Here is a 57,671-nt window from a genome sequence, read left to right as displayed (position 1 = left end):
CTCATTAAATTGGTTAAATTATTCCTACAATTTCATTTATATCTTTAATCCCTTGTTCTTTTAAGAAAGCTTCCATTTCTTCAATTATTTCTTTTCCTGCCATAGGATTCACAAAGTTAATTGTTCCTATCTGCACTGCACTTGCTCCTGCCATCATAAATTCAATAGCATCTTTACCATTAGATATCCCCCCAAGTCCTATCACTGGAATATCTACTGCTTTTGATACTTCATAAACCATTCTAAGTGCAATTGGCTTTACTGCTGGCCCGGATAAACCTGCTGTTATATTATTAAATACTGGCTTTCTTTTATATACATCAATTGCCATTCCCTTTAATGTATTTATAAGCGAAATGGAATCTGCACCCGCTTCCTGACATTTTAAGGCCATATCAACTATATCTTCTGCATTTGGTGATAATTTAACCATCAATGGTTTCTTAACTATTGACTTGATTTCTTTAACAACCCCATATGCTACATCTGATTTTATTCCAAAGGCCATTCCTCCGTGCTTTACGTTTGGGCAGGATATATTGAGTTCAATCATATCCACATCTGTTTCATTAATTTTAGTTACAGCTTCAATATAATCCTCTAAACAGCCTCCGCCAATATTAGCTATAACATTAGTCCCAAGCTTTTTCATACTTAGAAGTTCATTATGTATAAATGCATCTATTCCTGGATTTTGAAGTCCAACTGAATTCATCATTCCTGATGGAGTTTCAAATACTCTAATTCCCTCATTGCCTTGTTTTGGATTTATTGTTAGACCCTTTGAAGATATTCCACCTAAAATTCCTACGTCATAAAAATCATTAAATTCTTCACCAAAACCAAAAGTTCCTGATGCAGCAATTACAGGATTTTTAAATTCTACTCCGTTAATATTTACCTTCAACAATTTAATTCCTCCTGCCTATTATAATTCTACATAGTATCCATCGAAAACTGGGCCATCTTTACAAGTTCTCTTATGTCCATCTTTTGTCTTGCACGTACATACTAAACAAGCACCTACTCCACAAGCCATATGTTTTTCCATAGACACATAAACCTTAGTATTCTTTTCTTTGCACATCTCTACAACTTTTTTCATCATAACTTCTGGTCCACAGCATAAAACTGTATCATATGCCTCCGGCTTTAAAAGTTCTGTAACAAACCCCTTATGTCCATGTTTTCCAGTATTTGTGGATATATAAGCCTCATTTGCATATTCTTTTAATTCATCTATTAAGTAAACGTCATCTCTAAAACCTGCATATAAATCTATTTTCTGTTCCTTGCTCTTTTCTCTTAATCTCTTTGCAAGTTCAAGCATAGGTGCAGTTCCTATTCCCCCTGCAACTAATGCAACTTTACCATAATCCTTATTCAAATCAAAACCATTTCCAAGAGGTCCTGTTATGCTTATTTCATCATTTTCTTTAAGCTTTGCATACTCTTTAGTGCCATTTCCAACTACTGCATATAAAAATGTTAATGCATTTTCCTTCTTTTCACATATGCTTATAGGTCTTGGTAAAAGTGTTTGACCATTGATTTTTAACATATAAAATTGACCAGCATTTATTTCATTATGATCCTCTAATATTAATTTATATATATCTTTTGAAATTTCTTCATTTGAAATTACTCTTGCATTTCTGTAAGCTATAGCCATACTTTCCCTCCATTTATTCAGTTCACAGTTGTAAATGAAACCCCAAGGAAAAAAATTCATGTTTCTAAATATATAATTTTAACATTTACTTTTCCTTTAGAATTTCTCAAATATATAATTTTTCAAATCCTCGAAAGAGGATTTGTCCCTTAACTGTTAACTGATTTAATTACTGCCTCTTTAATTGCATCTCTCATTTTTATTGCTTCTTCTCTAGCGCATAGGGCAAATTCTTCTGGTTTATTTGCTTTCTTATAGGCTAGCAGTATACCTCTTGACGAATTAACAACTCCACCATTACCATTATTTAAATATAATGCAACATCTTCGGCTGTTCCCCCTTGAGCTCCATATCCAGGAATTAAGAAGAACATATTATTATATGTTTTTCTTATTTTTACTCCTTCTTCAACATGGGTACATCCTATAACTCCACCAATTGCAGTATATCCGCATTTCCCTGTACACTCTTTGCTCATTTCTGTTATTTTATCCGCTACCACTTCATAAACTTTTTTATTTTCTGTAGTATCTAAATACTCAATGTCTTCTGCCCCTGGATTTGATGTTCTCACCAAGCTGAATACCCCCTTATTTCCTTTTTCTAAATAAGGCATATACGGTTCAATGCTGTCCATTCCCATATAAGGGCTCAATGTTATAAAATCAGCTTCAAAATCTCCTTCAAAATGAGCTTTAGCATACATTGTTGCAGTCGCCGCTATATCTCCTCTTTTTATATCTGCTATTATTATTTCGTCCTTTTCTTTCAAGTAGTCTAACGTCTTCTTATAAGCAATTAATCCTTCTATTCCTAAGGCTTCATAATATGCTATTTGAACTTTAAAACATGCAGCGACATCACATGTTGCATCTATAACTTGCTTATTAAACTCAAATATTGCCTCACTTGGAGTCTTGCCACTCTTTATATGTTCTGGCACATAATCTAAGGCTGTATCAAGTCCAACACATACAACGCCTCTTTTTTCAACTCTATCATATAGCTTATCAATTATATAACTTGTCATTTAAAAACCCCCGCTATTTAGTTAACAGTTTACAGTGCACAGTTTACAGTTATGGAATGTCTTATGTTTTATTTTTAATCTTTTTTCAATTATAAACATATTTTATCCAAACTGTTAGCTGCTTACTATTAGCTGTTACATGAATTATATTTGATTTCTCCAGCTTTTATTGTTGTTAGCACTTCTCCGTAAAACTCCATTCCATCAAATGGTGTATTTCTGCCTTTTGACTCAAACTTTTCTGGATCAACTCTTATTTTCTTATTAATATCAATTAGTACTAAGTCACCATCTATTCCTACACTAATCTTCCCTTTATTCATTCCTAGAAGCTTAGCTGGATTAAATGACATAAGTTCACTTAATTTATTTAGAGAAACATGATTTTCCTTAACTAATTTTGTATAGCAGATTGAAAAAGCTGTCTCGATCCCAACCATTCCTGGCGAACCATTTTTCTTTTCTTCTTTTGTATGCGGCGCATGATCTGTTCCTATTGTATCTACCATTCCTAATTTAATGGCACTTATTATTGCATACACATCTTCTTTTTCCCTAATTGGCGGATTAACTCTATAATCATTTATATCTCTTGTCAGAGCTATATGATGCGGAGTAACTTCTAGTGTTATATTTGCTCCACTCATCTTTCCCTCAATAACATATTTTATAGCTTCTTTCGTACTAACATGGCACATATGTAATCTCGCCTTGCTAAGTTTTGCCAATTCTACATCTCTTACGGTCATCATATTTTCAGCTATTCTCATATCTACTTTTGAAAATTCCGGACTTTCTGCATGGGACATTATAACCCAGTTATTTTTCTTAGCGATCTTCATTGCTTCAAGCATAGTATTAGAATTTGACACTCCAATGCCATCATCCGAGATTGCTCTAATTTTAGGATCATTCTGAAGCTCTTCTAAGTGACTTAAAGTTACCCCATCAAAATTTTTTGTTACTGATATACATTGATGTATGTCTATTAAATTCAGTTCCTTTGATTTATTTCTCACATATTCCAAGGTTTCTTTAGATGAGCAGATAGGCTTGGTATTTGCCATTAAGCATACTCCTGTATAACCACCTTTAAGTGCTGCTTTAGAACCTGTTTCAATATCTTCTTTCCAAGTAAGTCCAGGATCTCTGAAATGAGCATGAGTATCTATAAACGCCGGCATCAAAATTTTTCCCTCACAATTAATTATCTGCACATTATCTTTAGATATACTTTCTCCTATTTCTCTTATTATCCCATCTTTAATATAGATATCTCCATAAAAATCTTGAGTTACATCTATTATCCTTGCATTTTTAATTAATAGTTCCATATAACACCCCTTTAATCAGTTAACAAAATTCACAGCTATTTCATAATTAACGATTTACAGTCGTTATGCATTTTACAATTCATAATCAACAGATTTACATTGTATTTTACAAATTTCAATTAATTAATTTTTACTGCTATTTATTATTTACTATAATTCTGAAAGTTTTGTTATTTCATCGCAGTATTCACACCTATATCTTCCATTTTCTTCATCTACCAAAACAAATGAATGAGGTACATACTCCTCAGTACTTGTTATGCAGCTTGGATTTTTGCATTTTATTATGTTATGAACTTTGCTTGGAAGTGTTGGTCTAACCTTATTAACAATCTTCTCTTCTCTAACTTCACATATAGTTACTGTTGGTGAAAGTAATGCCAAAACAGTATAATTAAGTTCATCACAATTTTCTATCTTTATAATATCCTTTTTACCAAGCTTTTTACTATCAGCATTAATTATAAGTGCAACGCTATAGTCATTAGCATCTAATCCTAAATAATTAAATATCTTAACTCCAACTCCTGCTTGTATATGATCCAAGACTATTCCATTTTTAATACTTGTTATCTCTAGCATTTTACATCACCCCCAAAAGTTTAATCATTAATGCCATTCTTACATACATTCCATACTCTGCCTGTTTGAAATATGAAGCTCTATTATCCTCATCTACTTCGTATGCGATTTCGTTTACTCTTGGAAGAGGATGCATTACAATCATGTCATTTTTTGCAGCTTCCATCTTTGTTTTATCTAGTATGTAACTATCTTTTAATCTTAAATATTGTTCTTCATTAAAGAATCTTTCCTTTTGAACTCTTGTCATATATAAAATATCTAAATTTGAAATTACATCTTCTAATTTTTCCACTTCTATATATTCAATATTCTTCTTTTCCAAAATTTCTTCTCTTATATATTGAGGTATTGAAAGTTCTTTTGGTGATATTAAAACAAATTTATTGTTATGATATCTTGACATCGCTTTTATAAGTGAATGTACAGTTCTTCCGAATTTTAAATCCCCACAAATTCCAATCACATGATTATTTAAACCGTCTTTTAAGCTTGTAATTGTAAGTAAATCTGCTAATGTTTGAGTTGGATGTTGATGTCCACCATCTCCTGCATTAATTATTGGAACATTTGAATACAGACTTGCAACTTTTGCTGCTCCTTCTTTCGGATGTCTCATAGCTATGATATCTGAATATATAGATACCATTTTTATAGTATCAGCTAATGTTTCTCCTTTTGAAATTGATGTTGAATTTGGTTCTGAAAAACCAAGAATTTTACCACCAAGCCTCATCATAGCAGCTTCAAAGCTTAATCTAGTTCTTGTGCTTGGTTCATAAAATAAAGTAGCTAAGATTTTTCCATCACATATATTAGAAAAATCTTTTGGATGTGCTATTATTTGATGTGCTAAGTTAAACAGTTCATTTAATTCTTCTACAGTAAAATCCATAGGTTCAATCAAATGTTTAATGTCTTTTTTCATTTTATAATCACTCCTTAGTAACCTCTCTGTGTTAATTTAAAGGTAATAATTTTTAATAGTAATTTAATTTATAAAAAAGCCTTCCTCATTTAAAGGAAGGCGCAATAATCCCATAGTATAGTAATTATATAACTTCCTTATTGATCTCGCTGAATCAAGTTAAAGGTGTTTTATATTATTTCTTTGTGTAAGAATAACACTTCTTTAATATTGTGTCAATATAAATATATTCTACCTGGATGAAAATTTTAAGAGATGTCAAAGACATCTCTTAAAATTTGTTAAAAATTATTAGTAATGCTATCCCACATCATTTTACCACTTTTAGCAAGCGTTACAGTTCCATACACACTATTCGGAATCCCCATTGATAAAACGGTAAATGTAAAACTTCCTTTTTCGGTGCGGATTAATGCTGTATCATTTTCAACACTAGTTTTATCACCTGTTTTGCTTGAAATCTCATATTTCAAATCATCAGGTATATAAAGTGCCAATTTATTTTTCATCTGCTGCCTTTGTAATATATCTATAAGCATTTTGCTGTTCTTTTCACTCAAAAATCTTCCATCATATAGATGCTTCCAAATCTTTGATAGATCTAGAGCGCTTGTTATATTCTCAACACCAGTACTTGCAGCTCTCTCATCTGAAGTTTTTCTATTCAACTTTGTATTCTTTAAGCCTTGAGCTTCTATATCATCATTTATTCTATCCATGCCAACAATATCTATAAGTTTATTTGCTGCAGTATTATCGCTTTGAATAAGCATTGCAACTAGTAATTCAAACACAGTATATTCTCTATTATCAAATTCATGGAGTATTCCTGTTCCATAAACTTTATCCTCTTCTTCAATCTTTATCTTATCTAAAAACGATGCATTTCCATCTTCAACATATCTTATCACTGATACAGCTATCGGCAGTTTCATACATCCAGCACTTGTCATTTGCACATTTTCATTATATCCATAAGTAAAACCGCTTCCTAAGTCCTCGAAAAAAAATGAATATGTTCCTATTCTAGACTCTAAATATCTCTTAATTTCTTTCATAATGCCCACCGCTTTCTAAAATACTTCTTAATGTCATTAGATATCTTATGAGTATTAAATTACTTATTCATTGCAATACTCTTATTAAGTTAACTAATCGGCAAATGATATTCCTATTTTCTTTGCTACGCTTACTAATTCTCCGCTTGGATCTACTTTTTTGTTATTCCCAATTACATTTTCTAGGCTGTCATAGGTAATTTCATTACCTTTTAAGCACACCATGCTTCCAAACTTTTCTTGATTAATTAATTCAATAGCAGCAACTCCATATCGTGTTGATAATATTCTATCAAAAGTACATGTAATACCGCCTCTTTGTATATGTCCGAGAACTGTACATCTAACTTCTCTTTCTTTAACTAACTTCTCTAATTCCTCTGCTAATCTATTGCCAATTCCACCAAGTCTAATTGGATCTGGGCTATCTGAAACTATTTTAGCTACACTAACTTCTCCATTTTTAGGTTTTGCACCCTCTGCTACTACAACTATTGTGAATAACTTTCCATGTTTCTTCCTATCTTCAATCTTTTCTACAATCTTATTTATATCATATGGAATTTCTGGTAATAAAATAACATCGGCTGAACCTGCTATTCCAGATTCTAATGCTATAAAACCTGCATTTCTTCCCATAACTTCTAAAATCATAATTCTATGATGTGACTCCGCTGTTGTATGAAGTCTATCTAATGCTTCTGTTGCAATTCCTATTGCTGTATTAAATCCAAATGTTATGTCCGTAGAACCTAAATCATTATCAATAGTTTTTGGAACTCCGATAACCTTTACTCCTTTTCGTGCAAAGTCTCTAGCAGATGTTAATGTTCCATCTCCTCCAATAACTATTAAAACGTCTACACCTTCCTTTTTTAAATTCTCAACAGCCACATCTGATACGTCCTTTTTCACCATTTTACCATTTTCCTCTACAAGATAATCAAATAAATTATCTTTATTTGAACTATATAGTATTGTTCCACCTCTTGATATTAGACCTGATACAGCAGATAGGTCTAATTCAATAAAATCATTGTTATATAATCCTCTGTATCCGAATTTATATCCAATAACTTCATATCCATAGTTCAATATTGCTGATTTCGTTACAGAACTTATTACTGCATTTAATCCTGGGCAGTCGCCTCCTCCAGTTAATAAAGCTATTTTTTTAATATCTTTGGACATTCTAAATCCCCCTATACCATAATTTCTTCTAAAATTATTGTTGAGGCATGCGAAATAAATAACAAATCAAGGCTCGATTATATTTTGCGCCAGCTATGAGAGTCTTTACTATAAAGCAACTAGTTGAACATACTGATGTAGTATGACACAAAACAGACTAGTATATGCGGTTTGCCATTTCTTTTATATGCCTAAAAGTAAATTTTCTTTATTTTCTGACTATTTACTTAAATCATATCACAAACTTTAATTTCTGAAAAGTATTAATTTACAATATATTCATTCTTTAACTATGAATTTAAAATTATACCTAATACTGAGACCTAAACTCAAACCTTTGTTTTTAATGCATTTTAATTCAAGCCAATTTCTCACGCTCATTAATTCCATATTTCATTTTAATTAAATCTCATTAGAGTTTCTATCTACAAAAATTTCATATTTTCTTTTATAAAAAACACAAACACCTTAATATATCGAAATAAACACTATTTCATATATTAAGGTGTTATTTTATCTAATCAAAGTCTCTTTCTCTATTTACATTGAAATGAAATTAAAGAATATAAGTATAGAAAATACTATTCCTGCACCTATTCTGTATACTGCAAATACTCTCATTGGTCTCTTCTTTAAATAATCTATGAATTTTCTCATAACAATTAAAGCAACCACAAACGCAACTATAAACCCAACTGCTAATGCAATTGCATTCGTCATATTCATTTCTGAGTAATCAAACTTTATTAAATCTAATGCTGATGAACCCACCATCGCTGGAATGGCTAAGAAAAATGAATACTCAGCAGCAACTGTTGTTGAAAGTCCAGCAACCCAGCCTCCCATTATTGTTGAAGCACTTCGTGACATTCCAGGCCACATAGCAAGGCATTGAAAAAAGCCTATTTTTAAAGATTCTATAGGTGTAATTTGGTCTATATCTCTTACTGCATGCTTGTTTTTTCTAAATTTATTTTCTATTACAATTAACAGGATACCTCCAACAAAAAATGCAATAACAACTGGTCCTGCTCCAAATAATAGGGATTTAATTTTATCATGAAGTATAAATCCAAATATCATAGCTGGAATTGATCCAATAATTATATTAATTCCAAATCTAAAACCAACTTCTCCTTTTCTTCCCTTTGAAAATAAATAAGCAAAAAAATCAACAACACTATCGCTTATCTTTTGCCAGTATAGAACTACAACTGCAAGTATAGCCCCTAATTGTATTACTACTTCAAACATATCAGCAAAGTCGCCTTTAAAATTAATAATGCTTCCTGTAAGTATTAAATGTCCTGTTGAAGACACCGGAATAAATTCAGTAAGCCCTTCTACTATACCCATGATAATTGCTTTAATTATAAATAAAATATCTATTCCCACTATAAATTCCACTCTCTTTCCTTGCGTTTATTTCGCTTGAAATTTAACTAATGTCTTATACATTATAAATTTCTCAAGCAGTTATGGAGAAACAATTAGTTCCTCCATAATTTATATTTTTCTACTTTTCAACTATATTAAGTATGGCTTTCTCCTCATCTTTTAAATTTGGTACATAACTTTTTAATAGAGTAAAGTCACCAACTAATTCATACTCTCCAAGTGTTGCTGGAATAAAAATACTGTCTCCCATAAGAATCTTCTCTTCTCCACCACTATATCTTATTACACCATTGCCATCCACACAAGTAAATAAATAAAATCTTTCCTCATCACTCTTTTCTTTTAAAGATGAAGTAATCTTATATTTTTGTATTGTAAAATATTCTCCTAAACAAAGATATGTTTTATCATAACCATTTTCTTGTATTGTAAGCCCTCTCGAATTTTCTCCTTTAAGTGAAAAATCTATAACATCTAATGCTTTTTCAACATGTATTTCTCTTCCTCTATTATAATCATAGACTCTATAGGTAGTATCGCTATTTTGTTGAATTTCAGCAATTAATACACCTTCACATATAGCATGAACTAAGCCACTTTGAACATAGAAAAAATCGCCTTTTTTAACAGGAATCTTATTTAAATATTCATCTAAGTTCCCATCCTGTATTGCTTTTTTAAACAATTCTTTATTACAATTCTTTGTTCCAACTATTAATGAAGCCCCTTCTTCAGCATCAACTACATACCATGCTTCAGTTTTTCCTGAATCTTTTTCAACTCTACTCGCATACTCATCATTTGGATGAACTTGAACTGAAAGCTTATCTGCAGCAGTTATTAACTTGATCAAAAGAGGAAATTCCTTATTATCTACAGCTTTACCTACAAGTTTTTCTCCGTATATTTCTATTATTTCATCAAAAGTTTTTCCCTTTAATTCTCCATTCTCTACTTTGCCAGTACCATTTTTGTGGCACGCAATATCCCAGCTCTCACCAATCTTACCCTCTGGAACATTATTTCTGAATTTCTCCAGATGTTTTCCTCCCCAAATTCTTTCATAATATAAATTTTCAAATTTAATTGGATACATAATACTTCCTCCAGTTGTTAATATTTTATAGCAACTTCAATCAATACCTATATACTAATTAATAAAACAATTTAAGATCTGGTACTTTCAAACTTGCTCCATTTCGCTTATTATAAGCATCAGATAAATTCTTTATCCGATTATAATTATCAGTTATTGTTTCCTTATCTTCAGGGCTTGTATTTTCATTTATCCCATCATATGCTGCCTTTAGATTAGTCATACCTCTATTTACGTCTCCCTCAATAGAAATATAATAGCATCCAGCATTATTTAGTGTTTCAATGTCATTATTATCAAGATTGTATGCAGTTCGTATTTCCTTAATTGCATCGTCATTTTTTCCTTTATTTATATATGCTGTTCCTAAAGCTCTATGATATTTTACATTCTTGCTATTTATAGATATGCCCTTCTTTAGCAAATCTATAGCCTCATCATATCTTTGAGTATTAACTTTTACCAAGGCCATATTATAATATATTTCTGCATCCTTTGGATTAATTTTAGAAGCTAAATTATAATAGTTTAATGCTTTAGTACTGTCTTTAAGTGTATTCCCATAATATTCAGCGGTTTTTAGTATTAAATCATAATTAAAAGGATCTTTAAATAAAGCTGTTCTAAAATATCCTTGTGCTTCTTCACTCTTGTCTTGCTTTTCAAGTATTTCAGGTATTAAAGATGTATAATTATCTGCATAGTCTCTATCTAACATTATACTTTTTTCACAATCTTTGAACGCTTCATCATAATCTTCTTTATTATATGACAGCCATGCTGCTGAATTATATCCTACTAATGACTCTGGATTATTCTCATCTATTTGATCTAAAATATAATTTAAAGCATCTGAATTATTTGAACTATCATACATATTGGCTTTAATAAGATTTAAAGTGGCATCTCCAGCATCTTGAGTGCTTAATTCATCAATTAACTTCTTAGCCTTATCTGCTGAGTCTTTGCTCATTGAATAAATTTTAGCTGCCCATACTTTATATGCAAGTTCATCAGGCTTATCTTTTTGCAATTTTGTAATTTTGTCTATTGCACCAGCTTTATCATAATTTGCAATTTCTTCAATAACATCAAATATCCTTATTTCATTTTTATCTTTATCCCAGGCATCCTTTAATAATGAAAAACATTGATCATAATTGTTAACAAGCATATTCATTCTAGCTAAATCTGCTAAATCACCTGCTGTTTCGTCTTCTTTTTGATAAGAGTTTATTATTTCCTTAGCCTTATCATTATTTCCATTCACTAAATAAACAGTAAACATGGTCTTTAATAATTCTTTATCATCTGGATAGCTTTGAAGAAACATTTCACCATACTCCGAAGCTTTCGAGTATTCTCCATTCATAAGCCATGTGAATGTTATGTAATTTCCTAGTTCCTCATCTTTCTCTTGAAGATTATCTATTTTTTTCTTCTTATCATCCATAATTTTATTCCTGGCTTCATATGCCTTTTGAAGCATATCATTTGATTTTACAAATTCGCCTTTAACTGAATAAACCTCTGCAATCTTCACATTCCATATTGGCCATTGATCTTTTTGCTTCTCCTGCATTTTTGTATATTCATCAATTGCCTCATCATATTTAGCATCATAAAAATCCGTTTCTGCTACATTTGTAGCAATTGACAATGTTTCTGCCGTTTTTGCATTATTGGCAGACTTAATTATTGCTGTGATTCCAAAGCATACAATTAAGAAAAAAATAATTAATGTTGGAATAAAATATTTCCTTTGCTTTAACTTTCTCAAGCAACTTGCAATATACTTATTTTTCTCTAATTTTTTTAAACATCCATCAATATATTTATTTTCTCTTGCTTTTCTTAAATACTTTGTAATATATTTATTCTCTTTGATTTTTTTTAAGTACCTTGTAACGTATTTGTTTTTTCTCAAATCATTAACATATTCAACAATTTTCTTTTTCAACAATTAAATCACACCTACTTTTCCATTAAAATTTGTACTTATTTTCCCTAATAAAATAACAAGTCAGTACGTTTTCATTTTTCATCATACTTTTTCACTATGTATGTTCCCTATTCCCCTATAATAGGCTGAACATACTTTTTGTCTGATTCAAAATATATACTATATCATTACTAATTTGCTATTTTCTTTCCATATGCCTAGGTTTTATTTTAACAAACTTTGCTATAAAAATCTATATTGTTGCATAATGTTAATAGGTTTGTAATTATATTTAAAAAAATTATTAGACTTTTTTATAAAAAAAGGATAAGATCAATTCTTACCCTTTAAGTCATGGATTAAACATTAAATCTAAAATTAACGACATCTCCATCTTGCATTATATAATCTTTTCCTTCAAGCCTAAACTTTCCTTTTTCTTTAGCTGATGCTTCTGAACCACACTCAACTAAATCATCATAAGAAACTATTTCCGCTCTAATAAATCCTCTCTCAATATCGGAGTGAATCTTACCTGCCGCTTGAGGTGCTTTTGTTCCTCTTTTAATTGTCCAAGCTCTTACTTCTTGTACTCCTGCTGTTAAGAAGCTCATAAGTCCAAGAAGTTTATAACTAGCTTCAATTAACTTATCTAGTCCTGATTCTTTTAGACCATACTCACCTAACATTTCAGCTTTTTCTTCATCTTCAAGGCCAGATAATTCTTCCTCAATTTTAGCACTTACAACCATAACCTCTGAATTTTCATCTGCTGCATATTCTTTAACTTTCTTAACATAATCATTATCAAAGTTGCCTTCCATAACATCATCTTCCGAAATATTGCAAGCATATAGGACTGGCTTTGAAGTAATTAGAAATAAACCTTTTATAAAAGCTTCCTCTTCATCCGTAACTTCTAAAGTTCTAGCTGGTTTATTTGCTTCAAGCTGTGCCTTTATTCTTTCCATAACACCATATTCGAACTTAGCAGTCTTATCACCTGATCTTGCAAGTTTTATTGACTTTTCCATCCTTCTTTCTAATACTTCTAAATCAGAAAAAATCAACTCTAAATTTATAGTTTCTATATCTCTTATAGGATCAACAGAACCTTCAACATGAACTACATTTCCATCATCAAAACATCTTACAACATGAACTATTGCTGCAACTTCTCTTATATGTGATAAGAATTTGTTTCCTAATCCTTCACCTTTAGAAGCTCCTTTAACTAATCCTGCTATATCGTAAAATTCTATTGCCGTATATACTTTCTTCTTTGTACTATACATTTCTTCTAGAACATCTAATCTCTTATCTGGAACACTTACAACACCAACATTTGGCTCAATTGTGCAAAATGGATAATTAGCTGATTCAGCTCCAGCTTTTGTTATTGCGTTAAACAACGTGCTTTTACCTACGTTTGGTAAACCTACCATACCTAATTTCATCTATGTACATTCCTTTCTAACTTCTAACTATTTTAGACATTACACAAAAATAACAAGTCAATTCACCTGCATATTCGGACTTGTTATTTTTTCATATGACTTATATCTCTTTAAAAATTATACTCTAGAACATTTTTTATTTCAACTTAAGTTATTCACAATCAAAAAATAATATGCTAAGTAATTATTCTATCTATAAGTCAAATTTATAAATCGCTTATAGATATTTAACTTTAAAATTAAACTTATGTGATAGCTTACCGAAATCACATACACTTTTTAATAAAAATTAACTTAAATTCCAAAAAGTTTACGTGAAGATCCTTGAATCATATATAGAAATTACCATGATTATTATCTAATAAAGTTCAAATACTATGAATGATTAATTCTTCTCATTACAAAGCATAGTTATATATGCATAAATTATTTTAGATTGAAGGTGAAGAAATGAATAAATCCTTAAAGTCCACTATTGCTCTTGCACTCACTCTAAACCTCACTGCATTTTTTCCATCGAAATATGTAAATGCAACAAGTGATGAAGCTGCTCAGACAGAAGGATACTTTGAAGAAACTGGAGTCTTTGGTGACATTTCTGATATTGATAACATAAGAGAGATTTTTTCTTCTTTTAGTGATGAAGACGAGCTTAATTGGTACTATGTAGGTAAAGGAAAAGATAAAATTGCTGAATGTCCCAAAGAATCAGCTGGCTTTTTAAAAGAAACTTCTTCTTACTATTTAGGTGACACTTCAAAAAAAGTTTTATACTTGACTTTTGATGAAGGCTATGAAAATGGAAATACAGGTAAAATTCTTGATATATTAAAAGAATATAAAGTACCTGCCGCTTTTTTTGTTGTTAAACCTTACATAGATAAGGAACCAGAACTGGTTAAAAGAATGGTTGATGAAGGTCATATAGTTGGAAATCATACTGTTCATCATCCATCTATTGCTCAAAAAATACATGACAAAGAAAAGTTTAACTCTGAATTTAGCGGGGTAGAGTCAGCATATAAAGATCTTGTCGGGCAGGATATGCCTAAATTCTTTAGGCCTCCAATGGGCAAATATTCGAAAAAATCTCTGCAGATGACAAAAGATTTAGGCTATAAAACTATCTTTTGGAGTTTTGCTTATAAAGATTGGTTAGTTAATGATCAACCATCTGAAAGTTATGCTGTAGAGAAAATTTGCAAAGGCGCCCATCCCGGATCTATAATGCTTCTTCATGCAGTTTCAAATACAAACACTAAAGTACTTGGAACAGTTCTCAAAACCCTTCAAGATGAAGGTTATGAATTTAAATCACTAAATGAATTACCACAATAATATATATATTCAACTTTGAATTTAAACTTATGTGGCTACTTACTGAAATCACATACATTCAATTTCAAATACATGCTTCATAAAAATGTATGTGATTTCTAATATAGTAGACACAAAGGTTTAACATAACTAGGATAATTGTTCTATATATAAATTGTGCCTAACGTTTAATAAGTTTTTCTACTTCTTCTGTTACCTTTACAGAAGAATTTTTTGATAATATAGCATCCTTTATTTTCGTTAGATCTGTAGCACTATAATTCATAAGATTAATCAAATAAGAATTGTTTTTTTTCTTATCGTTTTCATTAAAACCAATTGCTAAAAAGTCTTTTTTCTTAGTCTTAGCGTCATTTCCTTTGCTTACATAAATTGATTTTATACTGCTATATTTTATTGATTTTATTAAATCATTAAATTTATAAAACTCTATATTATTCTCTTTAATTAATATATCCTGACTGTATTCAACTAAAACCGAAAGTGCAGTTACTACTCCTGTAAATATAAATATCCATAATAATGCGCTCCCTAAACCTCCAATTATTCCAAAAACTATTCCTAATATAAGCTCAACGATTGCTGCACTCATCATCATACCATTCCGCTTTTTTATTGTTATTGGAATTTTTTTATCTTCCACTATGAACCCCTCCTTTAAATTTCAGCTATTTTCTATTAGTGAGATGCCCTTATACCTAACAAATAAAAAATATATTTCACCATATAAAATATTATATAGTATATGTAGCATTTTTCAATACTTGTATATATTATTAGACTTCTATATTTTCATTATCATAACATTTAAAAATGCGTATCAATATCTCATATAAACATACAATATCAATATAAGGAGGTGTATTATTATGACACAAAATGATGGAGTACATAAACCTGGTTCATGCAATCCAGAGCAGAAAGGCTTAAGGAGGCAAAAACTTCACAGAAATCAAAATGATGTTGGAAATTCTAAAAACAAACCACAATACGAAAACTTTGACGGTGAACCAATAGAATAAGAAATGAGAGATACTTAGCAATATTTAAATAAACTAAGTATCTCTTATTTTTTTGTTTAATTACCTTGATTATATTCCAAGTATCTAAATTTATATATAGTTAAAAATTAAATTTATTCTTCATAACTATTATAGATTTGGATAGATTACTTCATTTACTATTTCAATGATATTATTCTTTTCCTTTGCTGAGTTTTCAATAATCACTTCTAATTCGCTATCAATTTTATCGAAAAATTCTTCTTTTCTAAGGCTGTTTAAATTTACTTTAACGTTTATTATGGAACTTTCTATTGCAGAGTGAAGCAGCACTGCGGAAATTGCTAGATCTGATAACAACATTTTATTTCCATACTTAGCCATAATCTTTAAATTTTCATAGAATTCTAAACTCTCTCTTGCTAAAATCAAAGGCGCTTCCATAGATTTTATTGTATTTTCTTTTATAGCTAGTGATCTTGCTTTCTTTTCTTCTTCACTTTCTTTAGGTAATTTATAACAATCCATTAACTTCAAAAAGTTATCTCTATCTTCTTCCATAAGTTCTAAGCTTCTTACTGTAAATTCTTTTGATTCTTTTTGAAATTTATTTATAATTTCTTTTTCATTGTCCGCTAATGCAATATAACTCTTCTTACCAACAGTTAACGAATAAACCATTGAGTTTAATGCAGCAGACAACGCTGAAATAAGACCAGCCACACTTCCGCCCCCGGGTGCTGATAAATCTGATCCCAATTCCTCTAAAAATTGTTTTATACTTTCATCGCAAAATTTCATATACTATATGCCCCTATCTAATTTATTAAAAATATATTACTTATTCAATGCTTTTGTTATCTAAAATCGATATTATATATCCTAGATATATCCAAAAAGTCATAGAAATGAAACTTATTATATATAATAGATCACTTTCAAATAAATTTACCGAAATAATTCCAACAACAATTGAAGTTAAAGTTATCATTTGAAGTCTTTCTTTTCTTTGTAATTTATCTAATCGCTGTACAATAAAAACTAAAATTGAAATTAAGAAAATTAGAAATAAAGTTAATGCAATAACCCCATTTATTGTTGCTGTCTGCACATATATATTGTGTAAACCTCCAACTGCTAATCCTGGTAAGTCATCAGTTTGTCTTGCATTAGTAACAGCATCTACAAGATTATTATTTCCAACACCAGTAAAAGGATGTTCCTTTATTACTATAGCTCCTGAAGTCCAAAGACTGCTTCTTCCGCTAGTAAAATTCCTAATATTATTTTTATCAAGCTGAAAGAATACTCCACACGCTAATATAGGTATTATTAATAATATAGCTCTAAAATATTTATTTTTATTATATACAAAAATAAAAATATATATAACCGCTATTACTATTAAATAAGCACTTCTTCCACGTGACCCAACCATAGTTACTGCCTGTAATACTATGTTAGCTAGCCAAAATAATTTAAGCCTGTGAGTTGCTGTTATATGATAAAGATAAATACACATTACAATAGCTAACGCCGTTGCTATTGAAAGAGCATTTTCATTTTCAAATATACCTTTTGTATTTCCAAATATTATTTGATCAATTTCTATATTTGTTTCTGTAAATCTCATTATTAAAGAAATAATAGAAGCTATTAACATAAAGATCACATAAAAATATGTAATTATATTCATTTCTTTAATAAGTGTTTTTTTGCTTCTAAATACATCCACTGTAAATATAATTAAAAACATAATTAAGTTTACTATCCATTTTGATATATTATCAGTACTTCTATAAACAAAAATATTAAAGATTAACGTTATTATCATGAACAAAGCTAATGGAATATCAAACTTATAAATTTTTCTTCTTTTATAATCTTCCACTATCATAAATAATATTAAAATTATTCCCCAAATTACTGCTATCTTCCCTGATACTCTGCTTATTAACGATATTCCTGGTAATTCCTTTAAAATAGTTACAAATGTTAAACTAACAAATAAGTAAAACAATTTAAAATAAAACTTATTATCTACATACTTATATATGCTTTTAATTATTTCCTTCATATACTTTTTTATACACTCCTTTTAGGCTTTCAACTAGCACCTTCTCTGAATAACTACAAACTGTTTTTTCTCTTATTTGATTTTTATCATACATATTGTAGTTATCTTTTATCCTCTTCAATGCTTTAGCTAAGTCTTTTACATCTTTCTTTTTAACTATTATTCCGTTTTCTTCTCTTATTATATCTTCTGCTCCTCCATTGTCGGCTCCAATAACAGGTTTTCCACATGCAAGTGCTTCAATATAAACAACTCCAAAAGTTTCATGTTCAGATGGCAGTGCAAATACATCGCACTTCCTCATCTCCATGGAAACTTCTTCTCTAGATAAAGCCCCTAGAAGTTTAATCTGCTCTTTCATATTTAACTTTTCAATAAGCTTGCTTAAGGATGATTTCACGGAACCATCTCCACCTATTCTTAAGGTTGTGTTTTCTCCTTTAAAAGTTTCTGCAAATGCTTCTATTAAGAATTCCATTCCTTTTCCTTCTTCAAGAAAAGCACATGAAAAAAATTTGAATTCTTTTTGTAATGGTACGTCTTGTACATTATTTTCATCCACGTAAAATAAACTAAGATCAACCATATTATGAATAACTTCAACAGGTTTATTAACATATTCCTGCAATTCCTTTTTTAATCCACTTCCAACTGCAATTAAACAATCTGCTTCTTCATAAGCTGCAAAAATGTATTTATTGTAACTCTCCTTAGCATATTTTGCATACTTAAGAGATGAATGCTCTGTTATAACTAAAGGAATATTATATTTCTTACTCAGATAAGCTGCTGCTATCCCACCCCAAAACGCTGAATGGGCATGAATAATATCAACTTTTCCTTCATTTTTAACAATTTCTTGATAAAGTTTATCCATCCTCTTATTAAAGCTTTTAAACATCAATGGATTCTTCGGTAAATAATTATAATCTTTATATCTATAAGTCCTTAAATTATCCTCTATATTAAAATTCATCCCTCTTTTCTCATGAATTCTTCCAAATCTAGTAATCGGCCAAATTTCATTATACGCAACCGTAATCTTTTCATTACTATTTGAGAGGGCCTTAAATTGTTCCTTAAAAAAGCTGCCATGCACTTTGTTCCTTGGAGAAGAATACCAAGATGGAATGACCATTATGTGCATCTAATCACTTCCTTCAAGTATATTATTTAATCTATCTACTATCGAATTCCATTCATATCTTGAGTCTGGCTCACATTTTATTGATTTATTCTTATACATTTCTATTAATTTATAAATTTTATTTTTTATTCCCTTAGCTGTATTTTCACTCATTATACACTTTGGGTTATTTTCTACAACACTTTTAAGTGGATCATTATTATCACCATAGATAACAAATATCCTGCCCTGTGCTCCAAAATAATCATAAATCTTGGCTGGTATTTGTTTCGAATTTTTATTTCCAAACAAAAGCAGCACATCTCCATTTAACATATACTTAAGTGCTTCATTAAATGGAATTCTAGGAGATACCTTAGCTGCCTCTAAATTTTGTAATCTCTTTTTTCCTTCAATATCATCTATATTTCCAAAAAACAAAACATTAAGCAAACTATAATCTTCCATATTTTCTTCTTTAATTTCTTCAAGAGCTCTAATAAATGGTTTAATATCTCTAAGCTTAGAAAATATTTCTCCTGTATAAATTATGTTAAGCTTATCCTTCTCTATAAGTTTTGGGCTTTCTTCATTTAGCAATTTTTCATATAATTTTGAATCAAAGCCTCTATTTAATATAAAAGTTTTATTATCCTTCTGCAAGAACTCATAATCCTTTAAATATTCATTTTTATTTGCCTCTGTAACAAATATAAACTTATCTGCCAAGTTTACAATGTCTTTTTCCATACTTTTTTCGAATATCTTCTTAATTATAAAAGAATTTTCTCGTGTAGAGTCCTTAAGCCATGGATCACTCCAGTAAGTAATCCATGGTACATTTCTATATCTTTTCTTTATACGATATGCACACAAATGTGAAGATGGAGGCTCATGCATTGAAAATATAACATCAAATTTTTCAGTCTCCATTAATTTTATTCCATATTCTCCTGCTTTCTTTGACCATCCATAATACATATCTGGTATAACCACAGAATTTTTTACTTTGCGCAATATTTTTTTCATATTGCCATTGTTACTTTTTGGTGCCTCTTTATTAATCCCACTACTTTTTCTAGGCATTAATTTTTTAAAGACAATCCCTCCATCAACAATATGGACTTTAATTCTTTTATCCATCATGGAATATAATGCTTCATCATAATAAATTGAATCCTCTGGAAAATTAACAGTTAAAAGATGAACTTCATTATTATTAATTTCACTTAATTTATTCAAGTACTGCAAAGTCTCAATAGCAGCTGAGTTGTTTATTAATGGCGAATAGCAGGCAATAAATAATATTTTCATATATCCCCCTATCTTCTTATCTTCTTTAAAACTAAATTTTTCATTTCAATTACTTCTTCAATTTTAAATAGATAACATAAAATAAAATATACTATAATTCCAATACTAACTCCAAGTAACAAAAGAGTTAATGAATTAAATTTCCCCCTAAAATAAATTGCAATACTTATAATTACAATTCCCATAATAAATGAATTTAAAGTTATTAAACTTATTTTCTTTATTATATCTGTTATAATGAAACCTTTTTCTATTTTTATAATACTTCTGCTTAAAAGTATTGCTGTCACTATCATAGCTATAACGGATGCTAATGCAATCCCCATTATACCCATATACCTAGATAAAATCACACAAAAAATTATGTTTATAATAACTCCTATAACACCATTCATGGCTGTAATTTTTGTTTTTCCCATAGTAAATAGAGTTGAATTTAGAACATCTCTTATTCCTGTAAAAAATATTCCAAAGCCATATCCGAGAAGTGCAAAACTTGTAATATGTACTGCGTATTCATCAAATTTTCCTCTTCCATATACAATTTCAACAATTTCCTTACTAAATATTGCAATTCCAATAGTTATAGGAATTAATAAAATTGCTAAATATACAATTGACTTTTTTAACATTGTTAAAAAGCCAGTCTTATCCTCATTATTTCTCATATTAGCCATAAGCGGATATACCACGCTTGTAACGGATGTAGTAATTATTGTATTTATAAATATGATTAGTTTCTGTGCATAATCTAAGGCAGAAACCGATCCAGCTGATAAACTTGAAGCAATATACTTATCAACAACCATATTAAGGGAGTTTGCACCTGCTCCAATAAGCACTGGTATTATTAATATTATAATTTCTTTCAATCTATTATCCTTAAGGCTAATGAAAAATTTATATTTATATCCATGAGATATCAACGAAGGTACCTGAACTGCAACTCTAAAGAAATTTCCTATAACATTAGCAATTGTCAGTCCTAAAATATCGTAATTTTTAAATAATAATAAATATAATATCATAGGTAAATTAAAAAACAAACCTAAAATGGATGGAATGACAAAATCTTCATTTACTTGTAATAATGCTGTAAAACATGCATTAATAGATAAAAATAAAATATTAATAAGGGTGATTTTTAATAAACCTGTAGCTATAGTTCTCGTTTCTTCTGAAAATTTAAATATATCAACTATTTCCTTCGAAAAAATGCTCGTTATAATAAAAAGAATAAAGGAAATAATGAACAGTATATTTATTACGTTATTTGCAAAGTCATACATTTCTTCTTGGCCTTTTCTAGCTCTTATTTTACTTAGCATAGGCAAGAATGCAGTTGATATTGCAAGTCCAACTAAAGTAAATATTGTTTCTGGTATAGATACAGCAATATTATAGGCATCTGTATAAACTCCAGCACCAAAATTATTTGCAATAAGCATATCACGAATAAAACCTAAAAATCTACTTATTAGCGATACTATCATTATTATAAATGTAGATTTAATTAAGGTACTTCTTTGTTTCATTTTATCACCATTTTTCCCTTGCTATAATTTAGAATTTTTCTTTGTATTATTATGATATCTGAAAGAAGCTAATAATAAAAACTTTGGTATAGCAGATAGTCTTTTTATTCTAACTGGTTCTTTTACTACCCTATACAGCCACTCCATGCCTAATGCTATCATCCATTTTGGTGCTCTTTTAAGTTCCCCTGCAAATATATCAAAAACTCCACCTACCCCCATGAATATATGAGTACTAGTTTTGTCCATAACCTTTTTTATGAAAATCTCCTGCCTCGGTGATCCCATTGCCACAAATATAGCCCAAGGATTACAACTGCTTATTTCATCTATTAAATCATCACAATTATTTAAATCAAAAAATCCATTATGGAAACCTGCAATTTTTAAATCAGGAAATTCAAGCATTATATTCTCTGCACATTTATTCACAGTTTCTTCCTTTGCACCTAATAAATAAATTGACTTTTTTTCTTTATTTGCTTTAACTAAAACTTCTTTTACAACATCGATTCCTGCAATCTTTTCTTTAACCGGATTTTTTACTAGCTTTGATGCAACAACAGTTCCAACTCCATCTGGAATTATAACTGAACCCTCATCCTTAAAATTTTCCCTAAGGGTATCATTATTTAATCCATTAAATAATACTTCTGGGTTTCCAGATATTATATTTACTTTATTAAAATTCTCTATATAATTCATTAAAGTTTTTTTATCTTCTTTAAAAATTTTAAAACCAAGTATTTCTGTAAACATCTCTTCTCCTAAAACTTATTTTACACTTCTATTTAGCATTTGATCTATTTCTATAACTATTTCATCTTCTGGTGCTAATTTCTTAGCAATATCAAGATTCAATTTTGCCTGCTCCGTATCTCCTAAATTTATATAGCACATTACTATATTCGTACATATCTCAACTTCTTTTGATGCATCAAAGGCTTTCCTAAAATATTTTATCGCCTCTTCATATTCTCCTATGCATGCATAACTCATACCAAGTTCATTAACTACTTCAAGACTTCCCGATTCAAGTGATAAGCTTTCACTTAAATAATGTATAGCTTTGTGATAACTTTCAATTCTTCTATATGAAACTCCTAAATAATAATAAATCAATGGATTTTCTTTAAATTCTTCGGTTAACGGTAATAATAATTCAATGGCTTTCTTAGGATCATCTTTTACATACTCAACAGCTTTTTCAAAGTGACTTACATTACTAATATCACTTATAATTTGTTGAATTTCAGCTGTCTTCTTTCCTCCCTTGTTTATATACTCATTTATTTCCACTTCTGAGCCCTTATAATCACCTTTATCTTTAAGTATTAAAGCATTATAAAGATATGGCTCTGGAGATTTTTCAAATTTTTCTTTACATTCATCAATATCTTCAAGTAATATTTCCTCAAAGCCTGAGTCTTTTTCTCTTATAGTTTCACCTACAGCTAATAGCTTTGTAAGTATTTCTTCTTCTCTGGTATATACATAAAGCCCCTTTAATAAAATATAAGCATCTTCAAGCCTATCTTTTTTTATCCTATCTGCTATAAGACTCTTTACACATTCTTCGCAATCTGGAACATATGATAGAACTGTCCCATAGTCCTCGTTATATCTAATATTCTTATCTGCACCAAAGACAATAAAAATTCCTTCAACGAAATAATATATTGGTAAATTACTAAGTTTCATTTGATTCTCAGCATTAGCTACAACATATTCTGAACTTATAGGCAGATATAAATCATTATTTTCAAACGCTACATAATCTGGAATACCAAGACTTTTCTTAAATCCTTCCTTATTAACTTCTAAAAACAATAATTCACTTAACTTATCTTTATACATTGTCTTATAATTACTCATTTTACACCTCTCTAGGTCAGTTAACAGTTAACAAGTAACAGTTAACAATTATTTTGTTAAATTTTCTTTTGTAAGGCACATGAAAGTAAATAACAGGTCCAAGGTTGCCTTGAATATTTTTCATCAGGCAAGGAGATAAATTGACTTCATAGTGTGTCTATTAGGTCAATTTGCCGATGAGCAGAGAACCAAAATCTATGATTTTGTGTGAATCGCTTACTCAGCGAGCATATGCGAGTCGAGCTTCTGCTATGATGGAAAATAGGCTGGCAAATGGACTTGTTATTTATTTGATTGTGCCTAAAGAAATTGCTATCATCGATAAGGATGATAGCAATTTACGCATATTCAAAAATAATTAACTAGCACCTTAATCTATTTTCTCTCATATGCTTTCTATGGAAATTTAGTTTAACTTTCCATTAATTATTTCCATTACTTTTTCTTTAAATTTCGCAATATCTTTTTCAGCATTTTCTAAACTGCTGCTCTTTACTGCTAAATAAATTTTCATCTTTGGCTCTGTTCCTGATGGTCTTACTACAAAATATGAACTATCCTCTAAAATGTACTTTAATACATTAGACTTAGGTAAGTCAATAGATGCTTTAGCCTTATTTATAATATCTTCCTCAATACTTAATTTGTAATCTAACCTCTTAACGATTTTAACATCGTCAACATTACTTATTGGTTCATTTCTTAAGGCTTCTATACAGCTGGCTATTTTCTCCTGTCCTTCTTTTCCTTTTAATTCTAAAGATATAAGAGTTTCTTTGAAATATCCATATTTTTCATATAAGTCTATTAATGCATCATAAAGGCTCTTTCCTTGTTCTTTATAATAAAGGCACATTTCACATACTAGCATAGCTGCTATTACTGCATCCTTATCACGTACGAAATCTCCTGCAAGATATCCATAACTTTCTTCAAATCCAAACAAATAAGTTTTGTCTCCTGCATCTTCAAATTCTCTTATTTTCTCTCCAATATATTTAAACCCTGTTAACACATCCATAAGTTCAACATCAAAATCTTCTGCTATCTTTCTAGCACCTTCTGTTGTTACAATTGTTTTTATTACGACACCATTTTGTGGTAACTTATTAGTTTCTTTTAATGAGCTTAACATATAATGAGTTAAAAGTAACCCTGTTTGATTACCTGTTAACACTTTATATTCTCCAGTACTGTTCTTAACGACAAGACCAATTCTATCACAATCTGGATCAGTTCCAAATATTATATCTGGATTTTCTGTCTCAGCCATTTTTAAAGCTAATTCAAATACGTCTGGATTCTCTGGATTAGGATATGATGCTGTTGGAAAGTTTCCATCTGGAGCCTCTTGCTCCTTAACAACTTTAACATTACTATAACCTAACTGATTTAATACGCTTCTTACTGGCACATTTCCAGAACCATGAATTGGAGTATATATAACCTTTAAATTACTTGCTTTATCTTTAACTAAATCTGTTCTTATGGTTAAGCCTTTAACTTTTTCATAATATACTTTATCTACTTCTTCTCCAATATAATTTAGTACTCCTTTTTCTAAAGCAATATTCTCATCAATATTCTTTATTTTTGAGAAGTCATCCACTGAATTAACACAATTAATTATTTTCTTTGCTTTTTCATCCGTTACTTGTCCACCGAACTCATCGTACACTTTGTAACCATTATATATTTTAGGATTATGAGATGCAGTTATTACAATACCACCCTTGCATTTCAATTCTCTAACTGCAAAAGATAATACTGGTGTTGGTCTTAAATTTTCATATAAATATACTTTAACATTATTTGCACATAATGTAAGTGCGGCAGCTTTTGCAAATTCTTTTGACATGTTTCTTGAATCATATGCAATTGCAACAGAAGGATCCTTAAAACTATCATTTAAATAATTAGCAAAGCCTTGTGTAGCTTTAGCAACAGTGTATATATTCATTCTATTGCTTCCAGCTCCTATTATACCTCTGAGTCCACCAGTACCAAAATCTAAATCTTGGTAAAATCTATCTTCAATATCTTTTTCATCAGATATACTTCTTAATTCATTTTTTGTTTCTTCATTAATAAGGTCAGAATTAATCCATGCATTATATTTTTCTTTGTAGTTCATTTTACAATCCCCTCTCCATGGTTTTTTCTCTTATCCATTATACATTATTTATCCATATATAAAAACTATTTTATATATTTTAGTAATTTTCTCTTAATTTTTCAGTACACAGCTATAGTATCACTCTTCACTGATAATTAGATTTACAATCTATGCATTACTGTTACTAAATAAATTATTTATCATTATGGAATAATTTATCCCTATAAATAAGAAAAATCATTTCTTAAATATTTTCCAAATATTTAAGAAATGATTTTTATAACATTTTAAAATATCATATTATTCTATTCTTCTACTTCTGGTTCTCTTTTTTCTTCTTGACTTATCGAACCTATAACAGTTGCTAAATCATCTACAATTTCAATACTCTTTGCAAATTGTAGATTTTTAAATGTATAAACTGTTCCTGCTTGCCCATTAGAAACATCTAATTCAACGTCCTTTGGTAAATCCTTTGCTTTGCAAGATACCTTAACTAAATCTCTTTGAGTTTGCAAAATCAAACTTCTGCTTTCCAAAAGTCCTTTACCAACAATTTTTATTAATACTTCAGTCTGCATTTTAGTATTAGCTGCTATTTCTTCAAAATCTACATGAATGGCTTTATTTCCAAATGAGTTCTTTTGAACTTCTTTAATTACAGCTGTTCCCTTATTTCCTTCAAGGTCAAACTTTATTACTCCGTGTTCTCCATGAGTGGAAATTTCTTTTAACAATGCTGATTCATCTACTTCAAAAATTTCGTTTCCTATTTCTTTTCCATAAATTACTCCTGGAATCTTGCCTTCTCTTCTTTCCTTTTTAGCTCCGTTAGTTTTCTTTATTCTTTTAATTAATTTTAATTCTGCCATTGTGAATATCCTCCTAAAAATTATTTCTTTAATTTTAATAATTATTTTTTATATAGTTTTAAATGGTATTCACGTTGGAATAAAGTAAACAGGCCTATCACATTTACTAGGTCTAAGAGTTCTTCTAATATTGACTTTATCTGGAGAATTGTGAAAAGATAAAATCAAGCTAGATTTACAATTAAACAATTTTTATCGCCTCTAATATATTGAATTTTTCCTTTTATGGAATTTCTATTATATTATAACACTTAATTTCCACTCCACGCACATAATTATAAATCTAATATAAATAGCACTATATGTTTTAACTAAAAAAAATGGCTATCCACATAATTGGATAGCCTAAAATTAATCTTAATTTATTATAAGTCATTTCTTTATATTCTATAGAACTACTTCATATTTATTTTCTTTCTGTCTTTTGCTCGCCTTCTTTATACCTTTTTGGAGTTTCATCAGTATTGTAAAAAGCATTACAACCAATTAATATAGCACAAATAAAAATACTAACCCAAAGCATATTTATTCCCCCTTTAAATATATAATTGATTATATATTTATTATACCACATTTATCTGTAAACGTTATATATTTCCTCATTTTTATAAAATATTTTAGGACCAAAATTTCAATTTAATAAAAAAGATAATTCAAGATTAATTTAAGAAAAATATGGTAAAATATACTTGATATTATTTATACGAGGAGAAAATACATGACAGTTAAAAAGCAAGTAAAAAATATATCTAAAATAGTATTATTATCTATATTTCTTAACTTGATACAAGTAATATTTATAACATTATTTATCTATTATAAATATAGAAATCCTTATATGATAGAAGGAAATTTTATTATTAATGTCATAGCTATCAGTATAGGTATTAATAGCATTATTACAGGTATTATATTCTATAATCTTCTCTTTAAAAAGGGAAGCAGTAATTTAATCGATACCATAAATTATCTTGAAGCATTCAATAAGACTTTGAGAACTCAAAGACATGATTATCTAAATCACATTCAAGTTATTTACTCATTGATGGAACTTGAAGAATTTGACGAAGCTAGAAAATATATAGAGCCTGTCTATAAAGATATAGTAAGGGTCAGTAAAGCTCTAAAGACTTCCAAGCCTGCTGTAAATGCACTTCTTCAAGCCAAATTACAAATGGCAGAAAAAAACAAAATAGATATAGAACTAGAAATAAAAAGTGATTTAAAACATCTTAATATGGAACCATGGGAGTTTTGCAGGATCATGGGTAATATAATAGATAATGCTATATTTGCGTTGAAGTTAAAACCCGATAATAGATATATGCTTATCGAATTATCAGAAGATTTACAAAGTATAAAGCTTAATATATCAAATAATGGAGATAATATACCTACAGAAATTATAGATAAAATATTTGAAGAAGGTTTTACTACCAAAGGCAGTAAAGGTGATGGTATGGGGCTTGCTATTGTAAACGAAATTGTTACGAACTTTTCTGGTACAATATCTGTCACATCGACTGAAGAACGGACTTTCTTTGAAATAATTTTACCTAAAGCACAATGATTATACATATTCTCAGAGTAATTTATGCCCTAAGATTTCTAATTTTTCATGTGCCTTAAATGACATCTGAATCTCAAAAATGTATAATTCATAAGTTTTATATTACTAATCACAATTATCTGGATTACTATATACATATAGATAAACAAATCAAAAACTTGATTTATTACTTGTAAATAAAGTTCTTTATTGATTAAAAGAAGAAGGCTTAAATTAGTGATAAATTTCAACTGACAAGTTAAAGTGTAAATTGTCAACTGTTAACTGAATTAAGGGGGGTGAAAAATATGAGTGTATTTTTACCAGATATAACAGTCCTTACGGTAGTTCTTCTAATTATAGGCTTTGGTCTAGTATTTTTAGAGATGCATATTCCAGGCATTGGAGTCCCTGGAATTGCTGGAGCTATATTTCTAATACTAGCCGTAGTACTAACAGCTCAAAATTTTGCTCAAGCACTAATTATGTCATTAGCTATCTTAGCAATTCTCGGAGTTATGCTAGGCATAGTTTTAACATTCTTCGCAAAAGGGAAACTCTTTAAACCATTAGTTCTGTCAGAAGAACAAAAAAGAGAACATGGATATATTAGTTCCTCAGATTTAGATTATCTGCTCGATAAAAGAGGAATTGCAGTTACTGACCTAAGACCATCAGGTTCTGTAGATATAGACGGTGTTAAATTCGATGTGATTTCTGATGGAGAATATATTTCTACTGGCTCTAAAATTAAAATATTTAAAGTAAGTGGAGTAAAATTATTAGTAAAAAAAATAAATGATTAGTTTTTAAAGGAGAGATTATTAATGGTTATTAATTTAGTTATAACTGCTATAGCAGTAGTATGTTTAATTGCTGTGTTTATTACTTTTGTTCCAATAGGATTATGGATATCATCTTTAGCCGCTAATGTTCAGGTGAGTATATTTAATTTAATCGGTATGAGACTTAGGAGAGTTGTGCCTTCGAAGATAGTAATTCCACTTATCAAATCAACAAAAGCCGGCATGGGACTCAGTGTTAATCAATTAGAAGCCCATTATTTAGCTGGTGGTAATGTAGATAATGTAGTAAATGCACTAATTGCAGCTCATAGAGCTGACATAGACTTGCATTTTGAAAAGGCCGCTGCTATTGATTTAGCCGGGAGAGACGTTTTAGAAGCAGTTAAAATGAGTGTTAATCCCAAAGTGATTGAAACTCCAAATGTTTCAGCAGTTGCAAAGGATGGTATAGAACTTCTAGTTAAAGCTAGAGTTACAGTTAGAGCTAATCTTGAAAGACTTGTTGGAGGTGCTGGAGAAGCAACTATCTTAGCCAGAGTTGGTGAAGGTATAGTAACTACAGTTGGTTCTTCTACTACTCATAAGACAGTACTCGAAAATCCAGATGCTATTTCAAAAACCGTATTAGATAAAGGATTAGATGCAGGTTCAGCTTTTGAAATTCTATCTATAGATATAGCTGACGTGGATGTAGGAAGAAATATAGGCGCTCATCTTCAAACACTACAGGCAGAAGCTGATAAAAACATCGCACAGGCTAAAGCCGAAGAAAGAAGGGCAATGGCAGTAGCTAAAGAACAAGAAATGAGAGCTGCTGTTGTAGAGTCTGAAGCAGAAGTACCAAAAGCAATGGCTTATGCACTTAGAGAAGGTAAGCTTGGAATAATGGATTATTATGATATGCAAAACGTAATTGCTGATACAAGTATGAGGAGCTCTATTTCTAAAGCAGGAAATAAAAATCAAGCTTTGACCACAAACGACGCAGAAAATAAAGATAAAAAATAAACTCTTAGGAGAATGAAATATATGAAGTATAATGATACTATTTCAATATTGAGATCTGCCATAAGTATTCTAAAAGATCCTACAATTATCTCAGATAAATTTAATGAGACTTTAGAGTATTTCGATAAACTCGGTACAAATGATACAATGCGGAATAAAGATAATACTAATGTAAATGCTGACAATAGTATTAAATATAATGAGAATGAGCCTGTAAAAAATGATTATTCTGATAGACCCTATGACCAAGATACCTTAGCTTACAAGAAGCAAATTGCTTCTTCAAATCCACAAGGTGTAATAGACTCTATTGCACAAGAACTTACATCCGCAAGGCTTAAGCAAGCTATTATACTTTCAGAAATAGTTGGAAAACCAAGAAGCAAAACTCGAAGGAAAAGAAGATTTTAAAATTAGGAGAATTTCTTATGAATATAAAAGTCCTTATAGTTGATGATGAAAAGGGAATGAGAACTATAATAAAAAAAATATTAGACAAATCTGGTGGTTTTGAAGTTGTCTGTGATACAGATAGTGGAGAAGATGCTATAAGCTTATTTAAAGAACAGCGCCCAGAGGTTGTGTTTCTTGATATAGAAATGCCTGGGTTCAGCGGCATAGATTGTGCTAAAATTTTAACCGATATAAATCCAAAAGTAATAATTATCTTTGCAACTGCCCACCAGGAATATATGCCTGATGCATTTCAATTATATGCCTTTGATTATTTAATCAAACCTTTCAAAATAGAAAGGGTACTACAGACCTTAGACAGAATAAAAAAGCTAAATAAACCTGTTTATGGAGATGGTATAGATAAAATAATCAAACATGAAAAAGGCTTGGACAAACTTATGATAAAGAACAAAGAAGGCATAAGCTTTGTTGACACAAAGGAAATTGTACTAGTGCAGCGAGAAGAAAACTCCACTGTTATTTATACTAAGACAGATAGCTTTACCACCTCTATTTCTTTGTCAGATATAGAGGAAAAATTAGATAATTCTCAATTCTTTAGAAGCCATAAATCCTATATTATAAATCTGTCCTTAATAACAAAAATTTATCCTTATGGAAGATGGACCTACGTAGTTAAACTTAAAAATACAGAAAAAGATGCCCTGCTTACTCATGAAAAGTATGAAGAAATAAAGAAACTTTTTAGCTTATAAACAAGACTTAAATAAAAGGTACTCAATAAAACGAGTACCTTTTACCTTTAATTAAAAGCTTGATATATAATTCTTGTAATCCTAACTTCTCTCGATTCTTACCTTGCTTCCTCCCATTCCGCATTCTGCCGGTGTAATCATAAGTTTTACAGGGACTCTATTTTTTATAGCCTCAACATGACTTATAATACCAACCTTTAGTTTTTCATTATGAATTCTTTCTAAAGAACTCATTACAACTTCAAGAAGCTCATCATCTAATGTTCCAAAGCCTTCATCAAGGAAAAATAATTCTAGTGGTGCTGTTCCCTTTAGCTGAATCTGAGCTGATAAGGCCAAGGCTAATGATAAAGATGCCAAGAAGGTTTCCCCTCCGGATAAAGTTGTTGCATCCCTTCTAGCTCCACCATTTTTATAATCCCTAATTATAAATCTGCTATTTTCATCAACTTCTAATCCATAGTTTCCATGAGTTATTTCCTTTAATCTTCTAGAAGCCTCAATAGAAATATATTTTAATCTATTTATTGCCACAAACTCTACAAATTTTTTTCCTTTAAATAATTTATCTAAATCATTAAGCAAAGCTAATTTATGTTCCAATTTACTCTTCTTTTCCAAAAGTTCCTTTTGTTCATCTAGTTTAGTTTTTATACTTTTCAATTCTTCTTCAAGTTTAATCTTATGCTCATTTGCCTCATTAACTTCTACTTCTTTTTGATTTTGTAACAATTTTACTTTTGAATATTCTTCTTCACTTAACTCTTTACCAGAAATTTTATTAAGTAAACTTTCAATTGCGCCTTTTACTTTTAATGCACTATCCTTGTAATTATCTACTTTCAGCTTGTATTCATTAATCTCTTCTTTTTTAATTAGATTCTTCTTAACATCATCTAAGGAATTGAAGCCTTCACTATCAATTGCAACTTCCAACCGAGACTCTTCTTCATTTTTTCTCTTACTAAGTTCTTTGTTCTTACTAACTGTAGCTATAAATTTTTCATTGTTATCTAAAAACTCTTTTTCAATTGCATTTTTACTACTTTCAGCCTTCTCAAATTCTTTATTAATATTTTGTATATTATTTTTGACTGTACTAAGCAATAATGGTAAATCTTCTTCATTATTTACTTTACTTTTTATCATATGAAGCTTTTCTTCTTTGTTTTCTTCATGGCTCTTAAGCTCAGCATTATCTTTAGTTAATTTTTCTTTTGTCATTGTTAATTCATTATTTAATTTTTCTCTATTTTTATCTAGCACTTCTAATAATTCTCTGTTACTTTTGATTATCTTAGCTATCTTTTCTCTTTCTTTTTCAATCTCTCTTATTTCTTTACTCTTTTCAATAAAATCAATGACTGAAGTCTCAGCTCTTAATGTATTTATTTTGCTTTCTATATCATTTAATTGTTCTGTATTTTCTTTAAGATTTTTCTCTAAATCATCTAATTGCCTTTTATTAGTTCTAACTACAGCTCTAAGTTCATTTATTTCACCATTTTTAATATTTATATCATTTTTTAATTTGTTAATATCTTTATCTAATGTTTCTTTATCCTTAGTATAGTCTTCTAAAGCTTTTTCTAAATTCTTAAATTCATCTTGCAATTCTTCTAAAGACTTTTCCTTAAATTTAATTCCAAGTTTATTTATTTCTTCTTCATTAATCTTTATTTTCTCATTAAAATTATTTATCCTAGTTTGTTTCTCAATTATACTATTATTAATAGTTTTTATTTCAGCTTCCTTAAGTTGAACCTCTTTTTCTATATCGTCTATATTTTTAACTTCTATTTTAACTATATCTTCTTTATTGTGATGAGTCGAACCACAAACCGGGCATACTTCCCCTTCTTTAAGCCCGCTTCTTAGAATATTAGCTAAGTTCTCTCTTTCCATTTCTTTTTGCTTAAGTTTAATCTTTTCAAGCTCTTCTTCATGTCTCTGCTCATCTTCTTTTTTAGTTATTACTTCAGTATTTAATTTTTTTATTTCTTCTTCAGCAAATTCTATTTCTTTTATTAATTTATTATGACTTTTCCACTTCTGCTCATTTTCAATCATCAGTTGCTTTAAATTGACTAAGTCTTTTGATTCTCCTGGAGAATTTTTAAGCAGTTCTTCGTAATGTTTCTCTTTCTCCTCTAAAGCTTTAACGCTTTTTTCTATGATATTCCTTAAACTTTTGCCATCAGATATAGTCTTATCATTCTCTTTTTCCAAAAAATTTTTCTTATCATTATCTTTAGTTATAGATGACTTCAAGCTATTTAACTTTTCTTCTAAAAGAATGCCTTCTTGAACTTTTTCTTTAAGCTGCTCATCTATTTTTAATTTCTCATACTTTTTGTCATGCTCTTTTACAATTTTATTTTTATCCTTAATTTCCTCATCAACCTTAATGAGTTCTTCTTTATCTCTTTTGCTTACAACCTCAGCTTCACTTATCTGTAATTTCAATATATCTATCTTTTTTTGTATTTCGTCTACTAATTTTTTTTCTTCAATTGCATCCTTTACCTTTTGTTCTTGTATCATTAATTGAGGAAGCTTTTTATCTTTATTAACTTTTGCTTCATTCCATAGTTTTTCTATACTCTCTTTTTCTTCTTTAATCTTCTCAATTGTAGCTTTTAATCTATCTAATTCAATTTCATTTATTTTAAATTCTTTTATAGTATTCTCAAAAGCATTAATATACGGTATAACCTTTGCACCCGCTTCTCCAAGTTTTATTATTTCTATATACTTATTTATTTTTTCTTCTTGCTCTTTTAATACTTTTTCTTTATTTTTATATTCCTCTAAATCTAATTGCAGCTTCCATATTTCTTCATTTTCTTTATAATTTTTCTCAATTACTTTTAATTCTTCCTTTAATATTTCTAAGTCTTTCTTTAGTTCTTCTAATATATTCTTTTTTTCTTTTAATATATCTTCGCTTATATCATCATATCCGCTTAATTGGCCAAGCAAAACACTGTTTTCAGTTCTCTCTTTATTTATTTTTAAGCTAAGCTTTCTAGATAAATTATCCCCGAATTGCTCTAGGTTAAATAATCTTTCAAGCATGTCACGCCTATCTTTACCTTCCAGCTTTAAAAATTCACTGAACTTTCCTTGTGGCAGCACAACAGTTCTAGAAAAATCCTCTAAGTTAAGTCCTATAATCTCCTCAACCTTTTTATTTATTGTCTTAACTCCATCTGCTAAAACTTCTTCCTCTTCTATATTGGTTATATCTACTATTTTACATTTTCCAGAGTTTATGCCTCCATCTTTTTTTCTTTTAAATTCTCTATCTATAACATATCTTTTAATTTCCGCTCCAGATATCTGAAATTCAAAGTTTACATTTAACTTATCACAATTAGTATTTATATAATTAGAGCTCTTCCTAGCCACATTTCCATATAAAGCCAAAGTTATACCATCCAATATAGTTGATTTTCCACTTCCAGTCGGTCCAAAAATCCCAAAAAATCCTCTATCTGTTAATCTATCAAAATCTATTGTCTGCTCATCAATAAAACTATTTAATCCTTTAATTCTTAATTTAATTGGCCTCATTTTCTTCCCCTTCTTCATTTATAATAGATAAAAGTAATTCCATCACTTCATCTTCTGGTGGCACTCCTCTTTCTTTCGTGTAAAAATCAACAAATATTTCTTCAAAAGATTTTTCACTTATATTTAATGCAGTATCTTCATCTATACCTTTAACCTTCGGCATTATCTCTAAAATATCTTTTTTCAAATCCTTCATTTGTTTTATTTCATCTTCTCTTATGTATCTATCTGTTGCTATCTCCATGTATACCCAGCAATCTTTCTCCTTATTTTCCTCGCACTTTAAAATTGCATCTTCAATACTAGAACATTTCCAAATTTCAATTGGTTTATATATTTTTAAGTTTACTTCTTCAATTGTGCATTCTTCTTTTGCCTTAACATCTACTATAAAGCATTTTTTGTCAAAGCTTACTTCTTTTTTATTATAATGAATAGGAGACCCACAATACCTTGCTTTCTTTTCAGTTCCCGGAACTATTTGAGGCTTATGAACATGTCCGAGTGCAACATATTGAGCTTCTTTTGGGAAACAGCTGCCATCAACAATATAGGCCCCCCCTAATTGAATACTTCGTTCTGATCCGCCTTCTTCACTTCCCATAGCAAATAGATGAGATATTACTAAGTTAATGGTATCCTCTCTATAATGGCTTCTTAGAGAATCAAATAAAGAAAATATTTTCTCACTATAGGATTTAGCTTTCTCTTCTTCGTCATCCATTCCATTGTAGATAACTTCATTTAATCTTTTTTCACTTGGATAAGGCATTGTTAGAATGACTGCCTTTTCATTATTTATTTCAATTTCAACAAAACCTTCTCCTGAATCTAAAACCTTATGTTTCCCATATTCTCCACAAGGAACTATAGTTTTAGGAGTTCCGACCATAATAATCCCATGTTCTCTAGCTAAAGGCCCTGCTGCAACTAATCTATCCGGATTGTCATGATTTCCTGATATAACTAAGGTAAGTCTTTCCCCATTTTTTGATATTCTCTTCAAGGTATCATAAAACATTTTTTCTGCTCTGGCTGGCGGATTTGGATTATCATAAACATCACCAGCTATCATAACTAAATCTATATTATTTTCTTCAACAATATTTACGAAATCCTTTAGAAATTCTTCCTGCTCATCCATGCGGCTTTGTCCTTCTAAATTTTTACCTAAGTGCCAGTCTCCTGTATGTAATATTCTCAAAATTAAACATCCTCCTATTGAGGCAAATTTAAACAAATAACAATTCTAAAATTGAAATGAATATTTTTAATTAGGAAAGAAATTAGATGAACTTGTTATTTTTTAATTATGCCTTAACTTAAATTATAATCATATTATAGCCTAGTTAGATATACTTTTTCCAACAACATTTTCAACATTCTCCAAAAAACATTCCATAAAAAAAGACATTATATCCTTAATAGTTAAGATATAATGTCTTTTAAAAATTAATGTTTCCCCTTACATTTAACGAATGAAATTCATAAATATTTTCTCTTCAATTTCAGGTTCTTTAACTTTTCCTTTACCAAACTCAACAAGTTTCATAAGCCAGGCCATATTTTTGCCAAGTACTCTCATGATTTGATTTCCTTCTGTATCATCTTTCACTTCTCCTGGCGCTGTTCCATTTATTACATTCCAGTAGTTTGAAGTTGGCATAAGCATTTCTGAACAATTAATATAATTATTCAATTGCTCAAAGGTTGGCACGCCACCAGCACGTCTTACAGCAACTACTGCAGCACCAACTTTATGTCTTAACATCCCCTTATTTACACTTGTAACGTAAAAGGCTCTGTCTAAAAATGACTTCATTGTTCCTCCTATTGCTGAATAGTGAACTGGTGAACCTAGTATTATTCCGTCTGCTTCTTCATTTTCTGAATCCATTCATTTACTTCATCATCAATGACACATCTTTCATTTTGATTTCTCGCACAGCCATTACAAGCAAGACATCCTCTTATAACTTTATTACCCACATGGATAACTTCAACTTCTATGCCTTCCTTTTTTAATTCCTCTGCAACTATTTGTATTCCATGAAATGTATTCCCCTCTTTTTTAGGACTTCCATTAAATGCAACTACCTTCATTTATATCACCTATCCTTATATCTTATAGTTTAATCTATTATATATCGCATGCTTTTAATATATAGCACTAAGTATAGTATATTCACCTCCTAAACTTGCAACAAGTAGGCACTTTAAAGTTAGATAACTTACTTTAAAGTAGGAATTACGATCATAGACTACTTTTAGTTAAATCCTAAACTTGCTTTCTTGCATTACTGCTACAACTCTATTTCAAATTTCTCCTTTTTATAATATCATCACCTACATTACAATATATGTAATGTAGGTGATGATATTTTGATAGAACATAATGGCAAATCGTATATTTGTCCCTTGGATTTAGGCTTTGAAATTATAAGAGGTAAGTGGAAATCAGTAATATTATGCCTTAACTTAAATTATAACTATATTATAGCCTAGTTAGATATACTTTTTCCAACAACATTTTCAACATTCTCCAAAAAACATTCCATAAAAAAAGACATTATATCCTCAATAGTTAAGATATAATGTCTTTTAAAAATTAATATTTCCCCTTACATTTAACGAATGAAATTCATAAATATTTTCTCTTCCATTTCAGGTTCTTTAACTTTTCCTTTACCAAACTCAACAAGTTTCATAAGCCAAGCCATATTTTTGCCAAGTACCCTCATGATTTGATTTCCTTCTGTATCATCTTTTACTTCTCCTGGTGCTGCTCCATTTATTACATTCCAGTAGTTTGATGTTGGCATAAGCATTTCTGAATAATTAATATAATTATTCAATTGTTCAAAAGTTGGCACGCCGCCAGCACGTCTTACAGCAACAACAGATGCCCCAACCTTATGTCTTAGCATACCGTTATTTACACTCGTAACATAGAAAGCTCTATCTAAAAATGCTTTCATTGTTCCTCCTATTGCTGAATAGTGAACTGGTGAACCTAATATTATTCCATCTGCTTCTTTCATTTTTTGAATCCATTCATTTACTTCATCATCAATGACGCATCTCTCATTTTGATTTTTTACACAGCCATTACAAGCAAGGCATCCTCTTATAACTTTATTACCCACATGGATAACTTCAACTTCTATACCTTCCTTCTTTAATTCCTCTGCAACTATTTGTATTCCATGAAATGTATTTCCTTCTTTTTTAGGACTTCCATTAAATGCAACTACCTTCATTTATATCACCTATCCTCTTATTTTATACTTAATTTGTTATATACACACATGCTTTTCTAGCATTGCACTAAATACAGTATATTCACCTATTAATCTTGTAACAAGTAGGCACTTTAAAGTTAGATAACTTACTTTAAAGTAGGAATTACGATCATAGACTACTTTTAGTTAAATCCTAAACTTGCTTTCTTGCATTACTGCTACAACTCTATTTCAAATTTTCCTTTTTTATAATATAATTATCAGTAAAATATATGTAATGTAGGTGATGATATTTTGATAGAACATAATGGTAAGTCGTATATTTGTGCCTTGGATTTAGGCTTTGAAATTATAAGAGGTAAGTGGAAGGCCGTAATATTATGTCACTTATCTGATGGTCCAAAAAGATTTTTAGAGCTGCAGCGAATTACTTTCGGTGTAAGCCAAAAAGTATTAAGTGAATCATTAAAACAGCTTGAAATGGATGATATAATAACTAAACATGTATATGCAGAAGTACCTCCAAAGGTTGAATATTTATTAACTGAAAAAGGAAAAGAATTGGTCCCCGCTTTAAAGATGATTGAAAAGTGGTCAAAAAAGCAATTTTCTGATTTATTAAATGAATAACTTATCTAAATACCAAACGGAGCAGGATACTATTTTATCCTGCTCTATTAATCTCCTATGGGGGAATTTGCGCAAGTACAAAATCATCTACATTTTTTTCTCTTCATCAACTATCGATTACACTTCCTTTATATATTTGCCACTTACCCAATATTTGCAACCACTAACCTGTCAAATATAGATATTCTATAAAAAAATAGGTATTATATAGAAAAGGAGGATGATAATTCATGAAGGTAAAAATACAATATGTAAATTCTCCAGAAGAAGAATGTGCGGTGCTTCAAATTTATAAAAGCCATCCTGAAATCATAAAATTGCAGGAGATTATTGAAAAAGAAACCTATAAATCCATAATACTTCCTTGCTTTTTAGGCGAAGAAAAATATTCTATTTCTTGCGAACACATTTTATTTATTGAAACCATTCAAGAGAAATCCTTTGTGCACACTGGTAACAAAATATATAACGCAAAAAAAAGACTTTATGAATTTGAAGAAATACTTCCTGAACAATTTGTTCGTATTTCAAAATCAGCCATAATGAATCTTAAACAAGTAGATCATTACAGTCCCCTGGCAAACGGGTTAATGAAAGCAGTATTTTATAATGGCGAGGAGACATATATTTCCCGAAAATATCTAAGACTCCTTAGATCAAAGATTGGAGGTAAAAATTAATGATGAAGGAAGATAGAGTTGAAATTATATCAAAAGGTCTTTTCCTAGCTGTAATACTATTTCTAAGCACTGTTATTAATTTGCTAATCCAACGAGATATTCAGCATTTAAAATCAATTGGTACTTTTCTTATTCCAATAATTTTGTGTTATTGCTTAATAGGTATATTCATCCGATGGATTGTATATAGAAATACTCTCATAAAAGATGGATATCATATTTTTTCAGGAGCTGCAGCTATTTATTGGATATTTATTTTTACTGCAATTATTATGTTCTGTGCCTTCTTAATTCCTAAGTTCATTCGTGATATCATTACGGTCAATGTAATTATCTTACTCTTAATATGGTTTCTAAACTATATATATTTAAAGAGAATCGCAACCGAATTAAATTCTGGTATAAAACACCATTCAAGAGTACTAATTGAAGATTTGCCTGAAAAACCTCAATCAGAAGGTAGATTTATAGGTGAAATTGAAAATTATTGCAAGAGAAATAATCTTTCTTTAGATATCATTGAATATGGAATTCCTTCTAAAATAAAAATGAATAACACCATGTATGTAGTAAAGCTGGGACAGTACTATGATGTCATGGGAGGTATGGTATATACACTGGAGTTTCATAATATAGTTTCTAATAAATAACTATCGCCACAAAAAATTAGATACATGTTACTATTATTTAGTAACTATGTATCTAATTTAATATAGCTATAAATATTAAATTATTCCTTATTTAATATTTCTTCTACTTCCTCGATACTTAAACCTGTTGCTTCAGCAATTTCATCTATTTCTTCAAATCCCATCAAGTCACGTGCTAAAGAAATCATAAGCTTTTTCACATTTTCTTCAACGCTTGGAGGTAATTCTGACATATCTGCTAAATTCTCCGTCAGATCAAAATACTCTTCTTCTTCCTCTTCTTCCTCTCCCATTTCAAAAAGTCTTCTCTTTTTGGCCTTTTCTCTATCAAATTCATTAAGATAAACTAATTTGCTATTGTTTATCTCTAAATCTTCATCTGAAAATACAGTTATCCCCTCATTCTCCAGAAGTTGCGTCGTTATCCCTTTACCTTTAATTTTATTTCCTATAAATGTGCCATCATATATATAATTAGAGCCACATGAAGGACTTCCCTCCTTTAACACTGCTTTAGTAGCTCCAAGCTCTTTGGCTATTCTTAAGGTCTCATATGCCCCATTTATAAATTGTTTAGTAACATCTTCACCTTTATTACTCAGTGCTTTTCCATTTCCATTTATCACTTCACTTGCCTCATTATTTAGTTCAACTGGATTTCTTGGAGTTGATAATCCTCCTAGCTGCTCTGGACACATCAAAACTGCTTTTCCTTCTTTAAATAACTTCATGCATCTCTCATTCAAGTTATTTTTTCCGTTATATTTACAATTAACTCCACATAAACATGCACTTATTATGTACATTGCATCACCTCAATTTCAGTCAACAATTAGTAAATGATTAACATTTACGACTTCATTTTATATCTTTTCATTAAACGAAATTTTATAACCTTATTAAATACATATTACGGTATATTAAAAAAAATAACAAGTCAGTTATATATAGCATTTTTGACCTGTTATTTTATCCTATATTCATAGCAGCTTAAATACTAAACTTCTAAAGCTTATACTTAGGCTTTTAATTCTACCATAGTAACACCATCTCCACCTTCACCATAAACACCTAGTCTATATGATTTTACATGTGGGTGTCTCTTCAGCATATCATTTATAGCTTTTCTAAGTACTCCTGTACCTTTACCATGAACTATTGTTACTTCTCCCAAATTTGCTCTATAAGCATCATCTAAATATTTATCTGCTTTATAGCATGCCTCTTCAGCATCCATACCTCTTAAATCCACTCTTGATTCTACACTGCTTAAATTAAGCTTCACTTCTCGTTTCTTTCTTACTTTTTCTTCTTTAGTAACTTTTGTCTTTCTTAAATCACTTAATTTAACATTAATTTTCATGATTCCAGCTTCAACTTGAACTTCACCTTTATTATCTGGAAGAGATGTAACTATTACTTGTTGATTTAATGATGGAAGAAAAGCCTCCATTCCAAGGCTAACCTTAGTTATAGCTTCGCCTTCATTTTCCTTCATATTATGAATTCCTTTTTCTTTTGCTTCTAAACTATCTTTAAGCTTTTTACGTTCTTCTTCAAGCCTTTGCCTTCCTCCACTTGATATTCCTAGTTTTTCAAGTTCTCTCATAGCTTTTAGAATTTCATCTGCTTCATCTTTCGCATTTGATATTATCTCTTTTGCTTCACGTCTAGCATCCATATATGCCTTTTCTCTAGTATTATCTAATTTTTCAAGCTTTTCCTCATATTTTTTCTTAAGTTCTTCCGCCTGTTCTTTAAGCATTCTAGCTTCTCTTGCTTCCTGTTTAGCTATTATACTCTTTTCTTGAAGCTCTCTAATTAAATTCTCAAATTGAAGATTTTCTTCTGACATATATTCTTTTGCTCTTTTTATTACACCTTCTACAAGCCCTAATCTCTTGGATATTTCAAAAGCATTAGATTTTCCTGGAACTCCAATTAATAATCTATAGGTTGGTCTTAAAGTTTCTATATCAAATTCAACTGAAGCATTCTCAACTCCGTCAGTCTTTAATGCATAAGCTTTAAGTTCGCTATAATGAGTAGTTGCAATTAGCTTTGCTCCTCTGCTTCTTAGAGTTTCCAATATTGAAACAGCAAGCGCTGCGCCTTCTGCTGGATCTGTACCTGCTCCAAGTTCATCAAATAATGCCAAAGACTTATCATCCACATGCTTCATAATATTTACTATATTAGTCATATGAGATGAGAATGTAGACAAACTTTGCTCTATGCTTTGTTCATCACCTATATCAGCAAAAATTTCATTAAATAAGGCAATAGAAGAGTTATCTCTAGCTGGTATTAAAAGACCACTTAGACCCATAATATGAAGTAATCCAACAGTTTTTATAGTAACGGTTTTACCTCCGGTATTTGGCCCTGTTATCATTAAGGTTTGAAATTCTTTTCCTAAATAAACATCAGAAGGCACAACCTTATCACCTTCAATCAAGGGATGTCTTCCCGACAAAATGCTGAAGGTTCCATCTTCATTAACTATTGGCTTTATTGCATTTAAGGCTGAAGCATATTTTGCTTTTGCAAATATAAAATCTAATTCAACTAGTACCTTTAAATTGCTTAAGCATTGTTCTGCATTCATCTTAACCTTTTGGGAAAGCTCTGAAAGAATCCTTTCTATTTCAGCCTTCTCCTTAAGAACTAATTCTCTTATTTCATTATTTAAATTAACTAAGCTCATAGGCTCAATAAAAAAAGTTGCACCAGTTGAGCTTTGATCATGTACAAGTCCTGGTACCTGACTCTTATATTCTGATTTTACTGGAAGCACATATCTGTCTCCCCTCATGGTATACAAATCATCCTGCAGGTACTTTGAATTACTCTTCACTATAGAACTTATTTTTTCTCTAACTGAAGAATTTTTTTCCTTAAGAGTCCTTCTTATATTATATAGAGTTTGACTAGCTTTATCACTAATTTCATCCTCTGAAACTATGGCTCTTTCTATTTCGGCTTCTAATGTTTTTATTGGAACTAATATAAATGCTAAATCTTCAAGTCTTGGGTATGCTTTTTCTACTTCTTCTCTTTTAAAAAATTCCTTCGTAGTTCTAGAAGCTCTAAGCATTCCACCAACTCTTAACAATTGCTCCGGACTTAACGTACCACCTTTTTTAGCTCTTTCAATACCCTCATGAGTATCGCTAAGTCCTTCAAGTGGTAAATTCCCCTTTGTAATTAAAATCTCAAGCGCTTCATTAGTTTCCTCTAATTTATTATTTATTTCATATAAATTATTATATGGTTCAAGCTTATTAATAAGCTCTTTTCCCGCATTTGTTCTTGCGTACTTTTTGATTTTCTCTTTTATTTTATTAAACTCTAATATTCTTAGAGATCTTTCATTCATTTAATCACACCCCTTAGCTCAGTTAGCTGTGCACAGTTATTCAACGCCTCGTTTATAGTGGCCTTTTGTATATTTATTATCTTCATTCTTCTTTTTATTAGAAATTTGTTCTAATACATTGACAACTTCTTCGTAAGTTTCATCCTTAAAATCTACTCTAAAATTTTTTATATTAAATGACTTAAGTTCTTCTATTTCATCAATTAGGTTTGTAGATAACGAATTTAAAATATAACTTCTGCAGCTATTATCACATAATACACTGAAACTTTCATTCATCCTGTCTTTTAATTTAAAGGTATCCTTCATACATGCTTTATTGCATTCCTTCTTTGATGATTTATTGCCAAAAGTACTTCCAATAGGACAATATTCGCTAATCATTAGTTCAGTTTTACCATAAATATTAATTCCGACTTTACAATTAACACTTTTAGTTAATTCCTTTATTTCTTTTCTATTTAACTCTAAACTTAAGCATGGAATATCAACATCTTCTGCATAGAATTCCGCACCTTCTTTATTAAAGATATTTAGTTTATAATCACCTATTATGAACAATTTATCTTTATAAATTTTTATTATGCCAGCATTTGATGTTATTATTCCTTTTATATAAGGCATTAATTCTTCTATGACATTAACCACGTAATTAAATTCACCTTTAATTATATTAGGCACCTTTAGATATATATTTTTATCCTTTAAGCCTTGTTCATATAAATTCTTCAAATCTCCTTTATTCAAAGAATCTTTTAACTTACTGAAAAATATATCTAATGCAATATTCTGAATTTCAGGATTTTCTACCAATGCCTTCAATTGACCCTTTGTAATGCAGCTGTAAATATATCCTAAATCTTCATCACATTTTTTATTTTTTGCTTTTGGAGTCTCTAGAACTCTTTTTCTTCTATATGAGCTTACTTCTTCCTTTAATATCTTTTCAAATAGCTCTCTTCTTAAATTATTTATAGCTGCTATCCTTATAAATCCTTCGTCGAACTCATCAAAAATTATTTCATCAAATTTGTAAGGAATTTCTCCTGACTTACTTAAGGCTTCTTCAACTCTATCTCTTGTTAATGGCTTATTTTGAGCAGCTTCAACTATTTCACCATAAACCTTATGTTCTTTTCCATTCAACTTAGTTTTAATGCAAAGTGGTGAATTAACCTTAAACTCAACTTCCCCTACTAAATTCATTTTTCTCTTATACTGCTTTAAATCTTCTTTTAATTCATCATATAACTTTTTATCTGACATTTTATACAGCTTGTAGCTTTTTTTATAGCCTCCAGTTGGAAATAATTTAACCTTCTCTCCCCTGTGTGCTTCTTTAACTTCGTTATTATTCTTTAAGATTTTACTTAAAGTAAATCCATCATCAGCTGCAAATCTTATTCCATCTCCTAAAAACACATCTTCTTCTAATATGATTTCTCCATCATTCATAATTTGCCCTATAAATACTCCTGTATTTTTAGGATAATTATAACTCATCATATCTTTTCCTGTATTTTTATATAAATATGCTTTAGCGAAGCCTTCCCTATTAAATAATTTTGCCAGTTCTCTTCTTCCTTTTTGAAGATCAAACTTTGTATTTTTTAATACTTTATCAATTGATTTTCTATAATTTCGTGTAACACCTGCAACATACTCGGGTTTTTTCATTCTTCCTTCAACCTTTAATGATGCTGTTCCACTCTTTATTATTGCATCTATATCTTCAATTAAGCATGTATCCTTAGGACTTAAAAGATATCCTTTTCTCTCACCTAAAGTTTCACCTTTTAAAGTATATTGCATTCTGCAAGGCTGTGCACATCTTCCTCTATTTCCGCTTCTCCCACCAATCATAGAACTCATTAAACATTGTCCTGAATAACATACGCATAAAGCTCCATGTACAAATATTTCAGTTTCTATGCCCAAGTCTTTTGAAATATACTTTATTTCCTCTAATGAAAGCTCTCTTGATAAAACTATTCTTTCTAAGCCCTTTTCTTTAAAATATAAAGCTCCTTCTGCATTATGAATTGTCATTTGAGTTGATGCATGTAATTCAAAATCTGGGTATACATCCTTAATAAGACTTATTAAGCCTACATCTTGAATTATTAATGCATCTACTCCAATTTCATAGAGATATCCTACATATTTTAACGCTTCTTTTAATTCAGTTTGTTTTAAAAGTGTATTAATTGTAACATACACCTTTACATTATAACTATGAGCATAATCTAATGCCTTCATCATAGTTTCATTATCAAAATTTGAGGCGTAAGCTCTTGCTGAAAACTTACTGCCTCCAAGATATATTGCATCCGCTCCATTATTTATTGCTGCAATTAAACTCTCCATGCTTCCTGCTGGAGATAATAACTCAATTTTATTCATGTCTCTCCTTTTACTTAGGCATAATCAAAAAAATAACAAGTAAATCCGCCACCTATTTTCTTTCATAATGCCTTACCTTCTCTTTTTAACAATAGGTCCTACCTGCTCTTTTTTAACTTTTGCTACTTCTATTTCTGCATCTATAACTTTAGCCTGTAATTCAAAAACCCTATGTTGAAAACTTTTAGCTTCTTGATTAAGTGTGTTGTTTATATTAGTTAGTTCATCTCTTTCTTTTACTAATTCTGAAATTTCTTCTTTTAAATCCTCTATAGATCCTTGACTTGAATACAAGTCATTTTCTTTAGCCTCTATTTCTTTTTTTAGTTTTAGAAAGATACTTTCTTTATTTTCTAGTTCTTTTTCTAATCTTTCCACTGCCCTTTCTTTACTACCAAGTTCTTCTTTGACTCTTCTTAATTCACGGTCCATATTTTCCAATTCTTTGCTCAATTCTTCTATTTCTTCAACCTTCGAATTAATTTTCTTTTCACATTCTGCCTTAGCTTCATTAATTTCAAATTTTAATTTTTCATTACTACTTCTTGTGAGTTCTAATTCTTCCTGTAAAACTTCCTTTGTTCTATCGCCTTTTTCTATTTCTTGTGATAACGTATCATTAGCATCTCTTAAATTATTAATCTCATTATTTAATATTTCTTGATCACCTTTTAATTTAGAAATTTCAGTTTCTAAATCAACTTTTTCCTCATTCATTGTATTAATTTGATTTGACAAAGTTTCATTCTCTCTAGTCAACTTATTTAATTGTTCATCGCATTCTGCAATTTTATTGTTTGATGCTTCATTTAAATCAGTTAACTGCCTATTGAGCTCCTCTTTCTCTTCCTCAAACTTTAAAGTGATTTCATTCCTAAAACTTACTTGTTCTTCTAATTTTATTTTATACTCTTCAATCTGTTTATTGTAGCTAATGCACTCTTCATTTAGTTTTTGTTCATTTTCCTTACATAATTCATATTTTTTATGCAATTCTAAATTCTTAGTATTAATTTCGCTTAATTCATTATTTATTGTCTCTTTTTCCTTATTAATTTCTGCCATTTCGCTTATTAAAGTTTTTACTCTTTCAGCAGATACCTGTACTTCCCTATTCAATTTTTGTTCATTACTTTTAACTTCATCAATTTTTTTATAAAGGCTTTTATTTTTTTCTTTAATTTCACTTACTTCTTTACTTAATGCCTGATTAATGTTTTTCTTTTTATTAAGTTCATCTGCTATTGATTTATATTCTGCAATTAACTTTTGATTTTGAGCTTTAAGATCGTTTATTGTATTATTCAATGAATTGAAAGCTGAATCTGCATCTTTATATTTTATCTGCAGCGCCTTTTCCTTTTCCTCAAAATCAGCTTTAATACTTGCAGTATCTTTAACAGAACTTTCTAATTTCAAGCTTAACTCACTCAACTTTTTCTTTAGATCGTCATTTTCTGCTATAATATCTTCTTTATCTTTTATATACTTGTCCAATTGCAAATCACATTCATAAAGTTCATCTGCTATATTTACTGCAGTCAAAACTGCAGCCGCGGTCGAACTTAAGCCTGCTCTATTTGATATTATTTCTTTGATTCTTGTATCTACAAAATTTGCCACCCCTAGCAAATACTTTTCATCTTTTTCCCCTTTTAGATTATAATTGATACCATTTATGTTAACTGTTACCTTGATCATAATAACACCTCGTAAAATTCTTTGTCTCACTTAATTATATTGTATATTCCTTAATAAAACAATTGTATATGCCCAACAAAGTGCGAATTCTTCACTTTTTCTTAAGATTATTTATCCTCAAAAATTCAATTCACATTTTTTTTAATTATTAAGATATAATTCTCTATTTTATTGTTAATTAATTTAAGTATATTTTCTTACCAAAAATATTTTCGTAGTTATTAGTTTTTGTGCTATACTTATTTTGATTATTTTATTGTTTAGTGTTATTTAAGGCACAATCAAAAAATAAAAAGTTCATGTGCCTAAATGATTAACATTACTTTATTGTGTTAATCATTCTTATTATAAAACTAGAATTGGACGGTGAGTAAAATTAATATTAAATCCATTTTAAGCATATTATTATCGAAAATTACTGCATTTCTTGCGAAACATGTTGTAAAAGGCGGAAGTAATTTTCCTGGTAAAATAGCATTAAAAATTGATAAGTCAATATTAAAAAAGGTCAGTAAAGGATATAGAGTCATCTTAGTAACTGGAACTAACGGAAAGACAACCACAACCAGTATGATTTATAACATCTTAAAGGAAAACAAATTCAATGTTATTACTAATAATACTGGTGCTAATATGTATCCTGGAATCGTGGCTTGTTTTGTTTCAAACTACTCTTTTTTTAGAAAGAAGGAAAATCCGTACGCAGTAATAGAAGTAGATGAAGCCAATGTTAAGTTTATTACAGAACATCTAACTCCTGAAATAATAACTGTAACCAACTTATTTAGAGATCAGTTAGATAGATATGGCGAAGTTTATACTACCTTGGTTAAAATAATGGAGGGAATAGAAAAAGTACCAACAGCAAAACTTGTTTTAAATGGAGATGAATCTTTGCTTGGTAGATTAGAGGTTAAAAATCCAATAGTATATTATGGTTTCAATACTCCTATTAAGGAAAATACGTCTTTAGATTTAAACGCTGATGCAAAGTTCTGTAAATTTTGTAAAGCTCCTTATTCCTATAATTTAGTTACTTATAATCATTTAGGGGACTTTTATTGTCCAGAGTGTGGGTATAAACGTGCAGAGCTTCAATATGCTGTAAATAAAATCTTTGATTTAACTCCTGAGAATTCTTCCGTTTTGATTAATGATTGTGAAGTCTTTATAAGTCAATCAGGGGCTTATAATATATATAATGCTTTGTGTGCTTTTGCAATTACAAAAGAACTTGGTGTATCTGATTCAGTTATCAAAACATCACTTCAAAACCAAAGTTCAAGCTTCGGCAGACAAGAGCAGATAACTCTAGGAAATAAGGATGTACAGATTATCTTAGTTAAAAATCCTGCTGGATATAACCAAGCTTTAGATATTCTTGCTTTAAACAAGGATGAATTTTCAGCGGTATTCATGTTAAATGATAATTATGCTGACGGTCGTGATGTTTCCTGGATATGGGATGTAGATTTCGAAAAAATATCTGCTCTAAATATTAAAGATATTTTTGTATCAGGGCTTAGAATGTATGATATGGCTGTAAGACTGAAGGTTGCAGGGCTGAGCATTGATAAATTTGTTTTAAAAGAAGATTATGAAGAATTAACAAATAAAATTAAAGATTCAACCACAAAGAAAATATATATCCTTGCAACTTATACTGCAATGATAAATTATAGAAAATATCTTCATTCAAAAGGTTACATCAATAAATTATGGTAAGGAGATAAGAAATTATGGAATTAACTATTTGTCATTTATACCCAGATTTATTAAATGTATATGGTGATTTAGGCAATGTACTTATTCTAAAGCATAGAGCGGCTCTTAGAGGAATTGATGTAAATATAATTAATTCTTCTTTAGGTGAAAATATCGATGAAGAAAATGTGGACATCATCTTCTTTGGCGGTGGTCAAGATTATGAACAGTCTATAGTTTCAAAGGATTTAAACGAAATAAAAAAAGAGGCTTTGACTAGTTTCATTGAAGCTGGAAAGGTTATGCTTGCTATATGTGGCGGCTATCAACTATTAGGTAAATATTACACTGCTCCAAACGGCGAAAAGATAGATGGTATTGGAATTTTGGATGTTTATAGTGAAGGTGGAGACACAAGATTTATCGGAAATACAGAAATATTCAATGAGGAATTTAATGAAACTTATGTAGGTTTTGAAAATCATTCTGGAAGAACTTATATAAATAATCATACCCCACTTGGAAAATGCATTCATGGATATGGTAATAATGGTGAGGATGGTTTTGAAGGCTGCATTTATAAGAATACCTTCGGCTCATACTTCCATGGTTCTTTTCTTTCTAAGAACCCTGAGTTTGCGGACAGACTTTTAAGCTTAGCATTAAAAAATAAATATGGCGAAGATGTACAGCTAAGCTCATTAAATGATGAATTTGAGTTAAAAGCTAAAAATTCTATGATAGAGCGATTGAAATAAGCACCAATTGTAATATATTGTATCAAAATTTTACATTACATTTATTGTTATAGCTTTACATAAATGATATACTAGAAATGTTTCAATATACTTATGGCATGTCTATTTTTTAATATGCCTCATACGTTTAAATAGAATTGGAGAGATTTGACTTGAAAAAAAAATCAATTTTAAAAGCACTTGCATTAACCCTTTCTCTTTCATTATTTAGCCCATTGGCTATAGCAAGTTACGCAGCAAATTCAAATACAACACCTAAAACTGAGGCTTCAGCACAAAACTTACCAGATATTAAAGCTGAAGCAGCATTAACAATGGATTTAGAAACAGGGGAAATTATTTATTGTAAGGATGCCGATAGCAAAAGATATCCTGCAAGTACAACTAAGTTGTTAACTGGTCTTTTGTTATCTGAAAATAAGAAATCTACCGACGAACTTGAATATACTAAATCTGCAAAAGAGCAGCCTGAATATTCTATAAATCTAAATTATATGCACAACACTATGCAGCCTGGTGATAAAGTAGGTGCTGATGACATAATGAAAGGACTGCTTTTATTCTCTGGTAACGATACTGCATATGTAATTGCTGACAATATAGCTGGTGATGCCAAAGCCTTTGCTGATTTAATGAATAAAAGAGCAAAGGAACTTGGAGCTACTCACAGTAACTTTATTACTCCTAATGGTTTGCATGATCCAGACCATTATACTACAGCATATGATCTTTCTTTAATCATGAAAGCAGCTTTTGCAAATGATTGGGAAAGATCAACTATGGAACTTCCAACAGCTCCTGTAACAATTAAAAATTCTAGACTGATTCTAGAAAATAGAAATGTAACTCTTGGCAAAAACGGTAATCTTGCAGGTAAAACTGGAACTACAAATGAAGCAGGTGGATGTTTAGTTACTGTATATGAGAGAGATGGGCGCCAAATAATTGGTGTTGTTCTTAAAAGCAGACAGCTTGATAATGCTGATATGACTAAATTTAATGATATGGATGCTATCATGAATTATAGTTACGCTGCCACAAAACAAGTTTACAAAACAAGTGGTGAAAATGTAGGAACAGCTGAAGTAAAATATAAGCCTTTTATTGTATTTGGACCTACTAAAACTATTTCAGTACCACTTAAGCTAACTCAAGATGTAAATTACTACAAAAATGACATTAATGATGCTGAATCTCAAATTACTTATGATGGAACAGATTCTAGTGCATGGAGTTTACTTTTTAGTAAAAATGCTAAATTAACTTATACTACAAGAAATCATTCTGAAGAAGTTGCAGGTACAGTAGATGTTTCTCTTGGAAGCCTAATTAAAGATAATTTACTTACATATATTGCAACTATCGTAGTAATAGCTATAATAATTACTTTAGTGGTTCTTATTAAAAATATGGCAGCTAACTCTAGACGTAAAAAGAAAAGTTATTATGGCCGTTCAAATAAAAGACGAAGATATTAATAACTTAACAAATTAATATATTAATTTGTTTTAATGCAATCTATATAAGCATCTTTAAATAAATAGGCGGTATACGTTCTAATTATTTGGAGATGCTTTTTTTAAAGGAGTTAAATTGAAAATGGATAAAATTGATCTTAAAGGAAGTGTAATTTTAAACCCAGTACCCGTAGTTTTGGTAACTTCTAAAAATAAAGCTGGAAAAACTAACGTTTTTACTGTTGGATGGACTGGTACTATAAATACAAAGCCTCCTATGCTTTATATTTCTGTAAGACCTGAAAGATTGTCCTATGAATATATAAAAGAAACTATGGAATTTGTGGTAAATTTACCTGGTTCAGATTTAGTAAAAAAAGTAGATTACTGTGGAGTTAGATCTGGCAAAAAAAATGATAAAATCACTGAGATGGGATTTACCTTAAAGGAAAGCAGTAACATTTCAGTCCCTTACATAAATGAATGTCCTATAAATATTGAATGTAAAGTAAAAAACATAATTCCGCTTGGAACTCATGATATGTTTATAGCTGAAGTAATTGGATCTCATGTTAATAAAGATCTATTTGATGATAAAGGCAAAATTCATTTTGAAGATGCAAATATGATGTCTTATTGCCATGGAGAATATTATCCTCTTGCAAAGAGGCCTACTGGCTCTTTTGGATTTTCGGTTATGAAAAAGAAAACTAAAAAGCGCAGAAATCTTCAAAATCAATCTGAGAAATAGTTTCTTCTAAACATTGAAAAAGGCTGTTTCAAGATAATTATTCTATACTAATAATTATTTTGAAGCAGTCCTTTTTATAGGTAGATAAGTTCTATAATATAAAATGTTCCTCTAATGCTTTAATCATCTCATTTTTAAAAGAATCATACTTATTTACATAAGTTACTTCTTCATTTTTTTTATCATATATAACAAGCGAAATATGTACATTCTCATCGTCATCATAAGAAAGTAAGTATCCTAATTCCTTATTATAATCTAAATCAATTTCTTGAAAATCATTTGAAGTAATTTCATATAGATTTCCTTCTTTTTTTTCTAAAGACATATATCTTTGCTCATTACCTTCTCTTGAATTAAGTTCTTTTTCTTGATTTTTTTTACAGTACTTCTCATGATTCAGGGTTATAAATATATTTTCTTTATTATACCTGCCAAACGTGAAATATAAATACTTATTCTTTTTGATAAACGAAATCACAGATTCCTTTATTTCATAATTTAAATGGTTATATTTCTTTCCATCCTTACTTATAGATGACAGCAAACTTGTATATTTTCCATCCCAAATAAAATATTTTTTTTGCCATTCTTCAAGAAATAACAACAAGTTTAAGAAATCTAAATCTTTATATTTCTTTTTTATTAAATACTCACTTTCAAGTACATCCTCTAACTTTTTTTCTATTGACTCATCTATTTTTTCTTTCACAGCTTGTCCTTGTTTTTTTAAAAAATCACTAAAATCATTTCCAACACTAGAAGTTAAAATAAATTTCAAGATTATCTTATTATATTTTAGAATATTTTCTTTTTTTTCCTCTATACTTTTCCCAAAATTCATACTGCAGGTATCTAAGTATTCTTTTATTAAATTTGAATCTTTCTGTATATATCCTTCTCTTCTTAAACGAATCTGACTTAGATCTCTTTTAATATATTCATCCATAAGATAGTCTTGTTTTTTAGCATTTTTAGTTTTTATTGAAGTAATTATTGGTATAGTCTTTGATAATTTTTCTTCTAAAGCTTCTTCAACATTTACAATATAATTTTTAGGAAATTTAGAATCGCATTTTTCATGTAGACTTTCTTGAAACTTATTAATCACATTAATTTCTTTAAGAATATCCAGCTCTCTTTTTAATATAACTTTTTCTTCAATTTCTGAAACAATTAATAATTTGCTTTTTTCAAAAGCATATCCTACTCCATAAGTTATAAGTAATTCCTCTTCTGCCATATTTGCTTGTCTCCCACATATCTTATTATTTACATTTTCAATAGTTTTATAAATAATTTAGCTTATATGCTTAATTATAATTTGCCGCTAATCTTATAATCAACAAGTAAATATTAGTAAACCTATGCTATAGTGCCATTCCTAATAATAAGCTATATAAATGTATTTTTTTATTAAGTATGCCTAATTCTCTAAACTTTTAAAGCCTTTTCCTAAAACCTCACTTGTTTCATTTACTGTAATAAATGCTTCTGGATCATTATTTTTAATAAATTGCTTTAATTTTATAAATTGGCTTCTTTTTAATATAGTCAAAACCACACAATTACTTTTACCAGTATATCCACCCTTGCCATAAAACACTGTACATCCCTTATCTATCTCATTAATTATGTAATCTGAAATAAGTTTTTCATGTTCAGTAAACACCATAATCTGCTTCGATACATTGAAGCCATCTATGAACTTATCAATTAAACTTCCTGTTAAATATATGCTGACTAATCCAAACAGAGCTAATTCCTTACCAAAAGTATACATTGCAAGGAGTACCACTACAGAATCAGAAATTAAAAGACTTTTCCCAAAATCAATATTTAAATATTTATTTAAAATTTTTGCTATGATACTTGTTCCACCGGTTGTTGCATCTTGAGTAAGCATAATTGCTGTCCCAAGTGCCAAAAGTACACTTCCAAATATTGAAGCAAGCATTAAATTATCCGTAAAAGCTACTGGTGTATAAATCTTATCCATAATTGCTAATATGAATGATAATCCAAAAGCTGCATACATGCTCTTAATTCCAAAGCTTCCCCCAATAAGAGCAAACGCTAATATAAATAATATTACATTACACACTACCATAACAGTTCCTGTTTCAATTCCTAAAATATTATTAATTACAAGCGCCAATCCTGAAACTCCTCCTGAAGCTATTCTGTTAGGAAAGAAAAAGAATTCAAGTGCTATTACTACTAATATTACTCCTATTGTTATGATTCCATATTCTTTTAATTTTTTCATATTCTCCTCCGTTTTGTCATAAAGTTGTTATATGTACCTGAAAAATATAGTTATATTATAATATTTTTCATATTTCTATACATATATTACCCAACTATATGAAAAAAATAAAGCTATTCCTACTGTTTAATTAAAATAATTATCAAATATGCAATTTTCTAATAAGCTTTTAATATATTATAAGCTTTCTCTTAAGAATGTTTTTCTTAAGAGAAAGCCCATGACACAAGTGAAAACAATAATCTAATTTCTATTTCTGACCAGCTTCTTTTCCATTATTGCAACAATTTCATACATGATGAAAGCGATAATAGAAAGAATTACTATACTCATCATTACCATATCTAATTGGGCAACCTGCCCGCCATATACTATTAAAAATCCAAGTCCATTTCTAGCTACAAGAAACTCTCCCATTATTACGCCGACCCAGGATAACCCTACATTTATTTTTAATGCTGAAATGAAAACAGGAATTGAATATGGAAATATTAGATATCTTAATATTTGCAGCTTAGTAGCTCTAAATGTATTCATTAGCATAATTTTTTCTTTATCTATCTCATTGAAACCTGTCAGTACACTTATTATTGTTGTTATAATTGATATTAAAAGCGCAATAATGATTATAGCCGGCATACCATTTCCAATCCAAAATATTATAATTGGAGCCAAAGCAACCTTAGGAAGTGCATTTAACACTACTAAATATGGATCTAATATCCTTGATGCTCGAGGACACCACCACAAAATCACAGCTATTAATACCCCGAATATTTCACCCAAGGAGAACCCTAAAATAGTCTCATAACAGGTAACACCTATATGCTTAAATAAACTGCCATCTTCATATAAAGATATGAAGGATTCAACTACTCTAACTGGACTAGAAGTTAAAAATGGATCAATCCACTTAAAAGTAGCAGCTATCTGCCATAAGGCAATAAAAATAACAAGTATTAGAACCCTGCTTATAGTTATCCATCTTCTATCTTTCTCTACTTTTTTTAGAAATAGCTCATGTTCCTTCGTTAATTTTCCTTCTTGTACTACTTTCTTCTTAAACATTTCCTTGATCAAGCTCCTTCCATAGCATGTTAAAGTAATCGCTAAATTTTACATCTTTTCTCTTTTGGAATGGAGTTAAATCATCTTGATTAAAATAAATAGGAACCTCTACCTTTACATTAGATGGTCTTTTAGATAATACTATTACCTTTTCCGACATGGAAGTAGCTTCTGCTATGTCATGAGTTACCATTACCGCCGTCTTCTTTTCAGTCTTTATTATCTTATAAACATCATCGCAAACTATTAGTCTAGACTGATAATCTAAGGCAGAAAATGGTTCATCTAAAAATAGTATTTCTGGATTTAACGCCAACGTCCTTATAAGTGCGACTCTTTGCCTCATTCCCCCTGATAATTCGCTTGGATAATGATTTTTAAATCTTAATAAACCATAAGCATCTAACAATTCATTAACTCTGGATTTTGCTTCATCAGTTAATTGTTTCTTTATTTTTAATCCAAGAATTACATTTTCCCAAACAGTATTCCATTCAAAAAGATGATCTTTTTGAAACATATAACCTATTTTATCTAAGTTTTTCTTTATCTCCTCACCTTTGTATAGAACCTGACCTTGAGATGGTTCTAATAATCCACTCATTATATTTAATAATGTAGATTTTCCACAACCAGATGGCCCTAATATTGAAATAAATTCTCCACTATCAACTTCAAAGTTTATATTTTTTAAAGCCGGTGTTTCTCCTTTAACAGAATGATAATACATAGATATATTTGATATTTTTAACAAGCTCAAATAAAATCACCACCTTCTCATCTTTATGTGACATTTACTTAACTGCTTTTTCAGCATAAGAATTATCAACTATCTTAGAAAACTCTGGTCTTTGTGGAAGCAAGCTCTTATCATAATCTGAGATTATATCCATAAGTCTATTTAAATTTTCTTCTTTAATCTCTGGTGTATGAGCTATTGCATCGATGTTTTTATAGTTGTCTATAACAGTCATAATCGTATCTTTATCTGTTCCTGGAAAATATTTAATTATGCTGTCTGCTGCTTCTTCTGTACTATGACTAAAGAACCATTGTTGCCCTTCGTAAATTGCCTTTGTAAAACCTTCAATTACCTTAGGATTTTTATCCATATAGGATTTTGTAGAAAAGAAACAAGTATAAGGCATAAGTCCTGATTGTTCACCGACTGAAGCAAGTATAGTTCCTGTACCGTCCTTTACAAGGGCAGATGCTGTTGGTTCAAAAAGTGCCACATAATCTCCAGTACCTCCCTTAAATGCTCACTACATGAAAAAGCGATTTTAGGGATCCCCTCTTAATTTTTTTTTAAGAATATGCGTAATTTAAATCGTATTTTTTACCAATCCAATTTTTGTTCTGTATCCCATATTATTTTTTTTATGGTTATTGTTGAAATAAATCATAAAATATCGTACAATGGAATTGTCATAAAGTAGGTATTGAATATTTACCCCTTATAAATTTCAATACTTTATATACCCTAAATCCCTATATATAAAAGAAACTAGTTTACCCTCTAGTTTCTTTTTTTATTTTGAATATATTTTTTCTATCTTCACATAATAAAAAATATACTTCTTTATATTTTACTAACTAAGAATTATGAAAGGTGGTCATGTAATGAAAAAATATATTACTGTATTCTTTATTTTTTTATTTTTATCATTTACTATGAGCATAGCAACTACTATGGCTGATACTAAGCCTTTCTCTCAAGGATTTTATACATTAAAAGATTTAAACCTAATGGAAAATACTAATTATGCAGTTCGAAATACTTCCACTAATTATAATGCCTACTTAATTATTTTTGACGATCAAGAACGAATACAAGAATCTGTTCGTTTAGAGCCTCAATCATTAAAGCATATTCTACTTCCGCTTAAATCTAATTATAATATTTTAATAGTTGGTAAAGGTGA

49 protein-coding genes and 2 pseudogenes (1 of these 51 only partly in view) are annotated in these 57,671 nt (G+C 29.7%); 16 read left to right on the top strand and 35 right to left on the bottom strand.

Annotated features, from left to right (window positions below; translation table 11 throughout):
• Positions 1 to 13 precede the first annotated feature (13 nt).
• From CDLVIII_RS07915 to ychF, 12 genes are all read right to left on the bottom strand, one after another.
• Positions 14 to 910, bottom strand: a complete 897-nt coding sequence (locus CDLVIII_RS07915; protein ID WP_009168922.1) for a dihydroorotate dehydrogenase — start codon at positions 908 to 910, stop codon at positions 14 to 16.
• Between the two features lie 18 nt (positions 911 to 928).
• A complete protein-coding gene (locus CDLVIII_RS07910; RefSeq protein ID WP_009168921.1) occupies positions 929 to 1,672 on the bottom strand; it encodes a dihydroorotate dehydrogenase electron transfer subunit in 744 nt (247 codons plus the stop codon).
• A 149-nt stretch (positions 1,673 to 1,821) separates the two neighbouring features.
• On the bottom strand, positions 1,822 to 2,703 hold the full coding sequence (pyrF, locus tag CDLVIII_RS07905; protein WP_009168920.1) for an orotidine-5'-phosphate decarboxylase: 882 nt from the start codon (positions 2,701 to 2,703) through the stop codon (positions 1,822 to 1,824).
• Between the two features lie 128 nt (positions 2,704 to 2,831).
• The gene (locus CDLVIII_RS07900; RefSeq protein ID WP_009168919.1) at positions 2,832 to 4,037 is read right to left on the bottom strand and encodes a dihydroorotase; all 1,206 of its coding nucleotides are present in this window, start codon (positions 4,035 to 4,037) and stop codon (positions 2,832 to 2,834) included.
• A 150-nt stretch (positions 4,038 to 4,187) separates the two neighbouring features.
• Positions 4,188 to 4,619, bottom strand: coding sequence for an aspartate carbamoyltransferase regulatory subunit (locus CDLVIII_RS07895; protein WP_009168918.1), 432 nt, complete (start codon positions 4,617 to 4,619; stop codon positions 4,188 to 4,190).
• 1 nt (position 4,620) lies between these two features.
• Positions 4,621 to 5,547 (bottom strand): aspartate carbamoyltransferase, encoded by a 927-nt coding sequence (gene pyrB / locus CDLVIII_RS07890; RefSeq protein WP_009168917.1) that lies wholly within the window; start codon positions 5,545 to 5,547, stop codon positions 4,621 to 4,623.
• Positions 5,548 to 5,828: 281 nt separating this feature from the next.
• Positions 5,829 to 6,605, bottom strand: a complete 777-nt coding sequence (locus CDLVIII_RS07885) for a serine hydrolase (protein ID WP_009168916.1) — start codon at positions 6,603 to 6,605, stop codon at positions 5,829 to 5,831.
• Positions 6,606 to 6,698: 93 nt separating this feature from the next.
• Complete coding sequence (locus CDLVIII_RS07880; protein ID WP_009168915.1) at positions 6,699 to 7,796, bottom strand: 6-phosphofructokinase; 1,098 nt, start codon at positions 7,794 to 7,796, stop codon at positions 6,699 to 6,701.
• A 540-nt stretch (positions 7,797 to 8,336) separates the two neighbouring features.
• A complete protein-coding gene (locus CDLVIII_RS07875; RefSeq protein ID WP_035301701.1) occupies positions 8,337 to 9,191 on the bottom strand; it encodes an undecaprenyl-diphosphate phosphatase in 855 nt (284 codons plus the stop codon).
• A 121-nt stretch (positions 9,192 to 9,312) separates the two neighbouring features.
• Entirely contained in the window at positions 9,313 to 10,290 is a 978-nt protein-coding gene (locus tag CDLVIII_RS07870) for a type I phosphomannose isomerase catalytic subunit (RefSeq protein ID WP_009168913.1), read from the bottom strand.
• 58 nt (positions 10,291 to 10,348) lie between these two features.
• Positions 10,349 to 12,250: a tetratricopeptide repeat protein gene (locus CDLVIII_RS07865; RefSeq protein ID WP_035302143.1), complete on the bottom strand. Its 1,902-nt coding sequence runs from the start codon at positions 12,248 to 12,250 to the stop codon at positions 10,349 to 10,351.
• A gap of 341 nt (positions 12,251 to 12,591) precedes the next feature.
• On the bottom strand, positions 12,592 to 13,689 hold the full coding sequence (ychF, locus tag CDLVIII_RS07860; RefSeq protein WP_009168911.1) for a redox-regulated ATPase YchF: 1,098 nt from the start codon (positions 13,687 to 13,689) through the stop codon (positions 12,592 to 12,594).
• 450 nt (positions 13,690 to 14,139) lie between these two features.
• Here ychF and pdaA point away from each other — a divergent pair, with 450 nt between their 5' ends.
• Positions 14,140 to 15,027, top strand: a complete 888-nt coding sequence (gene pdaA, locus CDLVIII_RS07855; RefSeq protein WP_009168910.1) for a delta-lactam-biosynthetic de-N-acetylase — start codon at positions 14,140 to 14,142, stop codon at positions 15,025 to 15,027.
• 160 nt (positions 15,028 to 15,187) lie between these two features.
• Here pdaA and CDLVIII_RS07850 read toward each other — a convergent pair whose 3' ends face one another.
• On the bottom strand, positions 15,188 to 15,670 hold the full coding sequence (locus CDLVIII_RS07850; RefSeq protein ID WP_009168909.1) for a hypothetical protein: 483 nt from the start codon (positions 15,668 to 15,670) through the stop codon (positions 15,188 to 15,190).
• A 226-nt stretch (positions 15,671 to 15,896) separates the two neighbouring features.
• On the opposite strand from CDLVIII_RS07850, the gene CDLVIII_RS31155 reads away from it, so the two are divergent.
• On the top strand, positions 15,897 to 16,049 hold the full coding sequence (locus tag CDLVIII_RS31155; protein WP_009168908.1) for a clostri-philic family protein: 153 nt from the start codon (positions 15,897 to 15,899) through the stop codon (positions 16,047 to 16,049).
• A gap of 129 nt (positions 16,050 to 16,178) precedes the next feature.
• Here CDLVIII_RS31155 and CDLVIII_RS07845 read toward each other — a convergent pair whose 3' ends face one another.
• From CDLVIII_RS07845 to CDLVIII_RS07815, 7 genes are read right to left on the bottom strand one after another with little or no spacing between them, the layout of a single operon-like run.
• Positions 16,179 to 16,829: a cyclodeaminase/cyclohydrolase family protein gene (locus CDLVIII_RS07845; RefSeq protein WP_009168907.1), complete on the bottom strand. Its 651-nt coding sequence runs from the start codon at positions 16,827 to 16,829 to the stop codon at positions 16,179 to 16,181.
• 40 nt (positions 16,830 to 16,869) lie between these two features.
• Entirely contained in the window at positions 16,870 to 18,105 is a 1,236-nt protein-coding gene (locus tag CDLVIII_RS07840) for an O-antigen ligase family protein (RefSeq protein ID WP_009168906.1), read from the bottom strand.
• Positions 18,089 to 19,252 carry a glycosyltransferase gene (locus CDLVIII_RS07835; protein ID WP_009168905.1) on the bottom strand — a complete coding sequence of 388 codons (1,164 nt, stop codon included), beginning with the start codon at positions 19,250 to 19,252 and terminating at the stop codon, positions 18,089 to 18,091. Before CDLVIII_RS07835 ends, CDLVIII_RS07840 begins: the two co-directional genes overlap by 17 nt.
• On the bottom strand, positions 19,253 to 20,545 hold the full coding sequence (locus CDLVIII_RS07830) for a hypothetical protein (RefSeq protein WP_009168904.1): 1,293 nt from the start codon (positions 20,543 to 20,545) through the stop codon (positions 19,253 to 19,255).
• Between the two features lie 8 nt (positions 20,546 to 20,553).
• A complete protein-coding gene (murJ, locus tag CDLVIII_RS07825) occupies positions 20,554 to 22,080 on the bottom strand; it encodes a murein biosynthesis integral membrane protein MurJ (RefSeq protein ID WP_009168903.1) in 1,527 nt (508 codons plus the stop codon).
• A gap of 21 nt (positions 22,081 to 22,101) precedes the next feature.
• A complete protein-coding gene (locus tag CDLVIII_RS07820) occupies positions 22,102 to 22,839 on the bottom strand; it encodes a WecB/TagA/CpsF family glycosyltransferase (protein ID WP_009168902.1) in 738 nt (245 codons plus the stop codon).
• Positions 22,840 to 22,854: 15 nt separating this feature from the next.
• The gene (locus CDLVIII_RS07815; protein ID WP_009168901.1) at positions 22,855 to 23,955 is read right to left on the bottom strand and encodes a tetratricopeptide repeat protein; all 1,101 of its coding nucleotides are present in this window, start codon (positions 23,953 to 23,955) and stop codon (positions 22,855 to 22,857) included.
• A 176-nt stretch (positions 23,956 to 24,131) separates the two neighbouring features.
• Here CDLVIII_RS07815 and CDLVIII_RS07810 point away from each other — a divergent pair, with 176 nt between their 5' ends.
• A complete protein-coding gene (locus tag CDLVIII_RS07810) occupies positions 24,132 to 24,317 on the top strand; it encodes a hypothetical protein (protein ID WP_144005364.1) in 186 nt (61 codons plus the stop codon).
• Positions 24,318 to 24,361: 44 nt separating this feature from the next.
• Here CDLVIII_RS07810 and CDLVIII_RS07805 read toward each other — a convergent pair whose 3' ends face one another.
• Together CDLVIII_RS07805 and CDLVIII_RS07800 are read right to left on the bottom strand one after the other, a co-directional pair.
• Positions 24,362 to 26,089 (bottom strand): phospho-sugar mutase, encoded by a 1,728-nt coding sequence (locus CDLVIII_RS07805; protein ID WP_009168900.1) that lies wholly within the window; start codon positions 26,087 to 26,089, stop codon positions 24,362 to 24,364.
• Positions 26,090 to 26,376: 287 nt separating this feature from the next.
• Positions 26,377 to 26,943: a 50S ribosomal protein L25 gene (locus CDLVIII_RS07800; RefSeq protein ID WP_009168899.1), complete on the bottom strand. Its 567-nt coding sequence runs from the start codon at positions 26,941 to 26,943 to the stop codon at positions 26,377 to 26,379.
• Positions 26,944 to 27,661: 718 nt separating this feature from the next.
• Here CDLVIII_RS07800 and CDLVIII_RS07795 point away from each other — a divergent pair.
• From CDLVIII_RS07795 to CDLVIII_RS07775, 5 genes are all read left to right on the top strand, one after another.
• Positions 27,662 to 28,513, top strand: a complete 852-nt coding sequence (locus tag CDLVIII_RS07795) for a Spo0B domain-containing protein (RefSeq protein ID WP_009168897.1) — start codon at positions 27,662 to 27,664, stop codon at positions 28,511 to 28,513.
• A gap of 287 nt (positions 28,514 to 28,800) precedes the next feature.
• Positions 28,801 to 29,298 carry an NfeD family protein gene (locus CDLVIII_RS07790; protein WP_009168896.1) on the top strand — a complete coding sequence of 166 codons (498 nt, stop codon included), beginning with the start codon at positions 28,801 to 28,803 and terminating at the stop codon, positions 29,296 to 29,298.
• Positions 29,299 to 29,319: 21 nt separating this feature from the next.
• Positions 29,320 to 30,306, top strand: a complete 987-nt coding sequence (gene floA / locus CDLVIII_RS07785) for a flotillin-like protein FloA (protein ID WP_009168895.1) — start codon at positions 29,320 to 29,322, stop codon at positions 30,304 to 30,306.
• Between the two features lie 21 nt (positions 30,307 to 30,327).
• Positions 30,328 to 30,717 carry a hypothetical protein gene (locus CDLVIII_RS07780; protein ID WP_009168894.1) on the top strand — a complete coding sequence of 130 codons (390 nt, stop codon included), beginning with the start codon at positions 30,328 to 30,330 and terminating at the stop codon, positions 30,715 to 30,717.
• A gap of 17 nt (positions 30,718 to 30,734) precedes the next feature.
• Entirely contained in the window at positions 30,735 to 31,478 is a 744-nt protein-coding gene (locus tag CDLVIII_RS07775) for a LytTR family DNA-binding domain-containing protein (RefSeq protein WP_009168893.1), read from the top strand.
• An 81-nt stretch (positions 31,479 to 31,559) separates the two neighbouring features.
• Here CDLVIII_RS07775 and CDLVIII_RS07770 read toward each other — a convergent pair whose 3' ends face one another.
• The 4 genes and pseudogenes from CDLVIII_RS07770 to CDLVIII_RS07755 all read right to left on the bottom strand — a co-directional run bounded on the left by CDLVIII_RS07770 (position 31,560) and on the right by CDLVIII_RS07755 (position 38,314).
• On the bottom strand, positions 31,560 to 35,054 hold the full coding sequence (locus tag CDLVIII_RS07770) for an AAA family ATPase (protein ID WP_009168892.1): 3,495 nt from the start codon (positions 35,052 to 35,054) through the stop codon (positions 31,560 to 31,562).
• Positions 35,041 to 36,258, bottom strand: coding sequence for an exonuclease SbcCD subunit D (locus CDLVIII_RS07765; protein WP_009168891.1), 1,218 nt, complete (start codon positions 36,256 to 36,258; stop codon positions 35,041 to 35,043). Before CDLVIII_RS07765 ends, CDLVIII_RS07770 begins: the two co-directional genes overlap by 14 nt.
• A 267-nt stretch (positions 36,259 to 36,525) precedes the next feature.
• Positions 36,526 to 37,157: pseudogene (locus CDLVIII_RS07760) on the bottom strand (flavodoxin family protein).
• 524 nt (positions 37,158 to 37,681) lie between these two features.
• The gene (locus CDLVIII_RS07755) at positions 37,682 to 38,314 is read right to left on the bottom strand and encodes a flavodoxin family protein (protein WP_009168889.1); all 633 of its coding nucleotides are present in this window, start codon (positions 38,312 to 38,314) and stop codon (positions 37,682 to 37,684) included.
• 276 nt (positions 38,315 to 38,590) lie between these two features.
• Here CDLVIII_RS07755 and CDLVIII_RS07750 point away from each other — a divergent pair, with 276 nt between their 5' ends.
• The 3 genes from CDLVIII_RS07750 to CDLVIII_RS07740 all read left to right on the top strand — a co-directional run bounded on the left by CDLVIII_RS07750 (position 38,591) and on the right by CDLVIII_RS07740 (position 40,256).
• Entirely contained in the window at positions 38,591 to 38,926 is a 336-nt protein-coding gene (locus tag CDLVIII_RS07750; RefSeq protein WP_009168888.1) for a helix-turn-helix domain-containing protein, read from the top strand.
• A gap of 230 nt (positions 38,927 to 39,156) precedes the next feature.
• Positions 39,157 to 39,606 (top strand): LytTR family DNA-binding domain-containing protein, encoded by a 450-nt coding sequence (locus tag CDLVIII_RS07745; protein WP_009168887.1) that lies wholly within the window; start codon positions 39,157 to 39,159, stop codon positions 39,604 to 39,606.
• Entirely contained in the window at positions 39,606 to 40,256 is a 651-nt protein-coding gene (locus CDLVIII_RS07740; RefSeq protein WP_009168886.1) for a DUF4318 domain-containing protein, read from the top strand. Before CDLVIII_RS07745 ends, CDLVIII_RS07740 begins: the two co-directional genes overlap by 1 nt.
• 80 nt (positions 40,257 to 40,336) lie before the next feature.
• On the opposite strand, the gene CDLVIII_RS07735 is transcribed toward CDLVIII_RS07740, so the two are convergent.
• The 4 genes from CDLVIII_RS07735 to zapA all read right to left on the bottom strand — a co-directional run bounded on the left by CDLVIII_RS07735 (position 40,337) and on the right by zapA (position 47,739).
• On the bottom strand, positions 40,337 to 41,062 hold the full coding sequence (locus tag CDLVIII_RS07735; RefSeq protein ID WP_009168885.1) for a DUF523 domain-containing protein: 726 nt from the start codon (positions 41,060 to 41,062) through the stop codon (positions 40,337 to 40,339).
• A gap of 212 nt (positions 41,063 to 41,274) precedes the next feature.
• Positions 41,275 to 43,635, bottom strand: coding sequence for an endonuclease MutS2 (locus CDLVIII_RS07730; RefSeq protein WP_009168884.1), 2,361 nt, complete (start codon positions 43,633 to 43,635; stop codon positions 41,275 to 41,277).
• A 36-nt stretch (positions 43,636 to 43,671) separates the two neighbouring features.
• Positions 43,672 to 46,038, bottom strand: a complete 2,367-nt coding sequence (locus CDLVIII_RS07725; protein WP_009168883.1) for a U32 family peptidase — start codon at positions 46,036 to 46,038, stop codon at positions 43,672 to 43,674.
• Between the two features lie 72 nt (positions 46,039 to 46,110).
• Positions 46,111 to 47,739, bottom strand: coding sequence for a cell division protein ZapA (gene zapA / locus CDLVIII_RS07720; RefSeq protein WP_009168882.1), 1,629 nt, complete (start codon positions 47,737 to 47,739; stop codon positions 46,111 to 46,113).
• 366 nt (positions 47,740 to 48,105) lie between these two features.
• Here zapA and CDLVIII_RS07715 point away from each other — a divergent pair, with 366 nt between their 5' ends.
• The 4 genes from CDLVIII_RS07715 (at position 48,106) to CDLVIII_RS07700 (ending at position 52,409) form a co-directional block, all read left to right on the top strand.
• Complete coding sequence (locus tag CDLVIII_RS07715; RefSeq protein ID WP_009168881.1) at positions 48,106 to 49,464, top strand: Mur ligase family protein; 1,359 nt, start codon at positions 48,106 to 48,108, stop codon at positions 49,462 to 49,464.
• Positions 49,465 to 49,478: 14 nt separating this feature from the next.
• Complete coding sequence (locus CDLVIII_RS07710) at positions 49,479 to 50,201, top strand: type 1 glutamine amidotransferase (protein ID WP_009168880.1); 723 nt, start codon at positions 49,479 to 49,481, stop codon at positions 50,199 to 50,201.
• Positions 50,202 to 50,353: 152 nt separating this feature from the next.
• Complete coding sequence (locus CDLVIII_RS07705; RefSeq protein WP_009168879.1) at positions 50,354 to 51,679, top strand: D-alanyl-D-alanine carboxypeptidase; 1,326 nt, start codon at positions 50,354 to 50,356, stop codon at positions 51,677 to 51,679.
• Positions 51,680 to 51,800: 121 nt separating this feature from the next.
• Complete coding sequence (locus CDLVIII_RS07700) at positions 51,801 to 52,409, top strand: flavin reductase family protein (protein ID WP_009168878.1); 609 nt, start codon at positions 51,801 to 51,803, stop codon at positions 52,407 to 52,409.
• Between the two features lie 91 nt (positions 52,410 to 52,500).
• Here CDLVIII_RS07700 and CDLVIII_RS07695 read toward each other — a convergent pair whose 3' ends face one another.
• The 5 genes and pseudogenes from CDLVIII_RS07695 to CDLVIII_RS07675 all read right to left on the bottom strand — a co-directional run.
• Positions 52,501 to 53,652: a hypothetical protein gene (locus CDLVIII_RS07695; RefSeq protein ID WP_009168877.1), complete on the bottom strand. Its 1,152-nt coding sequence runs from the start codon at positions 53,650 to 53,652 to the stop codon at positions 52,501 to 52,503.
• Between the two features lie 183 nt (positions 53,653 to 53,835).
• On the bottom strand, positions 53,836 to 54,678 hold the full coding sequence (locus CDLVIII_RS07690) for a YitT family protein (protein ID WP_009168876.1): 843 nt from the start codon (positions 54,676 to 54,678) through the stop codon (positions 53,836 to 53,838).
• A gap of 243 nt (positions 54,679 to 54,921) precedes the next feature.
• A complete protein-coding gene (locus tag CDLVIII_RS07685; protein WP_009168875.1) occupies positions 54,922 to 55,746 on the bottom strand; it encodes an ABC transporter permease in 825 nt (274 codons plus the stop codon).
• Complete coding sequence (locus CDLVIII_RS07680; protein ID WP_009168874.1) at positions 55,739 to 56,506, bottom strand: ABC transporter ATP-binding protein; 768 nt, start codon at positions 56,504 to 56,506, stop codon at positions 55,739 to 55,741. The genes CDLVIII_RS07685 and CDLVIII_RS07680 overlap by 8 nt, the downstream gene beginning before the upstream one ends.
• Before the next feature lie 34 nt (positions 56,507 to 56,540).
• A pseudogene (locus CDLVIII_RS07675) lies at positions 56,541 to 57,008 on the bottom strand (ABC transporter substrate-binding protein); the annotation flags it as partial.
• A 361-nt stretch (positions 57,009 to 57,369) separates the two neighbouring features.
• Between CDLVIII_RS07675 and CDLVIII_RS07670 the strand changes: the two are divergent.
• Positions 57,370 to 57,671, top strand: partial view of a hypothetical protein gene (locus CDLVIII_RS07670; protein WP_009168873.1) — the 5' portion only. It continues 16 nt past the right edge of the window; only the first 302 of its 318 coding nucleotides appear in the window; the start codon lies at positions 57,370 to 57,372; its stop codon lies off the right edge, out of view.

Source organism: Clostridium sp. DL-VIII, from assembly GCF_000230835.1.
GTDB lineage: Bacteria > Bacillota > Clostridia > Clostridiales > Clostridiaceae > Clostridium.
Note: the sequence above shows the minus strand (reverse complement) of the source record. Positions and strands in the feature narration are given on the sequence as shown.

What these genes read in the sequence shown, in the direction of transcription:
- CDLVIII_RS07910 (WP_009168921.1), bottom strand. Translation starts at nt 1,672, where the DNA reads ATGGCTATAGCTTACAGAAATGCAAGAGTAATTTCAAATGAAGAAATT.
- pyrF (WP_009168920.1), bottom strand. Translation starts at nt 2,703, where the DNA reads ATGACAAGTTATATAATTGATAAGCTATATGATAGAGTTGAAAAAAGA.
- CDLVIII_RS07900 (WP_009168919.1), bottom strand. Translation starts at nt 4,037, where the DNA reads ATGGAACTATTAATTAAAAATGCAAGGATAATAGATGTAACTCAAGAT.
- CDLVIII_RS07895 (WP_009168918.1), bottom strand. Translation starts at nt 4,619, where the DNA reads ATGCTAGAGATAACAAGTATTAAAAATGGAATAGTCTTGGATCATATA.
- pyrB (WP_009168917.1), bottom strand. Translation starts at nt 5,547, where the DNA reads ATGAAAAAAGACATTAAACATTTGATTGAACCTATGGATTTTACTGTA.
- CDLVIII_RS07885 (WP_009168916.1), bottom strand. Translation starts at nt 6,605, where the DNA reads ATGAAAGAAATTAAGAGATATTTAGAGTCTAGAATAGGAACATATTCA.
- CDLVIII_RS07880 (WP_009168915.1), bottom strand. Translation starts at nt 7,796, where the DNA reads ATGTCCAAAGATATTAAAAAAATAGCTTTATTAACTGGAGGAGGCGAC.
- CDLVIII_RS07870 (WP_009168913.1), bottom strand. Translation starts at nt 10,290, where the DNA reads ATGTATCCAATTAAATTTGAAAATTTATATTATGAAAGAATTTGGGGA.
- ychF (WP_009168911.1), bottom strand. Translation starts at nt 13,689, where the DNA reads ATGAAATTAGGTATGGTAGGTTTACCAAACGTAGGTAAAAGCACGTTG.
- pdaA (WP_009168910.1), top strand. Translation starts at nt 14,140, where the DNA reads ATGAATAAATCCTTAAAGTCCACTATTGCTCTTGCACTCACTCTAAAC.
- CDLVIII_RS31155 (WP_009168908.1), top strand. Translation starts at nt 15,897, where the DNA reads ATGACACAAAATGATGGAGTACATAAACCTGGTTCATGCAATCCAGAG.
- CDLVIII_RS07845 (WP_009168907.1), bottom strand. Translation starts at nt 16,829, where the DNA reads ATGAAATTTTGCGATGAAAGTATAAAACAATTTTTAGAGGAATTGGGA.
- CDLVIII_RS07840 (WP_009168906.1), bottom strand. Translation starts at nt 18,105, where the DNA reads ATGAAGGAAATAATTAAAAGCATATATAAGTATGTAGATAATAAGTTT.
- CDLVIII_RS07835 (WP_009168905.1), bottom strand. Translation starts at nt 19,252, where the DNA reads ATGCACATAATGGTCATTCCATCTTGGTATTCTTCTCCAAGGAACAAA.
- CDLVIII_RS07830 (WP_009168904.1), bottom strand. Translation starts at nt 20,545, where the DNA reads ATGAAAATATTATTTATTGCCTGCTATTCGCCATTAATAAACAACTCA.
- murJ (WP_009168903.1), bottom strand. Translation starts at nt 22,080, where the DNA reads ATGAAACAAAGAAGTACCTTAATTAAATCTACATTTATAATAATGATA.
- CDLVIII_RS07820 (WP_009168902.1), bottom strand. Translation starts at nt 22,839, where the DNA reads ATGTTTACAGAAATACTTGGTTTTAAAATTTTTAAAGAAGATAAAAAA.
- CDLVIII_RS07815 (WP_009168901.1), bottom strand. Translation starts at nt 23,955, where the DNA reads ATGAGTAATTATAAGACAATGTATAAAGATAAGTTAAGTGAATTATTG.
- CDLVIII_RS07810 (WP_144005364.1), top strand. Translation starts at nt 24,132, where the DNA reads ATGAGCAGAGAACCAAAATCTATGATTTTGTGTGAATCGCTTACTCAG.
- CDLVIII_RS07805 (WP_009168900.1), bottom strand. Translation starts at nt 26,089, where the DNA reads ATGAACTACAAAGAAAAATATAATGCATGGATTAATTCTGACCTTATT.
- CDLVIII_RS07800 (WP_009168899.1), bottom strand. Translation starts at nt 26,943, where the DNA reads ATGGCAGAATTAAAATTAATTAAAAGAATAAAGAAAACTAACGGAGCT.
- CDLVIII_RS07795 (WP_009168897.1), top strand. Translation starts at nt 27,662, where the DNA reads ATGACAGTTAAAAAGCAAGTAAAAAATATATCTAAAATAGTATTATTA.
- CDLVIII_RS07790 (WP_009168896.1), top strand. Translation starts at nt 28,801, where the DNA reads ATGAGTGTATTTTTACCAGATATAACAGTCCTTACGGTAGTTCTTCTA.
- floA (WP_009168895.1), top strand. Translation starts at nt 29,320, where the DNA reads ATGGTTATTAATTTAGTTATAACTGCTATAGCAGTAGTATGTTTAATT.
- CDLVIII_RS07780 (WP_009168894.1), top strand. Translation starts at nt 30,328, where the DNA reads ATGAAGTATAATGATACTATTTCAATATTGAGATCTGCCATAAGTATT.
- CDLVIII_RS07775 (WP_009168893.1), top strand. Translation starts at nt 30,735, where the DNA reads ATGAATATAAAAGTCCTTATAGTTGATGATGAAAAGGGAATGAGAACT.
- CDLVIII_RS07770 (WP_009168892.1), bottom strand. Translation starts at nt 35,054, where the DNA reads ATGAGGCCAATTAAATTAAGAATTAAAGGATTAAATAGTTTTATTGAT.
- CDLVIII_RS07755 (WP_009168889.1), bottom strand. Translation starts at nt 38,314, where the DNA reads ATGAAGGTAGTTGCATTTAATGGAAGTCCTAAAAAAGAAGGAAATACA.
- CDLVIII_RS07745 (WP_009168887.1), top strand. Translation starts at nt 39,157, where the DNA reads ATGAAGGTAAAAATACAATATGTAAATTCTCCAGAAGAAGAATGTGCG.
- CDLVIII_RS07740 (WP_009168886.1), top strand. Translation starts at nt 39,606, where the DNA reads ATGATGAAGGAAGATAGAGTTGAAATTATATCAAAAGGTCTTTTCCTA.
- CDLVIII_RS07735 (WP_009168885.1), bottom strand. Translation starts at nt 41,062, where the DNA reads ATGTACATAATAAGTGCATGTTTATGTGGAGTTAATTGTAAATATAAC.
- CDLVIII_RS07730 (WP_009168884.1), bottom strand. Translation starts at nt 43,635, where the DNA reads ATGAATGAAAGATCTCTAAGAATATTAGAGTTTAATAAAATAAAAGAG.
- CDLVIII_RS07725 (WP_009168883.1), bottom strand. Translation starts at nt 46,038, where the DNA reads ATGAATAAAATTGAGTTATTATCTCCAGCAGGAAGCATGGAGAGTTTA.
- zapA (WP_009168882.1), bottom strand. Translation starts at nt 47,739, where the DNA reads ATGATCAAGGTAACAGTTAACATAAATGGTATCAATTATAATCTAAAA.
- CDLVIII_RS07710 (WP_009168880.1), top strand. Translation starts at nt 49,479, where the DNA reads ATGGAATTAACTATTTGTCATTTATACCCAGATTTATTAAATGTATAT.
- CDLVIII_RS07700 (WP_009168878.1), top strand. Translation starts at nt 51,801, where the DNA reads ATGGATAAAATTGATCTTAAAGGAAGTGTAATTTTAAACCCAGTACCC.
- CDLVIII_RS07695 (WP_009168877.1), bottom strand. Translation starts at nt 53,652, where the DNA reads ATGGCAGAAGAGGAATTACTTATAACTTATGGAGTAGGATATGCTTTT.
- CDLVIII_RS07690 (WP_009168876.1), bottom strand. Translation starts at nt 54,678, where the DNA reads ATGAAAAAATTAAAAGAATATGGAATCATAACAATAGGAGTAATATTA.
- CDLVIII_RS07685 (WP_009168875.1), bottom strand. Translation starts at nt 55,746, where the DNA reads ATGTTTAAGAAGAAAGTAGTACAAGAAGGAAAATTAACGAAGGAACAT.